This window comes from Scytonema sp. HK-05 (assembly GCF_963872035.1).
Classification (GTDB): Bacteria; Cyanobacteriota; Cyanobacteriia; order Cyanobacteriales; family Nostocaceae; genus Kalymmatonema.
Window position 1 is genome coordinate 1 of record NZ_CAWMYC010000137.1, and the last position, 57671, is coordinate 57671.

At 42.6% G+C, this 57671-nt stretch carries 21 protein-coding genes and 3 pseudogenes; 1 reads left to right on the forward strand and 23 read right to left on the reverse strand.

The annotated features are described in order from the left end of the window. The 6 genes from AACT52_RS31195 to AACT52_RS31220 form a co-directional block, all read right to left on the reverse strand. Window positions 1–1914: ABC transporter ATP-binding protein/permease (locus tag AACT52_RS31195; protein WP_143172921.1), on the reverse strand; the 1914-nt coding region annotated here is incomplete at its 3' end. Between the two features lie 226 nt (window positions 1915–2140). Further along, on the reverse strand, window positions 2141–2938 hold the full coding sequence (locus AACT52_RS31200) for a hypothetical protein (RefSeq protein ID WP_198941022.1): 798 nt from the start codon (window positions 2936–2938) through the stop codon (window positions 2141–2143). 202 nt (window positions 2939–3140) lie between these two features. Then, on the reverse strand, window positions 3141–4310 hold the full coding sequence (locus AACT52_RS31205) for a hypothetical protein (protein ID WP_083630630.1): 1170 nt from the start codon (window positions 4308–4310) through the stop codon (window positions 3141–3143). A 101-nt stretch (window positions 4311–4411) separates the two neighbouring features. Further along, complete coding sequence (locus AACT52_RS31210) at window positions 4412–8671, reverse strand: non-ribosomal peptide synthetase (protein ID WP_073634525.1); 4260 nt, start codon at window positions 8669–8671, stop codon at window positions 4412–4414. A 2-nt stretch (window positions 8672–8673) separates the two neighbouring features. Then, the gene (locus AACT52_RS31215; RefSeq protein WP_073634526.1) at window positions 8674–16587 is read right to left on the reverse strand and encodes a non-ribosomal peptide synthetase; all 7914 of its coding nucleotides are present in this window, start codon (window positions 16585–16587) and stop codon (window positions 8674–8676) included. 45 nt (window positions 16588–16632) lie between these two features. After that, complete coding sequence (locus AACT52_RS31220) at window positions 16633–20883, reverse strand: SDR family NAD(P)-dependent oxidoreductase (RefSeq protein WP_073634527.1); 4251 nt, start codon at window positions 20881–20883, stop codon at window positions 16633–16635. 514 nt (window positions 20884–21397) lie between these two features. Between AACT52_RS31220 and AACT52_RS31225 the strand changes: the two are divergent. Beyond that, window positions 21398–21550: pseudogene (locus AACT52_RS31225) on the forward strand (reverse transcriptase N-terminal domain-containing protein); the annotation flags it as partial. On the opposite strand, the gene AACT52_RS31230 reads toward AACT52_RS31225, so the two are convergent. The 17 genes and pseudogenes from AACT52_RS31230 to AACT52_RS31305 all read right to left on the reverse strand — a co-directional run bounded on the left by AACT52_RS31230 (window position 21550) and on the right by AACT52_RS31305 (window position 56427). Next, entirely contained in the window at window positions 21550–23610 is a 2061-nt protein-coding gene (locus tag AACT52_RS31230; protein ID WP_073634528.1) for an ABC transporter ATP-binding protein/permease, read from the reverse strand. The pseudogene AACT52_RS31225 and the gene AACT52_RS31230 overlap by 1 nt on opposite strands. Before the next feature lie 402 nt (window positions 23611–24012). Then, window positions 24013–25191: a 2-isopropylmalate synthase gene (locus AACT52_RS31235; RefSeq protein WP_073634529.1), complete on the reverse strand. Its 1179-nt coding sequence runs from the start codon at window positions 25189–25191 to the stop codon at window positions 24013–24015. A 167-nt stretch (window positions 25192–25358) separates the two neighbouring features. After that, window positions 25359–30680, reverse strand: coding sequence for an amino acid adenylation domain-containing protein (locus AACT52_RS31240; RefSeq protein ID WP_445263935.1), 5322 nt, complete (start codon window positions 30678–30680; stop codon window positions 25359–25361). 238 nt (window positions 30681–30918) lie between these two features. Continuing rightward, a complete protein-coding gene (locus AACT52_RS31245; RefSeq protein WP_073634531.1) occupies window positions 30919–31536 on the reverse strand; it encodes a Uma2 family endonuclease in 618 nt (205 codons plus the stop codon). Between the two features lie 75 nt (window positions 31537–31611). Next, a complete protein-coding gene (locus AACT52_RS31250; RefSeq protein ID WP_073634532.1) occupies window positions 31612–39324 on the reverse strand; it encodes a non-ribosomal peptide synthetase in 7713 nt (2570 codons plus the stop codon). Window positions 39325–39492: 168 nt separating this feature from the next. After that, window positions 39493–42750 carry a non-ribosomal peptide synthetase gene (locus AACT52_RS31255; protein ID WP_073634533.1) on the reverse strand — a complete coding sequence of 1086 codons (3258 nt, stop codon included), beginning with the start codon at window positions 42748–42750 and terminating at the stop codon, window positions 39493–39495. Between the two features lie 296 nt (window positions 42751–43046). Continuing rightward, the gene (locus AACT52_RS31260) at window positions 43047–49646 is read right to left on the reverse strand and encodes a non-ribosomal peptide synthetase (protein ID WP_073634534.1); all 6600 of its coding nucleotides are present in this window, start codon (window positions 49644–49646) and stop codon (window positions 43047–43049) included. Between the two features lie 113 nt (window positions 49647–49759). Further along, window positions 49760–50263 carry a condensation domain-containing protein gene (locus AACT52_RS31265; protein ID WP_073634535.1) on the reverse strand — a complete coding sequence of 168 codons (504 nt, stop codon included), beginning with the start codon at window positions 50261–50263 and terminating at the stop codon, window positions 49760–49762. After that, entirely contained in the window at window positions 50248–50922 is a 675-nt protein-coding gene (locus AACT52_RS31270) for a condensation domain-containing protein (protein ID WP_073634536.1), read from the reverse strand. The genes AACT52_RS31265 and AACT52_RS31270 overlap by 16 nt, the downstream gene beginning before the upstream one ends. Before the next feature lies 1 nt (window position 50923). Beyond that, a pseudogene (locus tag AACT52_RS31275) lies at window positions 50924–51118 on the reverse strand (AMP-binding protein); the annotation flags it as partial. A 118-nt stretch (window positions 51119–51236) separates the two neighbouring features. Next, entirely contained in the window at window positions 51237–51632 is a 396-nt protein-coding gene (locus tag AACT52_RS31280; RefSeq protein ID WP_073634538.1) for a hypothetical protein, read from the reverse strand. A 330-nt stretch (window positions 51633–51962) separates the two neighbouring features. After that, a complete protein-coding gene (locus tag AACT52_RS31285) occupies window positions 51963–52166 on the reverse strand; it encodes a hypothetical protein (RefSeq protein ID WP_073634539.1) in 204 nt (67 codons plus the stop codon). A gap of 99 nt (window positions 52167–52265) precedes the next feature. Then, window positions 52266–52655 carry a hypothetical protein gene (locus tag AACT52_RS31290; RefSeq protein WP_073634540.1) on the reverse strand — a complete coding sequence of 130 codons (390 nt, stop codon included), beginning with the start codon at window positions 52653–52655 and terminating at the stop codon, window positions 52266–52268. Between the two features lie 168 nt (window positions 52656–52823). Then, the gene (locus tag AACT52_RS31295; protein WP_443216678.1) at window positions 52824–54155 is read right to left on the reverse strand and encodes a 3-isopropylmalate dehydratase large subunit; all 1332 of its coding nucleotides are present in this window, start codon (window positions 54153–54155) and stop codon (window positions 52824–52826) included. A gap of 78 nt (window positions 54156–54233) precedes the next feature. After that, window positions 54234–54377 (reverse strand): annotated as a pseudogene (locus tag AACT52_RS41585) (3-isopropylmalate dehydratase); the annotation flags it as partial. A 139-nt stretch (window positions 54378–54516) separates the two neighbouring features. Beyond that, a complete protein-coding gene (locus AACT52_RS31300) occupies window positions 54517–55608 on the reverse strand; it encodes an isocitrate/isopropylmalate dehydrogenase family protein (RefSeq protein WP_073634542.1) in 1092 nt (363 codons plus the stop codon). A 198-nt stretch (window positions 55609–55806) separates the two neighbouring features. Next, window positions 55807–56427 carry a patatin-like phospholipase family protein gene (locus AACT52_RS31305; protein WP_233154119.1) on the reverse strand — a complete coding sequence of 207 codons (621 nt, stop codon included), beginning with the start codon at window positions 56425–56427 and terminating at the stop codon, window positions 55807–55809. Window positions 56428–57671 lie beyond the last annotated feature (1244 nt).

Here is a 57671-nt window from a genome sequence, read left to right on the forward strand (position 1 = left end):
CGGAGGATTAGTGGCTTGGACTTCTGTAATTTGGGGGGTTTGCGGAGGATTAGTGACTTGGACTTCTGTAATTTGGGGGGTTTGCGGAGGATTAGTGGCTTGGACTTCTGTAATTTGAGAGTTTTCGGAAGGATTAGTCGTAATTTCTTCTACTTTTTGAAGGCGATAATCCTCCACAGTCAGAAGTTGCCAAGCGGAATCTTGTGATAGTTCCAGAACCCATTGATGATAATTAAACAAACTTTCTCGATGTCCAACACTGATAAAAGTTGTTTGAGTTGATTGCAATTGTTCATATAAATTGCCTTCATTTGTCAAATCTAAAGCACTGGTTGCTTCATCTAAAATAGTAAAGCTGGGATGAGTAATCAACAATCGTGCAAAAGCCAAGCGTTGTTGTTCTCCTAGCGATAATATATTCTCCCAAGGGACTTCTGTATCAAAGCCATCCACGCGGGTAAGCAAGTTTTGTAGGTTAACTTGTTGCAAAACTTCTTCGAGTTCTGCATCGCTCATTTGACGAGTTGTATGAGGATAGAGTAACTGTTCGCGCAATGTTCCCAAAATTATATAAGGACGTTGGGGCAAAAATAAGACGGACTCTAGGGGAGGACGCACCAGACGACCAGTTCCCGCATTCCACAAACCAGCGATCGCTCTCAACAGAGAACTTTTTCCTCGTCCACTCGGTCCAACAATCAATAAACCTTCTCCCGCTTGAACCGACAGTGATAAGTTTTCAACGATCGTCTGCTCATAGTTGGGCGTTTGTAAAGTGACATCCTCAAAAGCAAGATGGTTTTCTTCTATTATTTTGATGGTACTCACGTTCTCTGGCTGTTTCGTAACAGCTGACAACGCACCCGACAACTCAGCTAAACGTTCAGCGTAACTGGAAAACCGTCCTGAAGTCCCAAATTCATTAATTAATTCTGCTAAAGCATTAGCAAATAGGTTGCAAGCTATAGCTGCTTGAGTAACTTCTCCAAATTCCATTTCGCCTCTTATCTCTAACGGCCCAAGTACTATAAATGGAAATATTTGGATAGCAGCCTGATATCCTCTCTTAAAAAGGTCTTGATTTCTCTCCCAATTTATCTTACGTTGAGCATCTTTTACTAAATGGCTAAATTTGCGCTTAATGATATTTGATTCTTGCTTTTCTCCTTGAAAAAAAGCTATAGACTCAGCGTGATTGCGAATATGAGTTAGACAATAATTATAATCGGCTTTTGATTCGAGTTCTTCTTGATTAATCTTAATCAATTCTTGACTTAAGTAAACAGCAATTAAATTACCTATAACAGTATAAATGATTAAAATCACTGCCACTTGTTGAGAAATTGACCAAAGAATTATTAAAAAAGCTGTCATTTCCAGCAGTTTTTCTAGGTAAGTAGCTGAAAAACTGAGAGCATTGCTGGCAAGCGGTTCAATTTCTTGAGACAAACGTTGATCTGGATTATCAACATCCGAGTTAAAATTGATTTTATAATAGGCTCGATTACTTAAATATTTTGAGAGAATTTGATTATTTAGCCATTGATACCAATCGAGAGCAATTTGTTTTCTAATAAATTTAGAAAATCCTACCAAAAGCGTTGCTAAGAGCAGACCAACGCCGTAAATAATTAACAGTTTAATAAACTTATTTAAATCTTTTTCTTGAACAACGATATCAGTCAAGTAACGATTAACGAAGCTATTAAAAACAGTTGTACCTACAAGTGCGATTATTAATAAGACCAACAGAATGAGCATCCCCCATGCGCGAATCACGTCTGAAAATGCTCTTTCTCCTGGCTTTGTTGGATACCAGTAAGGGCCGACGATCGCTTTTACATTCTCCCAAAATTGAGCAAAACCTGAAAAAGCATTTGTTATGGGTTGAGCTTGAATAACTTGGGTTGGCATATTTTAGAAAAAAAATGAAATTTTTGGTAACAAACTCAGTACTTTTTATTGTTGAGCAATGAGTAATAAGTACTAAAAAACGAATTACAGTTAGCACTCGAAACTCAAAACAGCTTTTGTACACAGTTTTAAGAAACTAACTTAATTTACTTAAAAGTAAACCAAGCGTTTGAAGAAGCTTTTGACTGTATTATGGTTTAATCTTTAGGATAAAGCTTTACTTTCATTATATTTGAAATCCCTTTAAAGCAGTGGTACAAATAAGATTGGCATTGGATAAAAAAGAAAACTTATTTAACATATTATTGAACGCCTTTGAAAATTCTTCCAAATTAATACTGTATTCATTTTTTGAAAATAATTTTAACTTCTCTTCATATAGATTTAGGTAGCGGTCTATTTCTGCTTTCAAGTAATATGGTGCTTCTTCTCCATACAATCTTTCAAACATCCAGTAAGTATTGTAGTGCCCAGATGCTACGTCTTTTTTATAGCTGATAATATCATCGGCAAATTCACTTATAACTTCAAGCGGTAAAAAAAGTTCAAATACTTCTGGTCTATGAGGTTTTCCCAACATCTGAATTAAAGTATGATGTAGAACCCGAATATCGCCAGAGCGTAATTCAGAAAGGCGGGTGATGTCTGCGTGAGTTATTGTATCAGCAGCCATTACTTGGCTTTCTAAGTCAAAAAACTCTCCCATTTTTTCTAGAGCATCTTCGATTGTGGGGTGTTCTAGATTGAGTTCTTTTAAGAGAGATTGGATAAGTTCCTTTTTTCGGTTCCATAAAGAAAATGGACTCATTGATGATCTGTTTGCTTGAGCTGCTTCCACCTCTACATCAGTTTGATAGACAAGAGCTTCAATAAAACCTAAAAGTGGATAGTAATTAAAAAAGTCATCAAAGGAAAGATTATAAGTCGGAAAAAATACCTTGAAGATTCCTTTCATCACTTTGCTGGATTTACAAAGATTTTGATAAGAAATATAAGGTATTTGAGCAACAGATTGAGTTTCCATGAAATTTTTAAGTAAGTGTATATTCATCATAAATTCTGACTTCTTAACTGGATAATCAGATTTTAATATTGTTTAATGAGTAATAAATCTGAGTGAGAAACCCCACTCAGCGCTCGGAACCTGGAACTATATTTGCACTCACTTCACAAAGGATATCAAATTTCAATGTTCAGCGTGCAAACTCACATAGGTATAAACTGCTTTAGTGTTCGTCCACATCTAGAGGATGAGAAAATCCATACTCTTCAAGTTGTCCATCGCGACGGACATCACAAGTTGCACAGTGAAAAGACCCGCCAAAAGTGTAAAAGTTGCGAAAATCAACAGGAATAACTTTAAAGCCTAAATCTTGTAAAAGTCTCTGCGTGGGTTCTTCCTGGCGTTCTACAATCACGCGTTCTGTGTCTAAACTCAGAAGATTCATACTGATCCACTTACTTGCAATCGGTAACTTCCAATAGTCAGGAGTTGTAGGTAATGCCGCCTCCACTAAATCCCAACCTGCTTTCTCAAATAAATCTGTTTTTACAGGAGGACGAGCAGGGTTAATCAAAGCTAGTCCCGGCTTGAGCGGCACTAATGACGCATCAATATGCATTGGATTTAGATCCTGGAACTTGATCTCGTGAACCCGATACATATCTCCCAGGTGCTGCCTGAGCCAGGTAATTCCAATTCGATTAGTCACGTGGCTGCGTTGAACAAAAAGATCCCGTCCACAGCGTACAATATCAGCGGCATCGAAACAAGGTTCAAACTCTGTTGTGACATAGCGTCCTTGTTCAACTAGTGCTTCCTGCTCTTGAGGCGATTTGGCAGCAAAGTCAAAATCATAGAGTTCGTCTGACATTAGAGGCTTCGGGGCTGTTGTCCACTTAGCTCCCCGTTGCAGATATTCTTTCATCAAGGAACGATAGGCACGATATTCAAAAAAACGCGATCGCCACGCCATTGGTGCTTCAATAATTTCATTGCCAACTACAATCAAAATATCGCGAGGCATGGCAGCGTACAGTCCAGAAGCTTCAAAATCTGGAGTTTTATAAATGTTAGAGAAGTCAACTGTGTCAGGTCGCCGTACCGTTACACCTTCGGCTTCTAAAATATTGCAGAACTGCTCAAGCTCCTTTGATGCTGCTTCAACAAGCTCCTGGGGAAAAGGTTGACCCCCATACTGTTGAAAAAAATTCCAGTATTTCGGTGGGGCATCGACCTTAATATTTGCTTCAAATTGAGGTATGGCAGCACCTTCAACACGACCGACAATGACTTCTTGCAGAGTGTCCCATTCATTGTAGCTGTTGACTACACACAGTTCGCTGTCAGAAGTTGTGTCCAGAGATGTTGTGAATTCTTGAAAATTTATGACCATTTTTTGCACCAGAAATGTTGTGTAGTTTTGACTGTTGAAGGCAAACCTATGTTTGAGCCAATCTCAAACTGGTAGGAGTTGGTTAGTATATTTTGCTAGCTCTAGTAAATCATAGTTGCCCGTGCCTTTTCGATACAAGCTTTCAACTGTTCTGCTAAAACTTGAACATGAGGTTGAGCCATCATTGTCATATGGTCGCCTGGTACAAAATGGACATTCACTGGTTCGACAGAAAACTTGTTCCAGCCCCAGGTCAAATCCTCTAATATCTCAGAAGGAAATTTACTAGCAAGTTCTTCACTAGAAACTTCGTTGGCACGAAAAAGAGTAATTTGAGTTGGGTAAACCTGTTGTGGTACATAATTAACTAAAGCGTTAGCCTTTAGAACTTGCAGCAAATTATTAAGCTCTGTGGTCTGAGCATCAGAAGGCAAAATGTTGACCATTTTCAAACGCTCTAGAACATAGTTTAGTTGTTCGTCTGGTAGCAAGTTTTTGAGAGTATCGTCAGAAATCCCTAAGTTTTTGGCGAACTCAAATTCCATCACTTTGGCAAACTCAGTTAGCCATCTAGCATTATCCCAATCAGCACCCATTTGCTTTTGCTTATAAAATGGTGCTGGAGTATCAAAAATAGCGACTAGAGCAACCTTATCCCCCTGACGAAGCAACTGCTGGGCTATTTCAAAAGCTACTTTACCACCAAAAGAATGTCCTCCTAAAAAATATGGACCTTGGGATTGAACAGTCTGTAATGCTTGAATGTAGCGGGCGGCTATATTCTCAATTCCGGTAATTGGCTCTAACTTTCCATCCAGACCATCTGCTTGAAAACTGTAAAACGGTTGGTCTTGGTCTAAATAGGTGGCTAAGTTATATAAGTAAAAAGGATAGACACCAGCTCCTGGAACGCAAAAGAAAGGTTGCTTGGAACCGTTTGCCTGTATTGCTACCAAAGGAGACCCACTAGAAGAATCCGAATCATTTTGTACAGAATCCTTTTGCACAATAGACGCTAACTGTTCAATAGTTGGATTTTGGAAGAGGGTTATTAAAGGGAGATCTTTACCAAACTGCTCCTTAATCTGAGCTATTAAGTAGGGAACTAAAAGCGAATGACCACCAAGGTCAAAAAAGTTATCTTGTACCCCTACCTGGTTAACCTTGAGAATCTTTGACCAGATTTGCACTAGTTGCAGTTCTAATTGGTTACGGGGTGCGACAAATCTGTCTGACCTGGTGCTAATAGAAGGTGCCGGCAAAGCACGGCGGTTTACCTTGCCGTTAGGAGTTAGTGGCAAACTATCTAAGAATACAATACTTGAAGGTACCATATACTCGGGCAGTTTCTGTTTGAGTATATGGCGTATCTCGTTAGTTGTAAGTGTTTGTATGGCAACAATATAGGCTACTAAGTGTTTGTCGCCTGATACATCTTCGGTGGCTATAACCACAGTTTCGCGTACACTGGGATGTTGAGCGATCGCTGCTTCAATCTCTCCTAACTCAATACGGAAACCCCGAATTTTGACTTGAAAATCTTTTCGTCCTAAAAATTCTAGGCTACCATCTGGTCTCAAACGACCTAAGTCTCCTGTGCGATAAATTCGCCTCGAACTAAATTCTGGATCGGGGAGAAAGGCAACTTGTGTCAGGTTGGGTTTCTGCCAATAACCCAGGGCAACGTAGGCACTTCTAATCGCAATTTCACCGTAGATTTCAGTTTTTTCACCAGCTTCATTAACTAAGAAAATTTCAGTTTCCTCAACTGGATAACCAACTGGTACGGTATTTCTAGTGATTTCTGTTTGCTGATTGAGCAAATACAGCATAGTAATACTAGATTCTGTCGAACCGATGCAATTGACAAAGATACATTTTTCAGAAAAATGTTCTTTATATGAATCAACATCTGTTTTAACAACTTCTTCTCCGCCTAAAACAACTAGGCGAATTTGATTGAGCTTCTCATCTTGAACCAGAGTCCTAATAAAGTGCCGATACAAAGTTGGTGTTGAGTGATAGATAGTAATATGATGCTGTTGTAAAACTTCAAATAGATATTTGAAACCTTCTTCTTTGATATTGATTGGGTATAAACTTGCACCATTTAAGATAGCAGAAAATATATCCACAATTGCAGCATCAAAGCTATAAGATGATAACAGCGTCAACCTGTCCCGTTCATCAATGTGAAGATTATTAGTGTAATTTCTAATGAAATGCAGAACATTGCGATGGTTTTGAATAACCCCTTTAGGCTGTCCTGTGGAACCTGATGTATAGAGAATGTAGGCAATAGTATCCGGTGATATTTCCAGCTTGACTTCATTAGAAGAGTCAGTCAAACTGATGTCATCTATATTAATGAGCGGGACAATACCTTTAGTTAATTCTTGGGCACGGGCTAAGTTCTTGTTGTTAGTGAGAACAGCACTAGCCTTTGAATCTTCTAGAATGTAAACAACTCTGTCACTGGGATAATTTGGGTCTACAGGAACATAGGTTTTCCCAACCTGCAAAACTCCCAAAATCCCAGCAACCATTGGTGCATCATGTTCAAACAATAAAGCGATTCTTTCTTCTTTTAATGTGCATTGTTTCAGGATTGCCTGTGCAACTTGATTGGCATGGTAGTTCAAGTCACTATACGTCCAATGGTAATTATTGGTATGGACAGCGATATTATCGGGATATTTCCTAACTTGCTCCTGAAACCTCGCTGGAATTGATTGTTCAATATCTTGTTTGTCGAAGGTAATGAAAGGGTTGGATGGATAAACAAAGTTACCACAGCTTTTCAAATAGTAACATTCTGTTTCTGTTAATAAGGGTAAGGTAGAAATTTTCTCTTCTGGCTCAGCGACGATGCTTTCTAGCAAGGTTTGGTAATGCAAAAGCATCTTAGCAATCGTATCACTATTAAACAAATCGCTATTGTAGACTAATTCCAGTTTTATTCCTTGTTTTTGTTCTTTAACATATAAGCTTAAGTCAAACTTGGAAGCTTCTTCTGGTATCGATATAAATTCTACAGACAGTCCAGACAGTTCCAGTTGATTATCTCCCAAGTTAAGTACATTAAACCACACTTGGAAGATTGGGTTATGGCTGAGATCCCGTTGTAGTTGTAATGCTTCCACCAACAGTTCAAACGGCAAATCTTGATGTGCATATGCTCCTAGAGCCACTTCCCGCACCTGTGATAGTAGCTGCCTAAAACTGGGATTCTCTCCCAAGTAAGTACGCAACACAAGGGTATTGACAAAAAAGCCAATCAGTCCTTCAATTTCTGCACGGTTGCGGTTGGCGATCGGCGTACCTATGCAAATATCATCCTGCCCACTATAGCGCCATAGCAATATTTGGAATGCTGCTAACATGGTCATAAATAAGGTGGCACTTTCTTTTTGACTCAATTGTTTGAGTGCAACAGTGAGCTCTTTTGAAAGTGCAAACTCTTGATGTGCGCCGTGGTAAGTTTGCACAGTAGGTCTGGGTCGGTCAGTAGGTAGCGACAATAAACCTGGTGCGTCTGCCAATTGTTTTTGCCAGTAAGACAGTTGGTTTTGCAGTACATCACCTTGCAACCATCGTCTCTGCCAAAGGGCAAAGTCAGCGTACTGGATGGGTAATTCTGCTAGAGGGTAGGACAATCCTTGAGTGTAAGCTTCATACAGTTGAGATAACTCACGGTTGAAGATGTTCAAAGACCAGCCATCATAGATAATGTGATGCATCTTCAACAGGAAGATATACTCTTGCTCGCCAAGTTGCAGTAGGGTGAATTGTAATAAAGGTCCAACAGCCAGATCGAAGGGTTGGGATGTAAGGGACTTTGCTATTTCTTCAATCTGAGCAGTTTGCTCTTGGGCTGAGAACCCCTGCCAGTCTATAACTGGCAAAGTTAGGGTAGGGGGAGGGGCAATAATCTGGACTGGTTTTCCGTTAACTGTGGGGAAACTGGTTCTTAAGACCTCGTGACGGCGAATCAATTCATTGAGACTCTGTTCCAATGCAGGGAGATTCAGCGACCCGCTTAGCCGCAGAACCAGTAGCATATTGTTAAAAGAACTGTCGGGTGACAACTGGTGCAAAAACCAGAGTCGCTGTTGAGCAAAAGACAGTGGTAGCTCACCGTCCCGTGGCACTCTTTGAATAGGCAACTGATGAGAAGCTTTCAGCTGCTTTGCTTTTTGCAATAGTTGAATAATTTCTGTTTTGCGCCCGGCGATTTCCTGTCGCAGCTTTGGAGTTAACACTCCTTCAGGCGCGTGGCAACGCAGGCGATCGCCATCGTTTTCTAGATTAATATTCAAGCTACTCAGGTGAGAAAGGAATTCAACGGTGCTGTTAGTCATGCTCAAAACTCCACTATTTCGCCACTGACTTCTTTTACTGGTAAATCTTGTGTTGCCCAATCCATGACTTGGAGGTAGGCTGCTAAACCAGCTACTGTGGGAGACTCAAACATCGTCTGTATGGGTAAGTCAAGTCCAAAAGCTAAGTTGACGCGTGACATCACTTGGGTAACTAGCAGGGAATGTCCCCCTAGTTCAAAGAAATTATCCTTAACGCCAATGCGTTCAACTCCCAAGACTTCGCTCCAGATTTGAAGTAATTGAGCTTCAATGGGCGTTCGCGCTAGAACAAAGCCCGTTGAAAGATTTCTAGTAGCTGTATCCGGTGTTGGTAGGGCACGACGATCCACTTTGCCATTAGGTGTCAGAGGCAGGGCATTGAGGACGACAAAAGCTTGGGGCACCATGTAATCGGGTAGCTTTTGTTGGATAAAGGAGCGTACCTGCGGTACTAACTTCTGGACTAACTTGCCGTGTAGGGGATTGTTAGTGTAGTCAGTCCAGGGTTTGATAGTGACTGTTGAAATATCCCAAAAAGCGTAGGCGTTGGCGTAGCCTCTCCAAAAGTTGCCCAACCCAGGCATCGCTTGATGTCCTGGCGTTGAACTGTTGCGGCACAACACCACATCATAAGAACCATCTTGACTACTCTCCCACCAACTCACGTGAACAGTATAGCCGAGATGCTGCCCCAGTTCCCAAAACTCTTCGGGATTGATGCCAACATTTGGCTGTTGTGCTAGCAACTGCCGCAGTTGCCCCACTGTTTCGACACCAGGGGGATGTTCCAGCCATTGCCAAATCTGTAGTGCTTGCTGCACCCGTTGATTACGCACACCCCTGATTCCTAACAATTCTGGCTGTTGCTGGTGCAGTTGATTTTCAATTTGTGTCAACGACAACCCGTCTAGTTGCCAGTTTAACCAAGGAACTACCGTTTTTTCGACATTCGTACCCACATGCAGGATGACATCATAACGGAATTGGGTTAACTCATTTTGAGAGTAACCGCGTTTGGGGTGAATCTCCACCCAAGTAATCTGAGGAAAACGTGTTTGGAGGGCGATGAAGAAACCAGGATCAATCACCAATTCTTCTTCAGCAGCCATACTAGAGTGTACCATTCGCTGCCATTGCTCAATACTTCTTTCTTCAGAAGCTTGGGACAACTGCACGGCGGCATGGAATGGCTCCAACAGAGGCAAGCTGCGGACATCCCCCACGAAGATTGTACCAGACGCGCCAATTGCCCCCATTGCTCCTTCGAGAACCTGCAACAAATACTCAACGCTGGGGAAGTATTGTATTACTGAGTTGACAATTACAGTATCAAATTCTCCTTTGGGGATACCTGCAAAGTTATCTGCCATTTGGTGCAGCAGTCGCACATGTTCTAGACCCTTAACCGTGTTGCATACCTGCTCAACGTCATGTATGGCAGCGCTGGAATAATAGGTTCCCCAATATTGTTGACAGTGCTTGGCAACGCGGAATAGCAGTAACCCTGTGCCACAAATTTCTAATACTCGCTGCGGTGACAGGGACAGGATTCGGCTGACTGTATTCTCAACCCACTCCTGCATTTCCCCACTTGGGATCAGTTGCTTGGTATAACTACTGTTCCAACCAGTAATATTGAACGTGAGATCATCTGGGGATGCTTGAGCTTGCCCGTATGCTTGCTCATAGAGTATTTGCCAGTCACTCACGTACTCACTCTGCCATTGAGCCAGCTGCTGGGGTAATACTTTGTTTTTGAGATCTGGCACTAAGTAAGCCACCAGCTGTTTATCACCAGTAGTGTCAACTCTGGCGACGACGACACCTTCCTGTACCCACGGATGTTGGCTCAAAACTGCTTCAATTTCGCCTAACTCGATACGGAAGCCGCGCACCTTAACTTGATTATCGATGCGTCCCAGGTATTCAATGTTGCCATCCGGTAAATAACGTGCCAAGTCCCCAGTTTTGTAAAGTCGGGAATCTGGCTCATCGCTAAAGGGATGGGGAATGAATTTCTCAGTTGTCAATTCTGGACGGTTGAGGTAGCCTCTTGCTAACCCCGCACCACCGATGTGCAATTCTCCTGGTACGCCAATCGGTACTGGTTGTAAGTGCGAGTCTAAGATGTAAGTTTGTGTGTTGGCAATAGGACGACCAATGGGTGGTGATGAGATCTTGTCTTGTCCATTGGAGGCTACCAGTCCAGAAGTTGTGACAACAGTATTCTCAGTTGGACCATAATTATTCACAACCTGAAAAGGGACTAAAGCTGAGGGATAATGATGAAGCTTATCCCCACCAACCAGCATTGCTCGCAAAGTTAGATTTTCATTCCATTCTAGAGATAATAATTTCTCTGCAAGCGGTGTTGGTAGAAAACTGATCGTGATTTTTTTTGAGATTAGCCAGTTTCGCAAATCTATTGGTGAGTGAAGGGTTTCAGATTTGGCTAAGTAAATACTTGCTCCAGCTGTGAGGTAAGGCCACAATTCCCATACCGCAGCATCAAATGCTGTTCCTGCTAGCTGAGTGGCTTTGTCTAATGGAGTGATTTCAAAGGCACATTGATGCCAGAAAACCAGATTTAGCAGCCCTTGATGGTCAACCAGTACTCCCTTAGGCAGACCTGTAGAGCCGGAGGTATAAATCACGTAAGCCAAGTTCTTAGCTTGCACACCAGTGATACAATTTTCCAGACTTGATTGGGAGATCCCCTCCCAGTCAGCGTCTAAGCAGACAAGCTGTGCCCCATGCTCAGGTAGCTTCTCGACTAGTTGCTGTTGCGTTAACAGTACCGAAACAGCAGTGTCTTGAAGCATGAAGCTCAGTCGTTCTTGAGGATAATTTGGGTCAAAAGGTACGTAAGCACCACCCGCTTTCAGAATCCCAAGTAGTCCCACAACCATCTCTAAGGAACGCTCAACGCAAATGCCAACCAGCACATCTGCTCCCACACCCAAAGACCGCAAGTAATGCGCCAACTGGTTAGCACGACAATTCAGTTGCTGGTAAGTCAGGTGTTGATTGCCAAATACCACCGCCACCGCATCTGGAGTACGCGCTACTTGCTCCTCAAACAACTGATGAATACACTTATCCCAAGGATAATCCACCTGAGTCGAGTTCCACTCCACTAAGAGTTGATGGCGTTCCTGCTGGGTGAGCAAGGGCAGTAACGCTACTGGCTGTTGTGGATTTGCCACTATTGCCCCTAACAAATTTTGGTAATGGTTCATCATGCGGGCGATCGTCGCCGCATCAAATAAATCAGTGCTGTAACAGCAAAAGCCCTCAAGACCTTCTGGTGTTTCCCAAAAGTGTAATTCCAGGTCAACCCGAACCGTGTCCAGATGCCAAGGTATCTCCTCGACGCTTAAACCAGGCAAATCCCAAGAAGAGGTAGGAGCATTCTGGAGAGCAAACACCACCTGCACCAGTGGGTTACGATTCAATTTTCGCTCTGGTTGCAACTCTTCCACTAATATCTCGAAGGGCAAATCCTGGTGTTCATAGGCATTGAGGGTGACTTGTCGCACTTGCGCCAGTAAGGCTTGAAAGGACTGTTCTTGGGACAGATCGAACCTCAGTGCTAAAGTGTTGACAAAGAATCCAATCAATGATTCTGTTTCCTGACGGTTGCGATTGGCAATAGGAGAGCCAACAACAAGATCCGTTTGTCCACTGTAGCGAGAAAGTAAGACGACAAAACCTGCCAACAACGTCATAAACAGAGTGGCTTCTGACTCTTGGCTGATCTGTCTAAGTTGAGAAGTCAGCAAGGCATCTACTTGAAAGCGCTGTACACTTCCTCGAAAAGTCTGTACAGCTGGGCGAGGGCGGTCTGTGGGTAGTTCTAATAGAGGTGGTGCTCCAGTTAACTGTTGCTTCCAATAGCTTAACTGACGCTCTAGTACCTGATTTGTCAGCCACTGACGCTGCCACAAGGCGAAGTCGGCATACTGCACAGCTAACTCTGGTAAAGTGACAGAACTACTGGTGGAAATAGCTCGATAATGGTCAGACAGTTCGCGGATCAAGACACCCATTGACCAGCCATCAGCAGCAATATGATGAATCGCCAACAGCACTATGTACTCGTCTTGAGCAACTTGCCACATCTTGACTCGCAGTACAAGACCATTCGCCAGATCGAATGGTTTGCGGGCTTCTTTGATTGCCTCTTGCTCCACTTGTTTCCTTGGGTCTGGCAGATTCTGTAGATCTACTACTGGTAATGTGATGGTAATCTCAGGGGCTATGACCTGTACTGGTTTGTTATCCTTAACCTCAAAGCGAGTACGCAGAACCTCATGCCGCCGCACCATTTCTTGGAGCGCCCCTTCCAAAGCTTTGACATTCAGATTTCCCACCAGACGCGCGGTACAAGACATTGTGTAAGCACCACTTTCGCCTTCCAAGTGATGGAGAAACCACAGGCGCTCCTGCGCCCATGACAGGGGTATGTCCTTGTCTCTGGGGAAGGGCACAATCGCGGGCACTGTTAGAACTGAACCAGTTTGCATCTCAGTTAAGATCGCATCACTTAGCTGGGCAACTGTAGGTGATTTAAATAGATAGCGCAGTGGCAACGAAGTTTGAAAAGCTTCCTGCAAGCGAGAAATTACTTGTGTAGCTAGCAGGGAATGTCCGCCTAGTTCAAAGAAATTATCATTAATACCCACTTGCTCTACTCTCAGCACCTCAGCCCAAATTTGTGCCACCGTTTTTTCAATTGATGTGCGCGGGGCAACAAATTTGTCTGACATTTGCAGATCTAAATCTGGTGCTGGCAGGGAACGGTAGTCTACCTTGCCGTTGGGAGTTAGTGGTAAAGTTTCTAGAATTACAAAAGCCGTTGGCACCATGTAAAGTGGCAGTTGACTGGAGAGGAAATTCCGCAGTTCACTGTTAATGTCTGTATGCTGTTGATGTGGCACCACGTAGGCGACTAAATGTTTCTCACTCCTGATGTCTTCACGGACAATCACACAAGATGCCTGGACATTGGGATGTTGGCTCAGAACTGTTTCTATTTCTCCCAACTCAATGCGGAAGCCGCGGATTTTTACTTGGTTATCAATGCGTCCCAGGTATTCTATGTTGCCATCTGGCAAATAGCGTGCCTTATCTCCAGTTTTGTAGAGACGAGAATGCCCGTCAGTGCTAAAGGGGTTGGGGATGAATTTTTCTTGTGTTAATTCTCTTCGGTTTAGGTAGCCTCGTGCCAAAGAGACACCTCCAATGTGTAACTCTCCTGATACGCCAATGGGCACGGGTTGTAGGTATTGGTCTAGTATGTATATTTGAGTATTATGAATCGGTCGTCCAATTGATATCTTTTGCCGATCAATTTCTGTTGTGGCTGAATCTAGCAATTTGCATAACGTTGCTTCTACAGTTGCTTCAGTAGGGCCATATCCGTTGATTAACAGCGGAGGTTTTCCTAAATTGAGGCTTTGCAATCTATCGTTTACACACTTTCGCCATAGCTTTAATTTTTCGGACTGCACTTGTTCTCCCCCAGTAATCAGCAGTCGCACTGATGTGGGTAAGATCTCATGTGTTATCGCTAGTTCAGATGTCAACTGGTGCCAGTAAGCTGTTGGGAGCTGCAATACCGTCAAGTTCCACTCCCGACACTTTTGCACAAAGGTGGAGGCAGAATTCAACATTTCATTGGTACGCAGCACCAGTGTTCCACCACAAGTTAAAGAATTATAAATTTCGTCAACAGCCCAATCAAAGCTGATAGATGAAAATTGTAAGATGCGATCGCTACTGTTAAGTCCATACGCAACCTTTGTTGCCGTAGTAAAATTCACCAAAGACCGATGTTCAATCATCACTCCTTTCGGCTTGCCAGTAGATCCAGAAGTGTAAATTACATAAGCTAAGTTATTCGCTTGCACATCTGCGATGGGATTGTCCTGACTCAACTGGGAAATCAGTTGAGCGTCAGTATCCAAGCAAACAAGCGGTCCTTTTTGCTCAGGTAATTTCTCAACTAGATGGTGTTGGGTCAGCAGCACTGACACAGCCGCATCAAGGAGCATGAAACTCAAACGCTCAGCTGGATACTCAGGGTCAAGTGGTACATAAGCCCCACCCGCCTTCAAAATGCCAAGAAGTCCCACAATCATTGAGAGCGATCGCTCTACACACAACCCGACCAGTACATCTGCTCCCACACCCAAAGACCGCAAGTAGTGTGCCAATTGATTGGCACGACAGTTCAACTGGTCATAGGTGAGTTGTTGATTTTCAAACACAACTGCCACAGCATTAGGTGTCCCCTGAACCTGCTCCTCAAACAATTGATGGATACACCTATCTAGTGGATAATCCGCCTGAGTATCATTCCACTCCACTAATAACTGATGCCGTTCTTGTGAGGTTAGCAAAGGTAATTCCCCAACTCTGTGATTGGGATCGCTGACTATTGTTTCTAACAAAGTTTGGAAATGAAGAGTCATCCTAGCAATTGTATCCGCCTCAAACAGATCGCTGTTATATTCCCACGACCCAATTAATCCTTTTTGTGTCTCCCAAATCGAGAGGCTCAAATCGAACTGAGCCGTACCCCGGTCTACCATCTCTGGAGTCAGACTAATACCAGATATCTCTAAAGTATCAAGCGAGAAATTCTCCAAGACAAACATTACTTGAAACAAAGGATTGTAGCCGAGTGAACGTTCCGGTTGTAATGCTTCTACCACTCGTTCAAATGGAACATTCTGGTGTGCCTGGGCATCTAAAACAACAGAAGACACCTGGGCGAGCAACTCCTTAAAACTGGGATTGTCTTTAATTTGAGTACGCAACACTAAGGAGTTAATAAAACAGCCAATGAGGGGTTCAACTTCTGTGCGATTGCGGTTAGCAAAAGGAGAGCCAATACAAATATCATCCTGACCACTGTAACGATGAAGTAAGACTGCAAAAGCTGCCAGAAGCGTTACAAACAGAGTAGTTCCTGACTGTTGGCTCAAGGTTTTGAGTTGTGCAGTTAAATCCGAGTTGAGTTTCCATTTTTGAACCGCACCAGAGAAATTCTCAACCGAGGAGCGAGGATAATCTGTTGGTAGTTCCAATAACGGTGGTGCGTCTGCTAATTGTTGCTTCCAGTAGTCAAGCTGCTGTTGTTGCAATTCCTCTGTTAACCATTTTCGCTGCCAAACAGCAAAGTCAGCATACTGGATGGTTAACTCTGGTAATGAAGTTGGAGAACCAGTAGAAAAGGCTTGATAAATGGCTGACAATTCTTTGATGAATATTCCCATTGACCAGCCATCTACAATAATGTGGTGTAGGGTTAGTATCAGCAGATGCAACTCTGACTTCTGACGCAGTAGACTGACTCGCAATAAGGGCTGTTTGCCTAAATCAAAGGGCTGGCGAACTTCTTTAGTAACTAGTTGTTGAATTTCAGCTTCTTGTAATCCTTGTAAGTCTACGACTGGGATGTTTATAGTCAAAGTAGGGACAATCTGTTGCACCGCAAATCCATCTACTGTTGGGAAAATAGTCCGCAAAGCTTCGTGGCGACGGATAATTTCGTTGAGAGTTTGCTCTAGTGCTGCTACATTTAGCGTACCAGTAATCCGAAATTGGAAACTTTCATTATAAGATGGCTTTTTGCTATCTAACTGATTGAGCAACCACATCCTTTGTTGACTAAAAGATAAAGGTAAATCGCAATCCCGGTTAATAGATAATATGGGTTCAAAAGCTATTTTTTTCGCAGTTCTTGCTTCTTGAAGACAACTAAATATTTCTGCTTTCCGCTCCATTAACTCCTGCTTGAGGGTTGCGGTCATTACTCCCTTAGGAGCGCGATAGCGTAGCTGGTCGTCTTCAATCCAAACTTTTATATCTAAACTGTGTAGTGAAGATAAAAATTCAAATACTGTCATTTTATATGTATCCTTCTTCCTATTCAAAATTCAACTGTTATGACTTTATAAATATCCTTCTTCGTATTCTTCTTCTATGTTAGTAATAAATGTATTTTCATCTTCTGCTGCAATTCGCAGTACCTCAATGTTACGAGCCAACTCACCTACAGTAGGAGATGTAAATAAACGGTGTAAAGACAACTCTATAGAGAAAGCATCGCGCAACCGAGAAATTACCTGCGTCCCCAAGAGGGAATTTCCTCCTAGTTCAAAGAAGTTGTCGTGAATGCTAAAAAGCGGTGTGCCTAAAACTTGCTGCCAAATTTGAGCAATTTGTTGCTCTACCTGGTTCCGGGGTGCTACATGGGTATCTGTTTGCTGACGAATAAACTGCCGAATCAATTTGTCTTTATCAATTGCACCACTTAGGGTGAAGGGCATCTCGTTAAGCTGTACTAAATTGCAGGTGCAAGAAGTTCCAAAGCGGTCTTGTAGCTGAAAGTCTGGTAATTTAACAATATCGTTGTTACTGCTAGTAGTGGTACAATAGGCACTTAACTTTTGTAAGCTAAAGGCTTGAGGCTGCCAACGTTGAATGTTCTGGTTGCTCCCGTCCAAACCTATTAATATATGTGCTTGCTGATGTTGTAAACTTGCAAGCATTGAAGATATTCCTTGGGACAAAGACATAACATAGTAACCTTTGGCTCGGATCAGATTCTTCATCTGATATCCTTGGCTCATGCCTGTTTCGTCCCACATACTCCAAACCAAACAATAGCTCGATAATCCACTGTTGTATTTTTGATAATGGGAAAAGCTATCAAGAAAACTATTGGCAGCAGCATAAGCCCCGACAGCAGTGCTGCCAAAAAAACCGTGTGCTGAAGAAAAGTTGATAAAAATGCTGTCCTTATTGCCTTTAACCAATTGATGCAGCGCCCAAGAACCCAGCATTTTGGGACGCAGCACTGCTGCTAAGTTCTCCTGGGTTTCTTCAAGTACAAGCTGCTCATGAAAAGTTCCGGCTAAATGGATTATGCCATCCAAATTCTTCCCCCATCGGGATTTAGCTTTTTCAACTATTATTTGCAACTGCTTCAAGTCACAGATATCAACAGCTTCGTAAATTACCTCTCCTCCAAGCTGTTCTAGTTCCTGATATGCTTTCAAGCGTTGTGCAACAGCATCTTCCTTCTCTAGATGGGCATTCCAAGTACTTTTATCGGGTATTGGAGTTCTGCCGAGCAACAGTAGCCGAGTTTGGTAATGTTTCAGTAGGTACTGCGCTATCTGGATACCTATACCTCCGAGTCCTCCAGTGATTAAATAAATTCCTCCTTGCTTGAAGGTGACTGGGGATTTAGGTTCGCTCGTTAAATCAACTTTTTCTAAACGAGGAACGAAACGCTGCCTATTTCTGTAAGCTACCTCTCGTTCTTTTGACGAAACTTGCATCTCTTGTAAGATATAAGCTCCATTTGTTTCAACTTCAGCGTAAGGCAAATCGATGTGGCGACAGTTCAAGTTTGGCAGTTCTTGAGGAATGGTTTTCAGCAGCCCCAGCACTGCTGATTTCTCGTAAGCTATTAGGTCAGTTGAGGAAATAGACTGGATATGAGAAGAAATAAATAGTAATTGAACAGAATTATCAGAACCCTGAACATTGGCTAAAGCTTGAACTAAGAATAATAAACTGTATATTCCTTGCTCTTGTGCTTGTTCGAGGGCATCAAGGCTTTTGACTTCGCCAATATATTGGTCATAAGTCCATAAGTGAAGTATCTGCCCAATGATAATGTTATCTGCTGCTAGAGATTCAAATAAGAGTTGATAGTCCTTCGCTTTTCCTGAAGTGATTGTGTAGTGTGAGCGATTGATTTTTCGGAAATCTTCTCCGGGTGAAACAGTTATGTATGGCAGGTTCTTCTCTGACAAGATTTGACATAAATATGCCCCCAGTCCCGAAGAATCTAGAAATACTAGAGTGGGATTAATAATAGATAAAGAAGAATTAAAAGTAATGGGATATTTGGGCTGCCATACTTGACGGTAGAACCAGTTGGGAATGGTATTGGCGTTACCAAGTAATATATCAATCCGTTTAATAATTGATTTAAACTCTCCTGCCAAAAAGCGCTGGCTCAGTTGAGTACGCTGGATTTTGCCAATGTTTGTTTTGGGAATAATTTCCTTATCTACTGGAATGAGATAATCTGGATTTACTTGCTGGCTGTTGACTACAGAAGTGCGAATTTCCTTCAGGATATTCACCAAACTGCCATCGTCAGAAAAAGAAGTATTGAAAAAGATAGCTAATTTATCAGTATTAATTCTCGGTTCTCTCACTGCACACGCAGCTGTATAAGAGACTTCTACGCCTTCAACTTCTTCGACGGCGGCTTCGATTTCGTGGCAGTAGTAATTGAGTCCATTAATGATAATTACATCTTTCTGCCGCCCGGTAATCGTTAAACGCCCTTCCCGAAGAAATCCTAAATCTCCCGTATTAAACCAGCCATCGGGGGTAAAAGCTTCTTGGTTAGCTTGGAGATTCTGATAGTAACCAGAAGTGACGGAAGCACCTTTTACCTGAACCCTCCCAATTGTCTCGGACTCAACTACTTGGTTTTGGGCATCTACAATTCGTATGGCAAATCCGGGAATAGGCGATCCCACTTCTACAAATTTTTGTTCATCTGTAGTTGAGTTCAACAAAAAACTGTCAGAAAAGGTAACTCCTGAAGATGTCTCAGACATTCCCCATGAAGGGTGCATTGCCGTGCTAGGCAAGTGAGATGGTTCCAGTAACTGCATAAATCTTCTTGCTGTTTTGGCGACGATGGCTTCACCTCCATTGAGAATAAATCGCATTGAAGATAAATCCCATTTAGAAGTTACCTTGGTTTTTAGGTTTTCTAGTTGCTCATTGATTAGCCCATAGGCAAAATTAGGTGCCCAAGTAATCGTGGCGCGATACTGGGAAATCCAATCTAACCATCTTGTAGGTTGTTCTAAAACTAACTTTGTAGGAGCATGGATTTGCTGGCAACGTAGATAGACATCCCGAACATGGAACATCACCAGACCTCCAACATGGTCTAGGGGAAACCAATTCAAAGAGACATCTTCTTGCGTAAAATTATTTATCATAGCACTGCCAGCACTACGACTAATCAAGCTGCCATGACTCTGCATAACAGCTTTGGGTGTACCCGTGCTTCCAGAAGTCAAAAGCAAAATCGCCAAATCCTCTGGCTGACTTTGATGTAAGTGAAAATCCCCTTCGCACTCACGCAACTTATCAATAGTTGCGACTTGAAATTTTTCTAAATTCAAAAGCCTTGATAAATTAGCAATTTTGGGGGCTAAAGAAGCGCTTGTTATAACAATAGGTTTCCCTAGCATCTGCCAAGTGTTCTGTAGTTTGCTGGTGGTAGTGTTAACTTGCTCGTAGCTTGGGGCTGTGGATATTGGTACCGGAACAAAGCCCCCTAGGACGCAACCCCAAAAAGCACAGATGAAATCTTGATTGTCGTCAAGTTGAAAAATTACTTTGTCTTGAGGCTTGAGTCCTAACTTTCTCAATCCAGCTAAAATCTGTTGGGCGTCTTGCCATAGCTTGCTATAAGACTGAACTTTCTCAGTGCCATCAGGCTGAATGTAGATGATACCTTTAGTTGAACTTTCAGCGGCTCGTTGTAGTACTTGTGCTAAAGTTTTGGGAGCGTCTTGGGGATATTGCAGTGGTTCCCCATAACTAATGGCTAGCTTTTTTGAGGAGGACAAGCTACTGTCTTCTACCTTTTGACTGGGTGTGATTGCTTGTACCTTTTGCTGGCTATCAGAAGAGGCGTTCGCTTGATTTTCAGGTAGTAAATCCTCTAAATGTATAGGAGGAATTCTTTTAACTTGAGGTTCGACAACTACCGCAACACGTTCAATTTCTGACAATGACTGTAGTTGCTTTTCTAGACGAAGCATCAACTCAGAGTCAATAACTCCTAAAGTAGTTAGAGTAGCTTCATCTATGCGCCCTGTATCTGTTAAGGGTATGGCGGAAACTGGCACAATTGCCTTGGGTATCGATTCGCTAGGCAGAATTGTTTGCAAGTGAGATAACAATTGTTCTGGTACAAATAAACCTGATGGAACTACATAAGCAACTAACTCTTGTTTTGACTTTTCCGTCTGCCTCTGTATGACTACACAATCGTCAACAGTCAAACTTGATCGGATAGCAATTTCTACTTCCTGTATCTGAAAAATTTTCTGACTTGAAGCTAAAGACTCGCTATAACTATTTAACTGCATCAGCGATATTCTCCTGAAAATTTGTTCTTTGACAATCTGGATGACTTTCTCATTGGAAGTTGGTTTTTGTATTAATAGTTTTTGACGAGTGTTCTTGATTAATATTTGGGGTTGTTTCGATTGTTAGAAATTGACCGGAACTTCGTTTACCTGATTCTGGATTTTTTACACAAAATTAATACTTAATTAAATAAAGTCGTTCTCTTTCAACCCTGATTATGAATGTCTGTCCACACCATCTTGGATGATTGCAGATGGTAGTTTTTCACGAAATATGTTTTGCAGTATACATTGTCTCACCTTAATCAAGCAAATGCAATAGTAGTTAAAACAATTAAGTAGATAGTTAAGACAGTTAAACAGTATCTTTAGGGTGGGCAATGCCCACGATATCTAGGTTATCTCTGGGTTTTGATGAGCATTGCCCACCCTACGTCTCTTTAAAAAATATGAAGGAGGAATCCTATAGTAGTTAAAACAATTAAGTAGATAGTTAAGACAGTTAAACAGTAGAATTCCTAGTAAATTTTGGATAAATTTACCGTGGAAGAAATTGCGCCGTAACTTATTCCACCTACAAAAACGAGTGTACAAAGCACTTAAAGTTGGATACGTACAGAAAGCGCGGTCTTTACAAAAACTGATTGTAAAAAGTATGAGTAGCCGCTAAATTCTCACCCATTTCAACACCTTGCGGTCTTTGTCATAGCGGTAGGTTACGCCATCTTTAGTTGTGATGGACTTGCCCAGGCTTGCCTTGCTTCTGATGGTATTAATGGAAGTGCCTGTTAATCTCTGCATTTCCTGATGAGAAAGCCCTGAACTGGCGCTGATTTCTGATTGACTTATGGATTGATTTTCTAGTGAAACATCTATTGTCATTTGGGGGTTTTCGGGAGAATTAGAAGCTTGGACTTCTGTAATTTGAGACTTTTCGGGGGGATTAGTAATAATTTCGTTGACTCTTTGAAGGCGATAATCTTGGACAGTCAGAAGTTGCCAACTGGAATCTTGTGAAAGTTCCAGAACCCATTGATGATAATTAAACAAGCTCTCTCGATGTCCAACACTGATAAAAGTTGTTTGAGTTGATTGCAATTGTTCATATAAATTGCCTTCATTTGTCAAATCTAAAGCACTGGTTGCTTCATCTAAAATAGTAAAGCTGGGATGAGTAATTAATAATCGTGCAAAAGCCAAGCGTTGTTGTTCTCCCAGCGATAAAATATTCTCCCAAGGGACTTCTGTATCAAAGCCTTCGACTCGATTTAGCAAATTTTGTAGGTTAACTTGGTGCAAAACTTCTTCGAGTTCTGCATCGCTCATTTGACGAGTTGTATGAGGATAGAGTAACTGTTCGCGCAATGTTCCCAGAATTATATAAGGACGTTGAGGCAAAAATAAGACGGATTCTAGGGGAGGACGCACCAGACGACCAGTTCCCGCATTCCACAAACCAGCGATCGCTCTCAACAGAGAACTTTTTCCTCGTCCACTCGGTCCAACAATCAATAAACCTTCGCCTGGTTGAACAACGAGTGACAAATCTTCGACGATAACCTGTTCATAGTTTGGCGTTTGTAAGGTGACATTCTCAAAAGCCAGACGGTTTTCTTCTATTGTTTTGATGGTACTCACGTTCTCTGGCTGTTGCGTCACAGCTTTCAACGCATCGGACAACTCAGCTAAACGCTCAACATAACTGGAAAATCGTCCTGAAGTTGCAAATTCTCTGATTAATTCTGCCATAGCAGTGGCAAACAGATTACAAGCTAAACTGGCTTGGGCAATTTCTCCAAAATCAATTTCACCTCTAATCTGTAAAGGTCCGAATACGATAAATGGAAATATTTGGATAACAGCCTGATATCCTCTGTTAAAAATATCCTGAGTTATCTCCCAATTTATCTTGCGTCTAGCACTTTTAATAATATTATTAAATCTTCGTTGAATTATATTTAATTCTTGTTTTTCTCCCTGAAAAAAAGCTATTGATTCTGCATGATTCCGAACGTGAGTTAGGCTATAAGTATAATCGGCTTCAAATTCGAGTTCTTCTTGCTTAATCTTATTCAATTCTTGAGCCAAGTAAACAGCAATTAAATTGCCTATTATGGTATAACCAACCAATGCAATTGCAATCCATTGGGAAAGAGACCAGAGAATTATTAAAAAAGTGGTCATTTCCAGCACTTTTTCTAGAAAAGTAGCCGAAAAAGTGAGAGCATTTCTGGTAAGGGGTTCGATTTCTTGAGATATCCGTTGATCTGGGTTATCAACATCGGATTTAAAGTTGATTTTATAATAAGCACGATTACTCAAATATTTTTCTAAAATAGAATTATTTAGCCATTGATACCAATCAAGAGCAATTTGCTTTCTAACAAATTTAGAAAATCCTACTAAAAGCGTTACGAAGAAAAGGGCAACACCGTAAACCAATAACGTATCAACAAATTTGGTCAAATCCTTTTCTTCAGTGATAATATCGAGCAAATAGCGGTTAACAAAGCTATTAAACGCTGTTACTGCTACGAGCGCGACGATTAATAATATTAGGAGAATGAGCATTGCCCATGAACGAATCACATCTGAAAATGCTCTTCCTTGTGCCTCTGTTGGATACCAGTAAGACCCTGTGAGCGCTTTGACATTCTCCCAGAATTGATTAAAACCCGGCGAAGAATCATTTGTTGAGGTTTTATGAAGAAAAGTTGTAGATTGCATATTTTAAAAATTAGTTTAGCCTCTTAAGGTTGACTGATGGGTTTTAAGAATTCAGCACGTAGGAATCAGAAGTCATCCTTTAGAAGGAATCCAGTATGATTGGTATATTGATTTATCAAATATTCTGCTGATTCTTTAACTATTCTGAATCCTGTAAGCGTAAGCGCGTTGGAGGCGTTAGAGGATGTTTGAGAAGTATCAAATATTTTACTTGCTCCCCCCTAGCCCCTCTTAAAAAGGGGGGTAAAAGTCCCCCTTTTTAAGGGGGATTTAGGGGGATCATCGATAAATTTTGCTACAAGACGACACTTTCCAAACATCGTCTTAGTGCAGCGTCTAGTGGAGGAGATACAAAGCAGCGTGCTGTAGGGCATATTCTGAGTTCTCAATTCTTACAATAGATTATTCAAAGACACCATTTTCCCATAGCTCTAACACCTCATTGGCTGTAAAATAGCGTTCTTGTTCAGTAGCAAGAGATTTGATCACTGAGCGCATTTTCTCGTATTGTTCTCTCGGTTGAGGATTTTGCAGTTGCTTTTCAAATAGATATTGGAAATTACTGACTCCACTCCATTTGCCAAATACAACGTCTATCGTATTATAAGGAAATACTGCATAGCTTTTGGGATCAGAAAACAAAGAATTGATATGGATACCTGATTCATGGCGTTGAGCAGTTTGAGAGTAAGGGGCAGCGGGACGAACACCCAGTTGCTCAATGTAATCCGTCACGGGGGCGATCGCATCATAGTTAATCCCCTTGACTTCAATTCCGAAGCGGACTCGCAACCCGTTCAACACCTGCTCAAGGGCAACATTTCCGGCTCGTTCACCAATTCCGCAAAAAGTACCCGATACCAAAGTTGCTCCGGCTGTGACGGATTGGAGAGTATTTTCCAGAGCCAAGCCCATGTCATTGTGGTAGTGTACCCCGAAAGCTACTCCTGTGGTGGATTGGAGTAGGTCGTTAATCCAGACATAGCTCTTTTCTGGACTGAGAACTCCGACTGTATCACAGAGCATAAAGTGTTCGATATAAGGGCTGCATGAGCGGATACATTCCACTAAAAAGTCAAAATCGGCTCTTGAGGCATCTTCGGCGGCGAAGTCTACGGTGAGCCCAGCAACCGTAGTAGCATAGCGCAAATTTTCGACAATCAGATCAATAGCGTTTTGGCGAATTCTCTCGATTACTTTTGTTGGGATATTGTCATCAATGGTTTTTCCTTTAAACTCGTTCAACAAACGGATCTGAGGATCTCTGAGAAACAGCAGGCGATCAGAAAGTCCGTAGAAAAGTATGATGCGTTTAACTCCGTACATTTTGGCTTGATCGATGTACTGCTTTCCCATCATAGTAGAAGCAGTGATCAGACTATCCAATCCGTCTGATACTAATGATTTGACTAGCTCTTCTTCTTGCTCACAAACACGGGGCATGATGGCAAATCCATGAACTCCCGTTTGAGCAATCAGATGGGCAAGTTTTTGTTTAGTTGGGTTAGAGAAGAAAATGCCTACTTGTTGTTCTCCATCCCGCAGGGTTTCATCAGAAATTTTGATAGGAAGAGTTTCCATTAGTCCTTTGATCAAATTATTTTATGGTATTTCGTAATTCATAATTAAGAAAGTCAGAATAATGCACCTTTGATGATATGGTTAATGATTGTGGACAATGCTGCAAACCAGCCGCGACGCACGCGATCGCCTTTTTAATGATTGATAGTCTGGATTTGAGTGAATCTCTACTCTGTTTCATCTACCATCACTGCCTGTAATTCTGTGGCTAACATTTTTACATTGGGTTCATAAAGCATTTGACCGTGGTTACCAGGTACAGATATGATTTTGACAGGCTTTTGAGTATAAGCTTGCCATCCCCAATCCGGTAGATTGTAATCGGAAAAGGCTTGGTGTTCTTGCACAAGCATCTCATGAACTTCTTGAGCCCGGAATAAAACAATAGGGGCAGAAATTTGATGATGAGGCTGATAATTCGCGTAATTAAGCGTCAGTACTTTCATCACTTGCATATTGGTTTTCAGTAAAGAAAGGGTTGAGTGTTCTGGTAGGATATTATGTTGGTATAAATACTCTGCTGCCAGTTCCCAACGGGCTTGGTCATCGTTTTGAGCAGCTAAATCATCGTATTTCAGTCCTAAAGAAATTCCCTTTAAGGCTTCAATTCGTTGAATCGATTGCCAAATCCAATCAATATCTGCTCTATGAGTTAAGTACTGAGGGTGAGAAACCAGTCCGGCGTCAAAGATAGCCAGTAAACCCACCTTTTCACCTTGCTGTTCCAGTTGGGAAGCTATTTCAAAGGCAACAGCACAACCTGAAGAGTATCCTGCTAGTATGTATGGGCTCTTAGCTTGCTGTTGACGTAATAGCTCAATCAATTGACTTGCATGGGCTGCTACTGAGTTAGGGAGTGAGTTCAGTCCGTCTCTTCCTGGAGTTTCGAGTCCATAAACTGGTCGTTCAGTTCCTAAATTTCTGGCTAAATCTCGAAAATAGAAGCCGTGTCCGTTTGCGCCAGGAAGACAAAATAGAGGGGCTGCATCTCCGTCATGTTGGAGTGATAGTAAATCGGGATGGGATTGAACCTCGGTATGACAAAGTTGTTGTGCCAGTTGAGCAATAGTCGGGTTTTGAAATAAACTGCTTAAGGAAGGTTGTTGCCCAAACACCTGTTGAATATTATTGAGCAGTTTTACTGCTAATAAAGAATGACCGCCCAAGTCGAAAAAGTTATCATGAATGCCAATTTCTTGACGTTCGAGTACAGCAGACCATACCTGTGCTAGTTGTTTTTCAACTTCGTTGCGTGGGGCTGTATATGAGCCTTGAACCCCAAAATTGGGAGCGGGTAAAGCGCGATGGTCTACCTTGCCGCTTGGTGTTAAGGGTAGTTTGTTTAGCAAAACAAAGGTGGAGGGTATCATGTAGTCGGGCAATAGTTCCTGAAGATTAGCCCTCAATGACTGTGTTAAATTACCTGGTTTATTATTTTTTGTGTTGTCATAGTCAGCAAATAATCGTTGATAAAAGGGTGTTTGCCGGAAATTATTTTTATAGTGATAGGAGACATATTCAAAGTCAATACTTTCTCCATTCCTTTTCAGCAAACGACCTTTCATTAAATAATCTGGGTTGAGATTATTTTCGCAGAGTCTTCTGGAACAAACTGCTTGGATGACATCACCGCATTCAACCGCAATTCCTGGTTCAAACAATGGAAAATAAACAGGCAGCCAGCAATGTTCATGTTCGAGAATATCTATTTCTTCTCCGGCAATAGTATGCAAATTGAGCCACACTAAAAATCCATCCATTCGCCCATTTTTTTGAATTTCAAATTTCACTCTATGGGAGAATTCTGGACTAATATATTCATTGAAGTTCAAGTCTTCCAAAACATCCACAGTAGACAGGACATTTGCTTGAGGGAATTTCTTAAGACATACCCTTAAGTCAAATGGATATCCGACTTGCTTAAAGATTTCTTTGGTGTAATATGCGGGAAGTTCAGCAAATTTGGGCTTGTGTAATATTTCATCTGGGAGAGTAACAGCAGCCATCTTAGTCATACTTCTTCCAGGAATCATCAAACCATCAGGCTTGAGAAGTCTTCTAGCGTTATTAATAATTACTGCTGCTCCTTCAGAGCCACCAATTGCTCCCACAATTTCTGAAACGCAGACATCAGCAAGTTCTGGGAGATCAACTAAAGTTGCATCGCCATGAATAACTGTGATTTTGTCTGCTAAACCTAATTTTTCAATACAAGCTATTGCTTTGCGGCAGGTTTCTTTGTCTCTTTCAATTGCATAAATTTTCTTAGCACCCCCTTGGGCACAAAATCTAGACAAAATAGCATCTTTACCTGTGCCAATTTCAACGACTATTTTATCTAGTACCAATTGATTAATGGCGACTTTATAGCTATCGTTGCGCCGATGGTCATTGGTCATAGCATAATACAGTAATTCGTCATAAACATAGTATTCAGCTACAGATGGCCATAGTTCTACTTTGTCTGTTGATAAATTTTCTGCTACTTGGGATGATTCGAGGTTTTTCTGTTCTGGTACAACATAAGCTACTAGACGTTTATTATCCGGTTGGTCTTCTCGTGTAACTACTACTGCTTTGTGCACTCCAGATTGCTGGGACAAGACATTTTCAACTTCTCCGAGTTCTATGCGATAGCCGCGAATTTTGACCTGATGATCGATACGACCGAGAAACTCGATGCTACCGTCATTCAAGTAGCGTCCTAAATCTCCTGTTTTGTAAAGCCGGGAATACGCCTCATTGCTAAAGGGATTGGGAATAAATTTCTGTTGTGTCAATTCTGGGCGGTTGAGATAGCCTCTTGCCAATCCAACACTACCGATGTGCAACTCTCCTGGCACACCAATCGGAACTGGTTGCAAATTTTCGTCTAAGATGTAAACTTGCGTATTGGCGATCGCCTTACCAATAGATATTTTCTCGTCTTCAAGGGTGCATTTTGCAATCGTGGCACAGACACTAGCTTCTGTCGGTCCGTAAGCATTGAAGAAGTTTCTGCCAATAGACCATTGCTTGATTAATTCAGCAGAACAAGCTTCTCCGGCTACAATTATTGTTTGTAGTGCCGGAAGTTTCTCCCCAGGCATAACTGCTAACGCCGATGGTGGTAGGGTGATATGGGTAATGCAATGATTGCGTAATTGCTCAATTAATGGCTGCCCTGGCAGTAGAGAGTCTTTTGTTCCCAGGTAAAGCGTTGCACCTGACCCTAGAGCCATCAAGATTTCTGCGATGGAAGCATCAAAACTGAAGGAGGCAAACTGGAGAACGCGGCTATCAGAATGCAAGCCAAAAGTTTGGATTAGAGCTTGAGTTAAATTGCATAGTCCCTTATGCTCAACCATCACACCCTTGGGTTTACCTGTTGAACCAGATGTATAGATGACGTAAGCTAAATTCGCTGCTGTTGTTTCGGTAATCGGGTTTTCTAGACTTTGTTCGGCAATAACTGACCAGCCTGTATCTAAACAAACTACATGTACTTGATGCTCAGGTAATCCAGTTGCTAACTTTTCAGTTGTCAACAGCAGCGATACCCCCGAATCAGATAGCATGTAAGCTAAACGCTCTTGTGGGTAGGTCGGATCGAGCGGTACATATGCCCCACCAGCTTTGAGGATACCAAGTAGACCAATAATCATCTCACTAGAACGTTCAACGCAGATACCAATTAAAGTGTCTGGTTTAATGTTATGATTTTGAATCAGGTAATGAGCAAGTTGGTTCGCTTTTTCATTCAATTGTTGGTAACTTAACGTTTTTAAACCATTACTGTTCGCTGTCAAAAATTCTCTGTAGGATTCAAAACTGACAGCAATGTTATCAGGGGTTTTGGCAACTTGTTGTTCAAATAGGTCAACCAGGGTTTGATTGTGGGGATAATCGGTTTGAGTTTTACTCCAGCGTTGTATTTGCAGAAGTTCGGCAGCTGTCATTAAAGGCAGAGTATTAATAGGTTGGTTTGAGTTACCAACAATTCCCTTAAGCAGAACTTCAAAGCGTTCCGCCATCCGTTGTATAGTACTCTTCTCAAACAGATCGGTAGCGTATTCCCAAGAGCAATTTAACTGGTTGTCATATTCCATCACCATCAGTGTTAAGTCAAACTTAGCGATCGCATGACTTAATCCGAGCCATTGAATCTCTAGTCCTGGCAAACTCAGGTCGGGACTTTCATTATTTTCCAGCGTGAACATGACCTGAAATAAGGGATTATGACTCATGCTGCGTTCTGGTTGTAACTTTTCTACCAGAAGCTCAAACGGGATGTCTTGATGACCATAGGCATCTAAACAAGTTTGGCGACTTTGTTGCAGGAACTCGATAAAACTTTGCTCAGGTTTGATTTGAGTACGCAACACAAGGGTATTGACAAAAAAGCCGATTAACCCTTCAGTCTGGCTATGGGTGCGGTTAGCAATCGGAGAACCAATACACAAATCGTTTTGGCGACTGTAACGAGAAAGTAAAATACTCAAAGCCGCCAACAAGGTCATAAACAGGCTTGCCCCTTGTTGTTGACTGAAGGTTTTAACAGCAGTGCTTAATTCTGGCGTGAGAGAGTAAAAATAGCGATCGCCTCGGTAGCTTTGCTGTGCTGGGCGAGGATAATCGGTAGGCAACTCCAGTAATGGGGAAGCATCCTTGAGTTGATGTTTCCAATAGTTGATCTGGTTTTCTAATACCTCCCCCTGTAACCAGTTTCGTTGCCAGTTTGCATAGTCACTGTATTGAATGGGTAAGGGAGCCAGGTTTGGGGTTTGACGTTGGGCAAAGGCGGTATAAGCTTGCCGTAACTCACGGACAAACACCCCGATTGACCAGCCGTCACTGATAATGTGGTGCATATTAATGAGCAACACATATTTCTGCTCCTTGAATTGCAGCAGTTTCGCTTTAAACAAGGGACCAGTATTTAAGTCAAACGGTTCTTGAGCATCAGCATCGATTAAACGCTGGAGGGTTGGGGATTGGGGATTGGGGGCTGGGGATTGGGAAAGAGTTTCTTGATTCCCAGTCCCTAATTCAAAGTTTCGGCAGTCTTGTATAGTGAGAACTTCGATGTCGTCTAAATTTTGGATAATAACCTGAGGATGTCCCGCCACTGTAGGAAAATACATCCGGAGACTGGCATGACGGTTAAGCAGATAAGCCAAACTAGAGCGCAAAGCATCAATATTTAGGTTGCCTTCCAATTGTAAAGCCATCGGCATATTGTAAGTAGCTGACGGCCCTTGGAGTTGTGCTAACAGCCACAGGCGTTGTTGAGCAAAGGAAAGAAGCTTGGGGGTATCATCTGTTAAAGTGGGAATTTCCTCTGCCATGACAGTTTTGGCTTTGGCAGCATTTAAGAATGCTAATATATCTGCTTTGTTGGTTTGAATTTCCTGCTTAAGTTCAGAAGTGAGAGCGTTTTTACTAGTACGAATCCGTAACTTATCATCTTCAGCCCAAATTCGGCAGCCCATGTTCTGTAAACGAAGCATTAAAGAAACTATTTGCTTATTTTTTGTCATAATATTTAGTCGGACACAATCAAAGTTAACTGTTGATAACAATAATACTAATTCTCCATGAAAATGCACTTAATATTAAAAAATGAACCGCCAAGTACGCCAAGTACGCCAAGGAAGAGAGAGGTAATTATTTAGTGCAAGTTTACAGAGAATTGGTAGAAGTAATTTTTAACAGTAAATAGTAAGGTTTTCAAAGTTTTTACCATTTTTAACCCAGTTCTGGTTTATGGGCGTCGGCGTAGCCCGTCGTGGACATCGCTTCCAATTCTACATCCTGGTAAAGGTCGGTAAAAGGAGCGGTTAGGTTAATGCTTTGGAGTTCAAAGGTTTGGTCATCGGGTGTATAAGTTTGTAGCACCCATAGTCCTTGCTTATTACGGCGAAAAGTTTCAACTCGATGGTGTTTTGTGTTAACTAAAACGTATTCTTCTAAGGTGTCAAGAGTTTGATAGTCATTGAACTTGTCACCTCTGTTAAAGGCTTCTGTGGACTCGGATAAAACTTCAATAATAAGTTTAGGAAAACTTTTATAAGTGGAAGTTTCTCGGTCTTTAGGGTTGTAGGTGACGATGATATCAGGGTAATAAAAGCGGTTACGTCTTTCAAGACGGGCTTTAATATCGGCAAAGTAAACTCGACAGTCTGACCCTCGCAAGTGGTTACGAATCAATAAAGCGAGGTTTAGGGCAATGGTGTTATGGGTGTCAGTTGTTCCCGCCATTGCGTAAACTTGACCATCAATATATTCGTGCTTGATGTTGCTTTTTTCTTCTAGTTGCAGGTATGCTTCAGGAGTAAGAAAAGTGGAATCAGATAGGGCAATCATAGGTTAAGTTTCTGATTAAACGATAAAATTTACTTGAGGACGTGTTTTCAACTGTTGTAGTTTAAGGGTTGTAATTTAAAGTTCAATTTCCTCTTCGTCTGAGTTGAGAGGCTGCATACTTTCGTCAATGGAATTAACCCAAATGCAGGTATCAAGGTAATTCGCCAATTCATTAAGGGTGGGGAATTCAAATATCTTCCGCAGGGGCAATTCCACTTTGAATTTATCACGGATGCGGGCAATCAGTTGGGTGGCTAATAGGGAATGACCTCCTAAATTGAAGAAGTTGTCTTGTCGGGCTATGACTTCATATTTAAGCAGCTTTGCCCATAGTTGAGCCAGCAATTTTTCTGTTTCTGTTACAGGTAATTCGATGTCTTTTGCTGCAACTGCCGTATCTGGTGCTCTTAATGCTTTGCGGTCTACTTTTCCATTCGGCGTCAGTGGTAGTTTTTCTAAGACAGTGAAATGGTTAGGAATCATATATTCGGGGAGATTTTTTTTCAGAAAATCTCGCCATTCGGCTAATAACTCTGGATCAACTTGAGGAGTGCGATATTGCAACGGTTGATTTGCGTAATGTTGCCAAGGTTTCAGGCGCAGATGGTTTGTTGTTGCAAATCGTGGTAGTGTCACCTGTCCGGGGATATTTCTTTGAAAAACAACATCGTAACAGGCAAATTCTGTAGAACTATATTGTATGAAAGGCGTATAGGGCAAATCTTGCGCTAAAGTTCGGAAGGCTTCAGGTTCTATCCCTAATTTGGCTTGTGCAACTGCTGCTTTCAAGTCTGAAACAGTACCATCTAATTGAGCAATTTGTTCTAACAACACCATTTCGGAAGTCAGACGCGCATTAGGAATATCTTTAATGCCTAGCAAATCCGGTTGCTGAGTTGTTAAAATTCTCTCGATTGTTTCCAGATTCAACTGTTGCGCTTGCCAATCTAACCATTCAGGTTCCGCGACGGGAGTATTTGTCTGATCCAAATGTAAAACAACGTCATAACGAAAACGGCTCATCTCCGTCTGAGCATAACCCCGTTTTAATTGAATCTGCACATGACTAATCCGAGGAAATCTTTGTTTGAGGGCGATAAAGAAATCAGGATCAATCAGTAATTCACCTTCGGTGCGGATGCTTTTTTGAATCTGTTGACGCAAATCCTTGATTGATAAGTCATCGGGGGCGCGATAAAATTCAACTGCGGTGTGGAAAGCTTCCAGCAGATGGAGATTTCGCACATCTCCAATAAAGATTGCTCCCTGCGTAGTCACAGCTTTGACAGCCCCCTCCAAAACTTGCAAAAAGTAATCCAAGGAGGGAAAATACTGGATGACAGAATTCATGATCACCAAGTCATAAGCACCCGTTTCAATGCCGTCAAACTCGTGAGCTGCACTGGCTTTTAAGGTAATGTCATCAAGAAACTGTCGTTTGAGATGTTGTTCAATATACTGCAATGCGCCCGGTGAAAAATCTGTCCCTAGATAATGCTGAGTATGAGGTGCAATTTTAAACAATAACATTCCCGTGCCGCAACCAATTTCCCAAACTCGTTTTGGTTCAAGTTCCAGAATTTGGTCAACTATTGTATCTCTCCATTCTTGCATCGCTGCTTTGGGATACGGTTGTCCCGTATATCTGTCATTCCAGCCAGCTAGATTGAGAGTTGGATCGTCTGGTGAATTAGGGTTGTCGGAGTAAGTATCATTAAATACTTGCTGCCACAAATCTACCTGTTGACCTTGGAGATTGTCATCCTCTATTGGTGTTGGGACAATATATGCCACTAGACGTTGATCAAAATCAGTGTCCTCCCGTACAATGACAACTGCTTCCTTAATTTTTGGATGTTTGACTAATGACGCTTCAATTTCACCTAATTCAATCCGAAAACCACGAAGTTTAACTTGATGATCGATGCGACCTAAGTATTGCAGATTGCCGTCAGGTAGCCAACGAGCTAAATCGCCAGTTTTATAAATCCGCTCAGTTTGGTTGAACAAGTTGAGGTGAATGAATTTTTCAGCGCTTAGATCGGGACGATTCAAATAGCCCTGTGCTAAACCTGCACCTGCAATGCACAGTTCCCCAGGAATACCAGGAGGAAGGGGTTGGTTGTAGCTATCTAGAATATAAGTGCGGGTGTTGGCGATCGCCTTACCGATAGTTGGTTCATGCTGAGCATTTTTGGCAACTTTTGTAAAAGTCGAGTAAGTTGTGTCTTCAGAAGGACCATAGAGATTATAAACTTCTGTCACAGATGTGGATTGATATAAAGCCTGTACCAAACTATTTTTTAATGGTTCGCCAGCTAAATTGATAACTTGAACACTTGCCGGAATAGCATTCATATTGAGCAGTTCAGCAGCAGCACTTGGTACAGTATTAATCAACGTAATCGGTACAATACTTTTACGTGCTTGCTCAATGTAGAGTGCATTTTCAACCACAATGACACTACCACCTTGAGTCAGGGGGACAAAAATTTCAAAGATGGAGAGGTCGAAACAAATTGAGGTTGATGTTAACACACCTGCAAGCTGTTCTGCGCTAAAGACTGAATGCGCCCACTTGAGCAGAACTACCGGACTATAGTGTGCAATGGCAACACCTTTAGGTCGCCCTGTGGAACCAGAAGTATAAATGACATAAGCTAAATCATCAGGGCTACTTTGTAAGTTGGGATTGTCCGTTGACTGATTAGCTGATGTTTCTTGCTCCAGAAACACGACTTGACAGGAATTTTGCAGTTTTTCTAGAGGAAGTTGCTTTTTAATAGATTTTGTTGTTAGTAATACAGAGGCATTACTATCTTCGAGCATTAAATGAATGCGTTCTTGAGGATAACTCGGATCAATCGGCACATAAGCTCCACCTGCTTTGAGGATAGCAAAGATACCGATGACCATTTCCAGTGTTCGCTCTACGCAAATCGCCATCAATGGGTTGTTAGGTAACTGTTGCTCTTTTTTGAGTTGCAACAGGTAGTGGGCAAGCACATTAGCTTTTTGGTTTAGTTCTTGATAACTCAGGCTACAATCTTCAAACACCACTGCAATGTTATCAGGCGTTTTTGCTACCTGTTGTTCAAACAGAGTCACCAGAGTCTGGTCTTTGTTGTTGATACCGGTTTGATTCCAAACTTGCAGTTGTTGGATTTCTGCTGTTGTGATTAAGGGTAGAGTACTGATGGGCTGTTGGGGATGTTGGGCAATGGCTTCGAGCAAAACCTCCAAGTGTCTTGCCATGCGCCTAATCGTTTCAGCCTCAAATAAATCGGTGGCATATTCCCACATACAGTGCAGTTGGTCGCCCCTTTCGCAAAGATACAGTGTCAAATCAAACTTGGCAAATGGATAACTTTGCTCCAAGTATTGAATATTAAGCCCTGGTAAATTAACATTCGTCCCCGCACTTTCCGTGTTTTGCAACACCATCATGACTTGGAATAAGGGGTTATGGCTCAGACTGCGTTCTGGTTGTAACTGTTCTACCAAATACTCAAAGGGAATATCTTGATGAGCATAAGCATCTAAGCAAGTGTGGCGGGTTTGTTGGAGTAACTCGCTAAAGCTTTGCTCTGGCTTGATTTTGCTACGCAATACCAAGGTATTGACAAAAAAGCCGATTAACCCTTCTGTATAGCTATGGGTGCGGTTAGCAATGGAAGAACCAATACATGAGTCGTCTTGCCGACTGTAACGAGATAGTAAAATACTAAAAGCCGTCAACAGGGTCATAAACAAACTTACCCCCTGTTCTTGACTCAGCGCTTTGAGCAATGAAGTTAGTTTATTGCTTAAACAGTATTCTTCTTGGGCACCTCGGTAACTTTGCAAAGCGGGACGAGGATGGTCAGTGGGTAACTCCAGCAACGGGGGAGCATCGCTGAGTTGTTGTTTCCAGTAATTTTCCTGGTTTGCTAAAATATCCCCTTGTAACCAACTGCGCTGCCAAGCTGCATAATCACTATACTGAATTGGTAACTCTTGCCAATTTGGAGCTTGACCTTGAGCGAAAGCACAGTAAGCTTGTTGCCATTCCCGCTTAAATACACCCATTGACCAGCCGTCGCTGATAATGTGGTGCATATTAATAAGCAACACATATTTCTGCTGTGTAAGTTGCAGCAGTTTTGCTTTGAACACCGGACCAGCATTTAAGTCAAAGGGTTCTTGGGCATGGCTATCAGCTAACCGTTGTACCGTTTCTGCTTGAGTGTGGGGATCGAGTTCCTGTAAGTCTGCAATCGCCAACACTTCTATATCCTCTGGATTTTGGACGACGACTTGCGGCTCTCCCTCCAAGACTGGAAAATATGTGCGTAAACTAGCATGGCGTTTGAGCAAATACGCGAAACTTGCACGCAACGCCTCTATATTCAAATTGCCCTCAAGTTGCAGAGCCATTGGCATATTGTACGTAGCCGAGGTTCCTGTCCCTTCAAGTTGGGCTAAAAACCAGAGTCTTGATTGGGCAAAGGACATTTTAGGAGCATTTTCAGGTTGTGATGCGATGGGAGGTAAGGTAAGCCCGGAAGCGGCTTTGTCAATTTCTGTTGCCAACTCAGACAAAATGCTCTGCTCAAATACCTTGCGGACAGGCAATTCTACGCCAAAACTGTCACGAATACGGGCAACCAATTGGGTAGCTAATAGAGAATGTCCACCCAGTTCAAAGAAGTTGTCAGGGCGACCAACAGATTTCACTTTTAAAAGAACCTGCCATAAACTAGCCAGCAGTTCTTCTGTTGGAGTCACTGGCATTTCCCAATCAGTGGAGGTAGCTATATCTGCTGCTGGTAGACATTGCCGATCTAGTTTACCGTTAGGGGTAAGAGGCAACCTATCCAATACCATAATCTGGCTAGGAACCATATAATTCGGCAGGCGAGTTTTGAGGTAATCCTTGAGTTGACCCCCTAAATTGACAGATTTTTCCGCCGCCGTGACATATGCCACTAACCTAGGACTATTATCAGGTTCATATAAAATGACGACAGCTTCTTTAACTGATGGATGATGTAATAATAGCGATTCAATTTCACCCAATTCGATGCGGAAGCCCCGCAGTTTTACTTGGTTGTCAATCCGTCCTAGGTATTCTAAGTTACCATCTGGCAACCATCTTGCCAGGTCGCCAGTTTTGTAAATTCGCTCAGTTTTACCGAATAATTCAACACATATGAATTTTTCGGCGGTAGTTTCAGGACGATTGAGATAGCCTCGTGCTAATCCAACGCCAGCAATGCACAATTCTCCAGGAATGCCAGGGGGTAATGGTTGATTGTATGCATCTAAAATGTAGATGCGGATGTTCGGCAAAGGTTGACCGATGGGTGGTTTTTTCCCATTGGGTTGAACTAGAGCGATCGCAGCATTCACCGTAGATTCCGTGGGTCCGTAGCAATTGAAGAAACGCCGTCCTGTTGCCCATTGTGTCACTAATTCGGCTGAGCAAGCTTCACCACCAACGGTTAAGCATTGCAAATCGCTTAAGGTTGCTTGAGGTAAGACAGATAACGCCGAAGGAGATAAAAAGCTATGGGTAATTTTATGCTGGACTAAGAAGTCAACCAAGATTTGACTGGGTAACAAAGTGTCTTTGTTGGCAAGATACAAGCAAGCACCAGTCACGAAGGTAGTAGCAATTTCTGCAATAGACAAATCAAAACTAAAAGAACCAAACTGAAGCAATCGGCTTTGGGGTTGAACTTGAAAAGTTTTCGCCCAAGCCAAGCTGAGATTGACAATTGCTTGATGCGAAATCATTACCCCTTTCGGTCGTCCTGTCGAACCAGAAGTATAGATGACGTAAGCTAAATCATCAGGTGTACTTTTTGGACTGGGATTATCTGTTGATTCTTCGGCAAAAGTTTCCTTATCCAAACAAATGACTTGAGGTGAGTGTTTCAAGTTCGCGCCAAGTAATTCATCCTTGAGGAAACTTTGGGTCAGCAACACCGATGTCCCAGAATCTTCCAACATGAAGCCAATCCGTTCTTTGGGATAATTGGGGTCAATCGGCACATAAGCCCCACCTACTTTGAGGATACTGAGTACACCAATAATCATCTCAAGGGAACGTTCAACGCAGATACCAATTAAGGTGTCTGGCTTAATTTGGTGATTTTGAATGAGATAATGAGCGAGTTGGTTTGCTTTTTGATTCAGTTGCTGGTAAGTAAGTCGGTGGGATTCAAACACCAAAGCGAGATGTTCAGGGTTTTTGGCAACTTGAGCTTCAAACAGGTCAACTAGAGTTTTATCCTGGGGATAATCAGTTTGAGTTTGATTCCAGATTTGCAGTTGCTGATGTTCACCTTGTGTAAGCAACGGTAAAGAATGAATAGGTTGTTGAGGGTTAGCAACAATTCCCTCAAGCAGAACTTCAAAATGTCCCGCCATCCGTTGAATGGTTTTAGCTTCAAACAAGTCTGTTGCATATTCCCATTCTCCTATCAATCCCTGGGGCGTTTCTCGAAAAATCAGCGACAAATCAAACAGAGTCGTCGTGTTTTCCCACTCAAAACGGGTAACAGTTAATCCATTGATTTCAAGTTGCTGCTGAGTTTGATTTTGCAAGCCAAAAGCTACTTGAAATAAGGGATGATGAGAAAGCGATCGCTCTAAGCCTAATTCATCGACTAGTTTCTCAAAAGGTAAGTCTTGATGGTCATAAGCATCCAAGGTGACTTGCTTCACCCGGTTGAGTAATTCTAAGAAACTTGGATTCCCTTGCAGGTTGGTACGCAAAGCTAGGGTATTGACAAAAAAGCCAATCAGTGGTTCTATTTCACGACGGTTACGATTGGCGATCGCAGAACCAACGACAATATCCTCTTGTCCACTGTAGCGCGACAGTAAGAGCGTAAATGCTGCAAGTATTGTCATAAACAGCGTGGTTCCTGACTCCTGACTCAAGCGCTTCAACTTCTGTGTTAAATCTTGATTGAGTTTCAAAAACTCGCTACGCCCCCTGAAACTTTGAACTGAAGGGCGGGGTTTATCTGTGGGTAATTCTAACAGGGGCGGGACTGCGGCTAATTGTTTTTGCCAGTAATTGAGTTGGGTTTGGAGAACCTCTCCCTGTAGCCATTGTCTTTGCCAGTGGGCGAAATCGGCATATTGTAGCGATAATTCCGCTAAGGGAGACGCTTGTCCAACGCAAAATGCGGTATACAGGGTGAACAATTCATGGCGGAATATGTCCATTGACCAACCATCACAAACGATATGATGGATGACGAGCAATAGCAGATGGGATTGGTCAGCCAGTTGTAATAACTTTACCCGCAACAAAGGTGGATTTGATAAATCAAAAGGCTGTTGCAATTCTTCTGTGGCTAACTGCTGTGCTTTCCGTAACTGGTTTTCTTTTGTCAATTGTCGCCAGTCTAGCAGTTGTATTGTCTGCTCGGGATGAGCGTGAATCACCTGTATCGGCGATTCATTGACAACTGCGAAGGTGGTGCGTAACACTTCATGACGTTGAACAATTTCTCTAATAGTTTGTTCTAAAGCAGCTTTATTAAGAAATCCGTTAAGTAGCAAGAAAAACGGGACATTGTAGACGCAATTTTCGCCTTCTAGTTGGTCGAGAAACCACAGTCTTTGTTGGGCAAAGGAGAGGGGAAGGGGTTGTTCCCGCGATACGGGTGTTAGGGGTGGAGTGAACCTGCTATTATTTTGTGGAGATTGCTGTTGCTTTTTCAGTTTTTGTAGGACTAATTCTCGCTTTTCTGGCGAAAGATTTTGAAGACGTTTTAGTATATCGCTCATAATCGTTAGTTTTTTTAATTAATAGAATTGGTAACTGATTTAATCTTAGGAATGACCAAAAATGCCAAAAAGCTTAATTTATCGTAGACGCGCAGCGGCGTGCCGGAGGCTACCGCCAAGACGCCAAGAACGCCAAGAATTGGTAGAGTGTGTGTCAGTCTTAAATCTTTAAAAAAGTAGTTGCTGGGTTACTTCTTCCTCTGATAACTGATCGACTTCTCCTAAAATCTGTGATAGGGCATCATTTTCTGCTTGTTCAATCTGTTGAGTAATCAGTTTTTGGGCAAGTTCAGCAATGGTTGGATTTTCAAACAGATAACGCAGAGGAAAATCTAGAGAAAAGGCCTCTCTTAATCGAGAAACGACTTGGGTTGCGAGTAAAGAATGTCCACCCAACTCGAAAAAGTTATCGTGAATTCCAACCTGTTTTAATCTGAGAACTTCAGTCCAAATTGTGGCTAATTCTTGTTCGGTAGACGTGCGAGGAGCAACAAAATCAACGTCTAAGCTTCTTTGGGAAGCATCTGGAGCAGGCAAAGCACGGCGATTTATCTTACCATTAGGAGTTAGAGGGAATTCCTCAAGAAATACGAAAGCGGCGGGAATCATGTAGTCAGGTAGCTTTTTCTTGAAGAAGTTTCGCAGAGTGCTAGCAGTTGGTGGGTTATCCTTGGTCAGGAGATAGGCAACTAAATACTTATTTCCAGGTTCATCTTCCCGCGCAATGACTACGACTTGCTTTATACCTGGCTGTTGAATTAAAACTGCCTCAATTTCTTCTAATTCGATGCGAAAACCCCGAATCTTAACTTGTGTATCAATTCGACCTAGAAATTCCAGATTCCCATCAGGGAGACGGCGGACTAAATCTCCGGTTTTGTAAAGTGTTTCACCCTCAACAAAAGGATTAGGAATAAATCTTTCACGGGTTAATGTTGGTTGATTTAAGTAACCTCTAGCAACACTCGCCCCACCCACATAAAGTTCCCCAGGAATCTCAAGAGGAACCCTGTGTAAATCTCCATCTAGTAAGTAAACTTTTCTGTCGCCGATGGGTTTTCCGATGGGAATTGAATGGACATTTTGAGCAAGTTCTTTAGGAATCGGGTAACAAGAGGTAAAAACTGTACATTCCGAAGGACCATAAGCATGAATAATTTGGGTTCCAGGTAATAGTTCTAAGGCACGACGAACATGAGGTATAGAAACGGATTCTCCCCCAAACAGTAGTTGTTTAACTCCTGACAAACCTTCAGGCATCGTGTCAATCATGAGATTGAATAAAGCCGTAGTCAGAAACAGGGTGTTAACCTCCTGTTCTTGGATAATGCGGCTTAAGCTTTCAGGTGTAGGAATTTTGTCTGGGTAAAGCACACAACGCCCCCCGTAAAGCAAGGGCGTCCAAAGTTCTAGGGTTAGTGCATCCCAGGAAATTGATGAATGTTGTAGCCAAATTTGGTTTGCATCAAGTTGAATGTAATCAACCCCAAACATAAAACCAATAATGCTACGGTGGGGAACTTCTGTTCCTTTTGGTGTTCCCGTTGAGCCAGAGGTATATATGATATAAGCTAAATTTTCTGGATTAACTTCGCTCGATAAATTGTCTTCTTTGTATTGGGCAATTGTTTCCCAATCTGAGTCAAGATTCACCACAGTTTGATTGTGGATAGGAAGGCGATGGGCGAAGCCCCGCCGGGTACGGCGATCGCACAAGTGAGTTTGCGTTAGTAAGATGGGTGCCTGTACATCTCCTAACATAAACTCTAGTCTTTCGGTAGGATAAGCGGGATCTAGAGGAACATAAGCGCCACCTGCTTTGAGGATAGCGAGTATTCCTATCACCATTAAAGGCGTTCGCTCGACACAAATTCCCACCCGTACTTCGGGTTTAACTCCCAGCACTTGTAGGTAATGGGCTAATTGATTGGCGCGGTTATTCAACTCTCGATAACTTAAATGTTCCTTTTCATATACAAGTGCTAATGCATCAGGGGTTTTTTCTACTTGTTGCTCAAATAAATTATGAATACATTTATAATGAATAGAATCTATATTTTGTTGATTCTCTTGCAGAATTAATTGTTCTTGTTCCGCTGCACTAAGCAGAGATAATTGGGAAATATCTTGTTGTAGATTGGCTGCCATTCCTTCTAGTAATGTTTGGAAATGTCCAATCATGCGGGCAATTGTCTGTTCCTCGAAACGACTGGTATCATAGACAATCCTGCCAGACAATTGCGATTCAGGATTCACCACTACTGTTATAGGATAATTCGTCCGTTCAAAACAACGAAGATGACTAATTTCTAAAGTTTTTTTGCTTTCCTGTTCAGCAGAATCCAGCGGATAATTCTCAAATACTAAAAGGCTCTCGAACAGTGGCATTCCTGGGGGAACATCACTTAGGCGCTGAATTTCTGCCAGGGAGTAGTACGCATACTGTTCCTGTTCAAATGCTTGGTTTTGTAAATGCTTGAGCCAGGATAACAATTCTGTCTTGGCTGTAACTTGTACCCGTATGGGGAGGGTGTTGATCAATAGCCCAACCATTGAATCCACTCCTGCCAAGTTCGGTGGGCGGCCGGATACAGTTGCACCAAAGACCACATCGCTTTCCCCGTTGTAGCGCGAAAGGAGTAACGCCCATGCTCCTTGCACCAAATTATTCAAGGTTAAATGATGCTGTCGCGCCGCATATTGCAGCTTCTCAGTTACAGATTGAGATAATTGGAAAGCTTGCTCATCGTATCTTCCTTGTTCCCTGTCCCCTGTCCCCTGTCCCCTGTTCCCTCCTAAAGAGGTAGGAGCCTCAAATCCCTGGAGAGTTTGTTGCCAAAAGTTTTTTGCCTGAGCAATATCCTTTTGTTGTAACCAATCAATATACTCTCGATAAGGGCGAGAGGGAAGCAGGCGTAAATGTTCGCCTCGATGATTAGCTTCATAGAAAGCTAAAACTTCTTTCAGGACAATCTGCATTGACCAACCATCAAAGAGAATATGATGATGGCTCCATATAAATTGGTAAGTTTGTTCCTCTAGGTGGATGACAGTGAAGCGCATTAAGGGAGCAACATCCAGTTCAAACCCTTTTTGGCGATCGCCTTCCAAAAAATCCTCTAGATGCTGTTGTTGTTCATCGGCTGTTAAATGACGCCAATCCAGTTCCACCCAGGGAAGTTCCACTTGCTTACTCACCATTTGCAAGGGCTTTTCTATCTCTTCCCAATAAAAAGAACTGCGTAAAACTGGGTGTCGTGCAACAACCTGCTGCCAAGCCTGCACAAATGCAGGAAAATTCAATTCCCCAGAGAGGGTGCAAAGCAATTGCTCGAAATAAAGTTCTGATTCTGGCGCATAAAGGGTATGAAAGAGCATACCCTGTTGCATGGGCGAAAGTTCATAAAGGTCTTCGATATTCTTCACTAAACTACCTCTGGTTTGGGGATTGGGGATTGGGGATTGGGGACTGGGGATTAGGGATTGGGAAAGAGATATAGCGCAATTCAATTGAGTGAAGTACAAATACAGCAGATTGCAAGTTCGTGAAGTACAGAGGTACCCCACCCGCGCTGTCGCGCACCCTCCCCGATGCCTTGGTCCGGGTTGGGGAGGGGTGTACTCCATTTAGATGCAAAGCGCTGTATATCTGTGTTCATCTGTGTCCATCTGTGGTTTATTTTTTCTTTATGTACCTTACCCAATTGCAAACCGCTATATTTTTATTCCTTCGTTGTGTTCTTGGTTTTATCTTTGTTAATTTTGGATAGGAACTTATCAAGCTGTTGTTGATTGAGTTTGGCAGCCGAAAAGTCAGAAGGGGTATAGCCTTGTGACTCTTCTGACTGACAGTGAGCAATCAGAGTTTTTAATGCCTCCATAAATCCCAAAGCCAAACGCTCAATGGTAGTTCTTTGATGAACTTTCTCGCTGTAAGCCCAAGTCATTTCCAGCCTACCTGCGCGAATGAATCCGCTGACTCCTAACAGATGGCTGCGCCTATTGAGTAAACTCTGTTCAGCTTTAAATTCTTTAGCCAAACCCAACACGTCAGACGCCCTAAGTACCTGATCGAACTGACCAAGGTAGTTAAAACTGACTTGTGCTTGGGGAAGCGCCTGTAGTTTTGTGCGTATTGCAGCGTTTTCGTTCAAATATCGCAACACACCATAACCAATGCCCCGGTTGGGAATACGCCGCAGTTGTTCTTTGACTAACTTTAAAACCTCTCCTGGAAGGTCAACTTCTTGTAGCTGTAGGTAAACAGGGAACAAGGTGGTAAACCAACCTACAGTGCGCGACAAATCCACATCCTCAAATAAATCTTCCCGTCCATGTCCCTCTAAATCAACCAGTAGGGAACGTTTTCCTGTCCATTGGGCAAAGCTTTGCACTAGGGCAGTCAACAGCACATCATTAATTTGAGTGTTGTAAGCAGAGGGCACATCTTGCAATAAGGTGCGGGTTTGTTCTTCACTTAAAGAAAGTGACACAGTAGCGGTTGAAGCTATGGTATTGTCCCCTTCACCTGAAGGATAGTCTACTGGCAAGCTACTAACTTTAAAATTAGACTCATTTAACCAGTAATCTAACTCCGTGGCAATTGCCTCTGATTGTCCATATTCTGTCAGGCGATCGCTCCAATATTGGAAGGAAGTTGTCTTAGGTGGTAGTTTAATAGCTTCGCCACGGCTAATTTGTTGGTAAGCAGTAGCTAAGTCTTCAAGCAAGATCCGCCAGGAGATGCCATCTACCGCTAAGTGATGGATGATGAACAGTAACCGACCTGGTTGATTCTTGCCCAACCGAAACAGCGCCACTCGTGCGATTGGCCCAGTAGATAAGTTCATACTAGCCTGAAGTTCAGCATCCGCAGTGTTCATCGCTGTTTCTTGTCCTTCTGGCGACAAGTATGACAAATCGATGACACTCAATGGTATCGTTTCCTGGGCTGCGGCGTTAATTTGCTGCCAGTGTTCCCCTTCCTGCATAAACCGCAGACGTAGAGCATCATGATGCAGTAACAATTGTTGCAGTATTTGCTGCAATTGCTCATGTGTCAACTCTGGCGGGACTTCCAGCAGTGCTGACTGGTTAAAATAATCAGGTTCGGACAATTTCTGCTCGAAAAACCACTGCTGGATTGGTGTCAGCACCACCTTACCTGTCACTAACCCTTGTTCTGCTTTAACAAAGCGAGTAATACCTGCCACAGCAGCTAACTCAGCAACGGTTTGGTACTTAAATAGCTGTTTGGGAGCAATTTGGATACCCGCCTGATTCGCACGGGAAATTATCTGAATGCTGAGGATAGAATCTCCACCCAGTTCAAAAAAGTTATCATGGATGCCGACTTTTTCTAGTCTTAAGATTTCTGACCAGATTGCTGCTAATTTCTCTTCTATAAGTGTGCGGGCCGCAACAAATTTATCTTCGACACTGCGAGAAAACTCTGGGGTCGGTAGGGCGCGGTAGTCTACCTTCTGGTTGGGTGTCATGGGCAGCGCTTCCAGCACCACGAACGCCGAGGGCACCATATAATTAGGTAGCTTCTGCTTGAGAAAATGGCGCAATTCATCGGTTGTTGGTTGCAGCTGGTGCGGCACAACATAAGCCACTAAGCGTTTTTGTCCGGGAATGTCTTCACGGGCAATGACAACAGCTTGGAACACCTGTGGATGTTGACGTAGCGTCGTCTCAATTTCTCCCAACTCGATGCGGAAGCCGCGAATCTTCACCTGGTTGTCAACTCGACCGAGATATTCCAAGGTGCCATCTGCGCGAAATCTTGCTAAATCTCCTGTTTTGTAGAGTCGGTCACAGATGGCATAAGCAATCGGATTCTGGATAAATTTCTCCGCCGTAAGTTCAGGACGTTGCCAATACCCTCTAGCTAATCCTACTCCACCAATGTGCAGTTCTCCAGGAACTCCTATCGGTACAGGTTGCAGATATTGATCTAAGATATAAACCTGAGCATTGCTTATAGGTCGTCCAATCGCAACAGAAGTGGCGGTTGAGGAATTGAGGCGGTGTAGGGTGGTGATGACCGTTGCTTCTGTTGGTCCGTAACTATTAAATAATTGGGGTGGATCAGGGAGATGAGCAACACTAGTGTGCCAATGCTTCACTTTTTCGAGTTGAGCTTCTTCTCCACCAATAATCACGATTGTCAAACTTACCGGAATACGTCCGTCTTGAGGGTTAAGTTCCGCCACCAACTGATGCCAGTATGCTGTGGGGAGATCCAACATGGTCAATTGCCATTCTCGGCAACATCGCCAAAATTCATCGCTGGAGTGCAACATCTGTTCGGTGCGTAATATTAACGTTGCACCGACTAAAAGACAAGGAAAGATTTCTTCAATAGATGTATCAAAGCAGATAGACGCAAATTGGAGAATGCGTTCGCCTGCATTAATTCCATATTCGTGGGTGGCAGTCATGACAAAATTTATCAGTGACCGATGTTCAATCATCACCCCTTTGGGTTTACCCGTGGAACCAGAGGTGTAAATAATGTAAGCAAGGTTGTGGAGTTGAACGTCACTAATAGGATTGGCTGTACTGTGTTGAGCAATGACTGACCAGTCGGTATCTAAACAAATTGTTTTTCCAGTATAATCTGGTAGTTGGGGCTGGAATCTTTCTTGAGTCAACAGGATACCTAGTTGCGTATCTTCTAGAATGTCAGCCAGTCGCTCTTTGGGATAAGCAGGGTCAAGGGGAACATAAGCACCACCTGCTTTGAGAATGCCGAGTAAGCCGACAATCATTTCAAGAGAACGGTCAACGCAGATGCCAACTAAGGTTTCTGGTTTGACTCCCAAAGTTTGCAAATAGTGTGCTATTTTGTTGGCGCGATCGCTCAATTCACGGTAGGTTAATTGTTGACCATCCTGCTCTACTGCGATCGCCTGAGGCGTTAACTCCACCTGAGCCGCAAATAACTTATGGATACAGTCAGTCTCAGGATAATCCCTGTAAGTTTGATTCCATTCCGCCAGTAACTGTTGTTCAGCCTGAGTTAACAGAGGTAATTCCCCAAGATGCTGCTCTGGGTTAGTAACAATTTCCTCTAGTAAATTTTGATACTCCTCTAGCATTCGTTGGATTGTAGCAGCATCGAAGAGGTCGCTGTTGTATTCTAAGACTAGGGTGATTCCCTTGGCTCCTGTTTTAGAACCGTTCTGCACACGTTGTTCAAAACGCGGTATGACCAGGAAATCCAGATCAAACTTAGCGGATTTGTTGCTGATGGGTTCATGCAAGCTGATGTCCAAGCCTGGGAGACTCAAGTCCGGCATGGGGGAATCATGGAAGCTGAACATTACTTGAAACAGGGGATTGTGACTCAAGTTGCGTATTGGCTTGAGAACTTCCACCACTTTATCGAAGGGTAAGTCTTCGTTAGCATAAGCTTCCATAGTACAGGAGCGCACTCGACCAAGTAACTCCCGAAATGTAGGATTACCTGACAAATCGGTGCGTAAAACCAAGTTATTGACAATCATGCCAATTAACTTCTCTATCTCGTGCATCCGCCGATTGGCAACAGCAGTCCCCACGCACAGATCGTCCTGTCCAGTGTAGCGGTGTAACATTACCAGAAAAGTTGCCAGCATCGTCATGAATAAGGTAACACCTTCTTGACGGCTTAGAACTCGCAGAGATTCGCACAAGTCGATGGGCAACTCTACCCTAATTTGATTGCCGTTGTAAGTTTGTTCGGCTGGTCGCGGGCGGTCTAATGGTAATTCCAACAACGGTGAACTGCCGGATAACTTCTGTTGCCAGTAAGCTAATTGGGCTTGGGCTTCCTGGCTTTTGACCCACTGTCGCTGCCAATGGGCAAAGTCTGCAAACTGCAAGACTGGTTCAGTCAGTGGAGAAGGATTACCCAAAGAGAATGCTTGATAAAGTTCCACCAATTCACCCAGGAACACGTTGAATGACCAACCATCATGAATCATGTGATGTTCGATGTGGATCAACAGATGTTCTTGGTCATTTAACTTCAACAAAACCCACTTAACTAATGGTAATTGATTCAGGTCAAGGGGCTTTTGCACTTCTGTCTCAACTAACTTCTGAGCCTCTGTTTGACGCTCAGATTCAGGGAATGACTGGACGTCAATTACTGTGAAACTGATTGGTTGGTGTGGGTGGATGACCTGAAATAGCCGCCCATTTACTGCGGGATAAGTTGTGCGAAAGATTTCATGACGCAGTACAATCTCGCTGAGGCACTGTTGTAATACTGTTATATTGAGTTGACCATGAAATCGCAGAGTTGCCTGGAATTGGTAGGCGTTACTTTCTGGAGCCAATTGTTGGATGAAGTACACTCGCTCTTGGGCAAAGGAGACTGGCAAGAGTCCTTCATGGGGAATTCGTTCTATGGCAGGACGTTGCCACTGTTGGTTTCCTTGACCCTGTTGAATGAGTTGAGCTACACTGCTTATAGTAGGGTTTTCAAATATTTGGTGAAAAGATAACTCGACTTGGAAAACTTCGCGCACACGAGAAAGCATCTGAGTTGCAATGAGGGAATGACCACCCAGATGGAAAAAATTATCATTAGCTCCAATCTGCTCAAGTCCCAGTAACTTAGCCCAGATGAGGGCTAACTTCTCCTCAATTGGATTACGAGGCGCGACGAAGGTTTCCTCGAGATTGGGGCGCGAGCGATCGCTTGCGGGAAGGTTTCGACGATCCACCTTACCATTAGGGGTAAGGGGCAAAGAGTCGAGAATCACAAAGACTGCTGGCACCATGTAATTGGGCAGCTTTTCTTCAAGGAAGCGTTTTAAGGTAGTGACGTTCCCTTCCGGCTTTTGATTAAGAACAATATAGGCGACAAGCCGCTTATCACCAGGAATGTCTTCACGGGCGATGACCACTGCCTGACGTACATCCGGGTGTTGACTCAAAAGCGCCTCAATTTCTCCTAATTCAATGCGGAAGCCGCGAATCTTCACCTGATTATCAACTCGACCAATGAAGATAATGTTGCCATCGCTTAAGAACCGAGCTAAGTCACCTGTTTTGTAAAGCTTCTTGCTTCCTGCATCCTCAAACGGATTAGGAATAAATTTTTCCTGGGTTAATTCTGGGCGGTTGAGGTAGCCCCGTGCCAAGCCGTCACCGCCAATATATAATTCACCAGAAGTACCAATGGGGACTGGTTGAAGTTTGGAATCGAGTATGTAGATTTGTGTATTGGAAATCGGGCGACCAATCGGCAAAGTTGTTGCCCCTTCTGCAACGTCCTCTACTAGATACCAACAAGAGAATGTTGTACTCTCAGTCGGACCATAAACATGTAGCAATCGCTGTGGTGCTCCATTCCTCAGAACTGCTTTGACCGACTTAGGATCTACAGCTTCGCCGCCAAATAGCAAGTATCGCACATCTTTAAATGCCTGGGGGACAATACTTGCTAACTGATTAAATAAGGCTGTGGTCAAAAATAATACACTTATCCCTTGTTCGCGGATGTACGCTGCGAAATGCCGAGGCGAAAGCACAACATTTTGAGGAATGATTACCAACCTAGCTCCGTGCAGGAGAGCACCCCAGATCTCGAAAGTGGCTGCGTCAAACGAAGCATTTGAGGCTTGGGCAATGCGTAGTTTACCGCCGTAGGCATCGCTCTTGTCTAACTGCACATAGTTGGTGTTGCATACTAGCCGATTGACAGCCCGATGCGGTACAGCTACTCCCTTTGGTGTTCCTGTAGAACCAGAGGTATAGATGACATAAGCCAGGTTTTCAGCCGTCACGTCACTCGTAGGGTTTTCTTGGTGACGATTGATTAATTCCCAGTCAGTATCCAGACAAACCGTCTTCACCCCGCTTTCGCTAAACCCTGCAACGAACTTTTCCTGAGTCAATAGCACCTGCACTTGTGAATCTGCCAGCATAAAGCTCAGACGTTCTTCGGGATATGTTGGATCTAACGGCACATAAGCTCCACCCGCCTTGAGAATGGCCAACATTCCTACTACCATTTCCACTGAGCGTTCAACGCAAATCCCTACCAGTCCTTCTGGCTCTACACCCAAAGATTGCAGATAATGTGCTATTTTGTTGGCTTGGTGGTTCAACTCTTGATAGGTAAATTTCTGCTCATTGAAGACGACAGCAATATTGTCTGGAGTTTTTTCCACTTGTGCTTCAAATAACTGATGTATGCACAAATGTTTGGGGTAATCTACCGTTGTATCATTCCATTCCACTAATATTTTATGTCGCTCCTGCTGAGTTAAAGCAGAAAAATCATCAACAGGATAAGTAGAACCAATCACAATTTCTTGCATAAACTTAATTACAAGGACGTCAATATTTCATGTTTGGGATAAAGCAGTAGGCTAAATAATTTGAGATTTGAGATTTGAGATTTGCAATTGTTTCATCCAAATATACTACTAATTTACCTAAACCGTGGTTTTTTCCTGTTAATTTTACCTAGGAATTTGTCAAGCTGTTGTTGATTGAGTTTTGCAGCAGCAAAGCCATAAGGCGTATAGCCTTGGGACTCTTTTGACTGACAGTGATTCATCAAAGTTCTTAATGCTTCCATAAATCCAATACTCAACCTTTCAATGGTAACTCGTTTGTGAATTTTATCACTATAAGCAAACTCCATTTCTAATTTTCCTGAGTGAATTAATCCGCTCACTGCCAACAGATGGCTGCGATTTCCGCGCCTACTCTGTTCTGATTTCCATTCTTTAACGGCTCCGAACATCGCAGAGGCAGACAGAACTTGGTCAAATTGACCTAAATAATTGAAACTAACTTCTACTTGAGGTAAATTCTGTAATTGATTTTGAACTGCCGGATTTGGATGTAAATATCGCAAGATACCATAACCAATCCCGTGTTTAGGTAGGCGATGCAGTTGTTCTTTAACTAATTTTACTGATGAATGCATTTCCCTTCAGGATAAGCTGTTTTCGTCTCATTCCAGTCAACCAATAATTGATGCTGCTGTTCTGGCGTTAGTAAGGGGTATTGGGAAATTTGTTGATCAGGGTTAGCCACAATTCCTTCTACCAATGTTTGATACTGTTCCATCATCCGTTTGATGGTGGCGGCATCAAAGAGGTCGCTGTTATATTCCCAAACAACAGTTATGCCCTCTGTTTCGATTCCTTGGGCTTCCGTCCCAGAATGACGCCCTACTCGTTGTTCAGAACGGGGAATAACAACAATATCAAGATCGAATTTAGCTGATTTATTGCTAACCGTCTCATGCTGTTTAATGGTCAACCCTGGTAAACGCAATTCAGGTAACAGCGCATCATGGAAGCTGAGCATCACCTGAAACAGAGGATTATAGCTAAGATTTCTCTCTGGTTTAAGTGCCTCTACGACCTTATCAAAGGGTAAGTCTTCATTAGCATAACCTTCTAGAGTTACTTGACGCACTTGAGCCAGAAGTTCTCGAAAGGTGGGGTTTCCGGAAACATCTGTCCGGAGAACAATATTATTGACAATCATCCCAATTAACCCTTCTGTCTCCCGCCAACGTCGATTAGCGACTCCAGAACCCACACAAAGGTCTTCTTGTCCCGTGTAGCGGTAGAGCATAACCCACTATCATCTCTAGAGAGCGATCCACGCAAATTCCGACCAGTACCTCTGCCCCTATCCCCAAGGAGCGCAAATGATCAGCAAGTTGGTTAGCTTGAATATTTAATTCCTCGTATGTCAGTTGCTTCTGCCCAAATACCACAGCTATTGCTTGCGGAGTTCGCGCAACTTGGGCTTCAAAGAACTGATGAATACATTGTTTAAACATGAGCTAGATATTTTTCAAATTAAGGATTAAAGGATTAGGGGTATAAGGGCATGGGAAAACCATTTTGACTCACACTAGAATGTCAGCGAATTTAACAGTAAAATTATTCATCGACAATTTCAACTGTCCTTGGTGCGTCAAATAGTTTAGTATAAGTATTGGTGGTTTCTCGACTAAGTTGATTTTTCAGTTTGACTTTTAGCTCCTCTGAAATGGGTAAATCTTGAATTTCTTTGAGGAGAAATCCGACGGATTCAGTTTTGCTACGTTCTGCATAGATGCCCTTAAGAATGGCTTCAATTCCATATTCGCCTATCTTATCCCCTAAAACTGTTGCCAGACCAAGCAGGGCGATACCTCCTACGATGCCAAATGGTCCTCCCCATGCTGTGAGGGCAGCAGCAACAGCAGCAGAACTGCCTCCTGATGTGGCTGTTAAAATTATGAGAATTACGCCAGGAAAACCCAGACTGGCAACTTTTTTAACGATTTCGTCCATTGGAATTACCTCTAATCCTTACCTTTTGGTTAAAACATGACTAAGGGTACGAAACTGGAATCTTTGTAAATAAGGAAACCTATTTCAAAATCTAGACTAAGCTAGATAAAAGTCACTCACGCTCAGAACGGGTTAAAATTTTACAAACTTTCTCTATTTGCCCTGACTTGATAATAGTTTAGCTCTTAAGAAACACATTCTAGAACGCTTGTACAGCAAAGCTTTTGTAAAAACTGAAGAATCTGTTTCTTTCATATGTTACTTGCGGGTTTTTAAGCCGCAAGTTCTAGGCTCACCGGAATGCACCTATCTGTATAAGCCTAGGTTTAGTCAACAGCAGCGCAATAAAGTTACATCACTTTTATTGGCTTTTCTCAGTAAAACAAAGACTTCAGGCTGAGCACTGAGTATTAAAAATACATCATCTCTTCTTGGTGCAAGATGTGAGCGCCCCACGAGGGGGAAGTCAAAACCATAAGGTAAGAAATCAAAAGTATTAAACCCCCTCGCAACAAATAAAACAAACACTTGCATTCTTGTTTGGCTAAAAGCCCTGCTCTATAAGGGTTTTCAAATGTGTTTGTTAGGAGTTAGTCTTTTCGATCTGGAAGATCACCGAATTTAACAGTGAAATTATTCATCGACAATTTCAACTGTCTTTGGTTCCTGAGGTACTTCATAAGTATGGGCTGGTGGGCTAAGGTGATTTTTCAGTTTAAGTTTTAACTCGTCTGAAATGGGTAAATCTTGAATTTCTTTAAGGAGAAATCTCACGGCTTCGGTTTTGCTACGTTCTGTATAGATGGCCTTAAGAATGGCTTCAAGTCCATATCCAGCTATAGCATCTGTTACAACTCCTATCAGACCAAGCAGGGCTATACCTCCTACGATCCCAAACGGACCTCCCCACGCTGTGAGGGCGGCAGCTACAGCAGCAGAACTACCTCCTGCTGTAGCTGTTAGAACCACGAGAATTACGCCAGGAAGACCCAGACCGGCAAGTTTTTTAACGATTTCGTCCATTGGAATTACCTCAAATCCTTATGTTTTGGTAAAAAAAAGACTAAAGTCTTTGTCAACAAAGAAACCTATTTCAAAACCTAGACTAAACTAAATAAAAGTCACTCACGCTCAGATGGGGTTAAATTTTTATAAATTTTTCTCTATTTGCCCCGATCTGATAGCTTAGTCTTAATCAAGATTGTGACTGATTTTCCCTTTCACAGCTGAGATCGCCACCGTTCTTGGGGAAGCCAAATAATTTTTGCCCGTGGGATCGCCACTGCGTCCTTTAAAATTGCGATTGGTTGCATAAACCCCCGTTTCTTCTTTTGCTAAAACCCCAAGTCCAGAATTGATACAAGCCCCACAACCTGACTTGAGAATCTGTGCGCCTGCTTGTTCAAAAATCTCAAGATAGCCTAATGCTTCAGCTTTTTCACGAATCTCCACGGAAGCAGGTACAATAAACAAGTTTACTCCGTCTGCTAGTTGGCGACCCTGCAAAACTTCCGCAGCCTGAGCTAGATCGTAGAGTTTGCCCCCGGTACAAGAGCCAATAAAAGCTTTGGTAATCGGAATGTCCTCTAACTGACTAATAGGTACTACCATGTCCGGTTTCGGGGGGCGGGCGACTTGCGGTTCTAAATGACTGAGGTCAAATTGATACACTCTTTCATACTCAGCATCAGAATCGGCAATAATTTCTTCAAATTCATGTGAGCTACGGCTTTTCACATAATTCCGGGTCGTCTCATCAGGAACAATCAAACCACACATAGCGCCACACTCAACTGCCATATTGGCTAGAGTCAACCGTTCATCAAAGGGCAGTTGTGCAAGAATTGGTCCTCTAAACTCCATGACCTTACTGGTAGCGCCTGCACAGCCGATTTGCCCCAGAATAAACAGGATAATATCTTTGGCACTGATTTGGGGAGGTAGAGTTCCAGACAACTCGAATACTAAGGTTTGGGGAACACGAATCCACATATCCCCTAGGGCATAAATATTAGCCATATCTGTGGTTCCTACTCCCGTGGAAAAGGCTCCTAATGCCCCATATGTGCAAGTATGGGAATCTGTACCAGCAATCACCATTCCTGGTCGGACAAACCCTTTTTCTGGTAGTAAAACATGGCAAATGCCTGCTGCTTCGCCTGGAGAAACCATATCAAATAAGTGGCATCCTTGGTTATGAGCAAACTGAACCATCTGTTCATACATGAGATAGGCTTTTTTGTCAGGACGGATGTCATTGACTTGAATAAAGTGATCTGCTACCAAAACCACCCTTTGCGAATCCCACAACTTTGCCCCTTCTCCATAATGTTTATAAAATGTCTTGGCTACTGGCGCAGCCACAGCATCATGGGATAAGGCTAAATCGACTTGGGCAAAAACCACTTCTCCTGGCTGGACATAGGGATTGCCGGAGGCTTTAGCCAAGAGTTTTTCGACTAAAGTCATGGATCGTGGAGGAGTCAGGCTGGGAGGAATGGTAATTTTTCCCTGACGACGCATCTGATTAAAAGGTATCAGCCCACCTGCTGCTGCGATCGCATCAATTACTGGATTCTGCTGTTTTTCTCCCAGAATTTCTAAGGACAATCCAATATTAATGCTATTACGATAAAAAATTTCGGCGAACGATCGCGCCCGGATCTTCTCAATTCCAGCGGCTTTGAGGGCAATCGGGGCAATTTCTCGACTCGAACCACACCCGAAATTTTCTCCAGCTTCAATCACATTGTATTTTAATAGCTCCCCGACTCCAATCAGATGCTCTAAAGCATACTGTTTGAAATAATCAGGATCATCTGTCGTTGCTCGATTGGCGGGAATAATATCATCGGTATTGATATCATCTCCTAAGTGCAAAACCTTATTTGCATGACTCATGAAGTACTCCTAATTCAGAATGTTGCACAGTGGAAAGTTCTTCCAGCAAAAGCTCAACTAGGATTTCAGTGTTGACAAAAGTTTCTGCCCCTTGAGGAGACAAATCAGCTGTCCGATATCCTTTGGCTAAAATTCGGTCTTGCGCTGCAATAATCCGTTGGGCAGATCGCGTTTCCCCCCATTGCTGAAGCATTAAAATACAAGCCCCAAGGGTTCCAAGGGGATTAGCAATTCCTTTGCCGGCAATGTCTGGGGCTGTACCGTGAATCGCTTCGTATAGCCCAAATCCATTAGCGTTCAGACTAGCTGATCCTAATAAGCCGATGGAGCCAACTAAGGCACCGCCAATATCACTAAGAATATCTCCAAACATATTGCCCGCCAAAATCACATCAAATCTTTGGGGATTCAGAACCATTTGCATGGCTAAATTATCCACCAGCATTGGCTCGACGATAACACCTGGAAACTGTGTGGCTTCTTCTTGCACTACATGAGTCCAGGGCAAGTGAGGTAAGGCGTTTTCTTTGTGGGCTACAGTGAGTAATCCTCGTCGCTGTTGAGCTTGCTGTAAGGCTTTGCGAGCAATTCGCCGAATCTCCTCATCATAATAGCGCATGGTATGGTAACCATAAGCTCCGTTATCATCCCTTGACCGTCCAGCAGGACCAAAATAAATCCCGCTGACTAGTTCTCGAACGATGAGGATATCGAGTCCTTCAACTTTCTCTGGTCGCAGGCTAGATTTATGCAGCAGACTGTTAACAATACGGATCGGACGAAGATTGCAAAAAAAGTCGAAGTGCTTTCGCAGTTCTAGCAGTCCCCCAAAATTTGTCGCACCAAATACAATTCCATCAGATCCATCACATAGTTGGGCGGTGGCTTGAGGGAAGTAAGTACCAAATTGCTCCAAGGCTGCTGCACCAAGCCAACCATAGTCTACTTGCAAACTAAATCCTTCAACTTTAGCAACGTGTTGCAGAATTTTTAAGGAAGCTTCCACAACTTCTGGACCAATTCCTTCCCCAGGAATAGCGACGATCCGATAAGACCGTTTACTTAAAAACTCCATTGTTCCATAGCTCCAACACTTCGTTTGCTGTAAAATAGCGTTTTTGTTCAGTCATTTTGATGGGAAGGGTTTCGATTGTTCCGCTCTCTTCTTAAGAGTAATACAGGAGTTTGCAGTTCTTGTAAACTACAAAATATAATACTCACAACCAGATATAAAAATTGTTTTACCTCTGACTTCTGGATTCTGCTATAGTATTTAATTTGATAAAAGATTACATAGTTTATCGAATGGTTCGTAAAATATCTCACATCCATATTCAAGAAATATTTGCACGAGTTCTTCAGCACTGTATTGGGCGACTGACAAGTTCTCAGATAGCTCTGAAGTTAATCGGGGTTTAGTTGATCCGAGTGCAAGAATTCCTCCGCTTGAAGTACCAGCAATTAAATCAAACAAACTAAAAATTGGCTTTTGTGTCCGCTTTTCAATTTCTGCAAGCATCAGTGCTGGGATAATGCCTCGAATACCGCCTCCATTAATGGCAAGTATTTTATATTTGGGATTCGCTGTTGTAATCATGGTTTCTTGCGATTCCTCGTGAGTTAATGTTTTTGATTGTTCGTGCGGTTGAATAGTGACTATAACTTCGCTTTGACTAGTACATGACGGCGGAAATAAAGCTACCCTTCGGGTATGCCCAGTGGGTACGGCTACGGCTATCGCCGTTAGCGCAGCTCCTCCGGAGGAGGCACGGCACGCCTGACGGCGAACAGCAGTCGCCTGCGCAGGAGACAGTACTGAAGGCGTGTCTCCCGCTGTAGGTAACTGTCGTTGGAAACCCTCCGGCAGCGCTGCTTCACCATTACAAACCAGCAAAAGAGTAACGGTATAAGTCTTTTGACTTATTACCTTCGCTTTTGACTTCTGCCCTGCGGTACTAGGTACAACAATTACACCTATCTGCTTTAGTTGTTAGTACAAATCCCAGTCATTGATAGGTAAATTCTTGAACCACAACCAAGTATACATTGCTCCCTGATCTTGTAAAACGTCTACTCAACGGACTTAAGTAGTTGGGTTGTGTAGCTACACAATATGAAAAGCACATTATTATAGGTATCATACTATAGTTTATAGTTGTAAGTTTGCAAATACGCCTTAGCTACAAATAAGTTATAGTTTGTAACTATTCTTTATTCATTGTTTTAATTCTTTTAAATATCTGCTTAACTGTCTTAACTGTCTTAACTGTCCATTTAAATATCTGCTTAACTGTCTTAACTGTCTTAACTGTCCATTTAAATATCTGCTTAACTGTCTTAACTGTCTTAACTGTCCATTTAAATATCTGCTTAACTGTCTTAACTGTCTTAACTGTCCATTTAAATATCTGCTTAACTGTCTTAACTGTCTTAACTGTCTTATACCAATTCTCTATGAAGTTGCACTTAATAAAGCGGAGGTGATGTAATTCCATCCACAAATTGAAGTGAGCCTCCTTCAGAGGAGCTTCGCTAACGCTTCCGGAGAAATGGAATCAAGAACATGTTTTAGCTTCTGCCGCAACTCATGTAAATTTGTGCAGTGTTCCCAGGACAGTTCGTACTTAATGTCTTCCCATAAACGTTCAATGGGGTTAAGCTCAGGACAGTTGGCAGGCTAAAAAATTGGAATGATATTATCGGGCCATTTTAAATCCAAAGATTTGTGAAAACTGCCATTGTCCATTTGTACCAAATTCAGGGCATCGGGGTATGCTTTTGAAAAAAGGTTTAAAAAATCTTGGAAACTGTGATTTGAACCATAGCTTGACCAATTTTTGAACCATAACTTGACCAAAGGGTAACGGAATATCAAGCTTTTGAGCCAATCAATCAATTCATGCTATGAATCAAATCGTGACCGTGTGTTTTAAATGTGAACCATAATATGACCTAAAGTTTTATTTTCGCATTTTGCAAAAACCCAGATCTCGATACATGAATTTGACCTAAAATTTCCAAATTTCGGTCAAAATATGGTTCAAAAGGACAATCCTGTGATTCAAAAATATGTTTAGCCAAAAATTGAGTGATAAAGCGATCGCATCTCTACTCAGTTTTTATTGCTCTGTTCGCAAA

Coding starts and splice junctions, on each gene's coding strand:
- AACT52_RS31200 (WP_198941022.1), bottom strand. CDS start 2,938: ATGGAAACTCAATCTGTTGCTCAAATACCTTATATTTCTTATCAAAAT.
- AACT52_RS31205 (WP_083630630.1), bottom strand. CDS start 4,310: ATGGTCATAAATTTTCAAGAATTCACAACATCTCTGGACACAACTTCT.
- AACT52_RS31210 (WP_073634525.1), bottom strand. CDS start 8,671: ATGACTAACAGCACCGTTGAATTCCTTTCTCACCTGAGTAGCTTGAAT.
- AACT52_RS31215 (WP_073634526.1), bottom strand. CDS start 16,587: ATGACAGTATTTGAATTTTTATCTTCACTACACAGTTTAGATATAAAA.
- AACT52_RS31220 (WP_073634527.1), bottom strand. CDS start 20,883: ATGCAGTTAAATAGTTATAGCGAGTCTTTAGCTTCAAGTCAGAAAATT.
- AACT52_RS31230 (WP_073634528.1), bottom strand. CDS start 23,610: ATGCAATCTACAACTTTTCTTCATAAAACCTCAACAAATGATTCTTCG.
- AACT52_RS31235 (WP_073634529.1), bottom strand. CDS start 25,191: ATGGAAACTCTTCCTATCAAAATTTCTGATGAAACCCTGCGGGATGGA.
- AACT52_RS31240 (WP_445263935.1), bottom strand. CDS start 30,680: ATGCTTCGTTTACAGAACATGGGCTGCCGAATTTGGGCTGAAGATGAT.
- AACT52_RS31245 (WP_073634531.1), bottom strand. CDS start 31,536: ATGATTGCCCTATCTGATTCCACTTTTCTTACTCCTGAAGCATACCTG.
- AACT52_RS31250 (WP_073634532.1), bottom strand. CDS start 39,324: ATGAGCGATATACTAAAACGTCTTCAAAATCTTTCGCCAGAAAAGCGA.
- AACT52_RS31260 (WP_073634534.1), bottom strand. CDS start 49,646: ATGCAAGAAATTGTGATTGGTTCTACTTATCCTGTTGATGATTTTTCT.
- AACT52_RS31265 (WP_073634535.1), bottom strand. CDS start 50,263: ATGCATTCATCAGTAAAATTAGTTAAAGAACAACTGCATCGCCTACCT.
- AACT52_RS31270 (WP_073634536.1), bottom strand. CDS start 50,922: ATGCTCTACCGCTACACGGGACAAGAAGACCTTTGTGTGGGTTCTGGA.
- AACT52_RS31280 (WP_073634538.1), bottom strand. CDS start 51,632: ATGGACGAAATCGTTAAAAAAGTTGCCAGTCTGGGTTTTCCTGGCGTA.
- AACT52_RS31285 (WP_073634539.1), bottom strand. CDS start 52,166: ATGCAAGTGTTTGTTTTATTTGTTGCGAGGGGGTTTAATACTTTTGAT.
- AACT52_RS31290 (WP_073634540.1), bottom strand. CDS start 52,655: ATGGACGAAATCGTTAAAAAACTTGCCGGTCTGGGTCTTCCTGGCGTA.
- AACT52_RS31295 (WP_443216678.1), bottom strand. CDS start 54,155: ATGCGTCGTCAGGGAAAAATTACCATTCCTCCCAGCCTGACTCCTCCA.
- AACT52_RS31300 (WP_073634542.1), bottom strand. CDS start 55,608: ATGGAGTTTTTAAGTAAACGGTCTTATCGGATCGTCGCTATTCCTGGG.